Origin of the sequence: Bacillus sp. FJAT-27231 (genome assembly GCF_001183975.1) — a bacterium.
Taxonomy (GTDB): domain Bacteria; phylum Bacillota; class Bacilli; order Bacillales; family Domibacillaceae; genus Pseudobacillus; species Pseudobacillus wudalianchiensis.
The window spans coordinates 3814790-3872460 of the sequence record NZ_LFZU01000001.1; the positions used below are offsets into that span (position 1 = coordinate 3814790).

Consider the following 57671-nt stretch of genomic DNA (forward strand, 5'->3'; position numbering starts at 1 on the left):
GATTTTCATAAAATCCCACAAAAAAATCCCGAAAACTATATTTTCGGGATAGGAATATATTATTATTCTACTATTTCTTATTAATTAATTGTGTATATAGATCTTTTGTCGCTTTCTTCAATTTTTCTAATGAAAAATGTTGAGAAGCAAAGTGATATAGTTTGTCACCCATTTCAGTCAACTCTCCTGCGTCTTTGCACTCGATTGCCTTCCGCAAGGCTTCTGTGTAACCCGCCGTGCTCTTAACTGGCACGATCCAGCCCGTCTTTCCATTCTCCACGAGCTCCTTCACCCCACCAACGTCCGTCGTCACAATCGGCACGTGCTGGTTAGCCGCTTCTAGAAGCGCCAACGGAAAGCTTTCGCTGTAGGAAGCGAGCAACGCCAGATCCGAAGCTGTGTAAATTTGATCGACATCCGAGCGAAAGCCTAGGAAATGGACGTGGCTATTTAGCTGCAGCCGCTCGACTTCTTTTTCCAGCTCGTCTTTGATCGGGCCGTCTCCCACTAACAGTAAGTGCGGGCGTTTCTCCTCTTCGATCTGCTTCATCGCTTCAAAAACGATCGTATGGCCTTTGATCGGATGAAGACGGGCGACCATCGCCATCACGAAGTCTTCATCTGTTACACCCAATTCATTGCGCGGGATTGGCTGTGCTGTTTCTTTAGTAAAATGAATTCCGTTATAAACCGTTTGAATTTTACTGGCGTCAATGCCGAGCTTCACAAGATTTTGTTTAAAGCGCTCCGACACCGCAAAATAAGCATCCATTTTTCGAATGGCATACATGCTAAGAGTAGTAAAAAGCCTACCCTTTAAACCGGATTTCACAAAGTCAAGGGCTGGATCACTGTGAACAGTCGTGACCCACTGGATGCCGGTTTTCTTTTTAATATAAATACCGAACAGATTGGCACGCGGACCATGTGTATGTAAAATGTCAAACTTCTCTTTCTGGATAAACTGGACGATCTTTTTTAAGATTGACAGGTCATAGCGGGAGCTTTGCGAGAACACTTCGGTGCGGATGCCTTTCTGTCTTGCTTCTTCGGCAAACGGACCTTCCTGCATAACCGCCAGCGTCACTTCATCCTGGGCAAACTGCTCCAACAGCGTGATCACGTGCTTGCGTGAGCCGCCTGTTTCCGCTCCGGTGATAAAATGAAGTACTTTCAAATGAAACACCTCTTTAAAAAAAGTGCCAGGCGCCTCTATCCGAGGAGCCGGGCACTTGGTTTATTTTTGTAATAAAATTTTCAGCAAAAATTTCGGCAAGGCCAGCTGCCGTTTAATACGCTTCGGTTCCTTCGCTAAACGGTACAGCCACTCGAGACCAAGCTTCCGGTAAAAAGCCGGGGCTCTTTTCACTCGGCCGGAGTAAACATCAAAGCTCCCGCCTACTCCTTGGAATACCTTAACATTTGGCAGTTCGGCCATATGGTCTTTAATCCACAGCTCCTGACGCGGGCTGCCGAGCGCCACAAACAAGAGAGCGGCACCAGATTCACGAATCTGCTCCAAGAGCGCCTGCTGATCCTCTACGTAGCCGTTCGCATAGCCGACGATACGCAGATTCGGAATGCTCGCTTCCAGCTTTTCCTTGGCTGTGCGGACGACTTCTTCCTTTGCCCCATAGAAAAAGACACCATGCCCATTGTCAGCCGCGAATTTCAACAGCCTTCCCATCATATCGACCCCGGTCACCCGCTCCCGAACGTCACCGTTTCTCATCTTAGAGGCAATCACGATGCCGATGCCGTCCGGGATTTGGTAAGTGGAATTATTGATGAGCTCTTTGACGACAGGATTCCGGTTAGCCGTGATGACTTTTTCAGGATTCACGGCAATCACAGTAGACTGCAGCCCTTCTGCCATTCTTCGCTGCAAATCATCGATAATCTCTTCATACGTGTAAGGCGAGACAGACACGCCTAAGTATTGTTCCTTTTCCATTACAGACACCCTCAGCTATTGATTGGTTTGACCGCAATGGCTTGCAGGCCAGTTACGTCCCCGATACGGTAGACCGTAAGCCCTTCTTCTTGCTCCAGGTTCGTGCAGTTCTTCGTATCGAAGACAACTGGCGTTTCCATTTCGGACAGCAAGACGTTTTTGTCGATCATTTTAAATTCATTGTGATCCGCTAATACAACAAGCAGATTCGCCCCTTTAACAGCTTCCACAAAGGAAACGAGCGGGAACGGCACTTGTTCGTCTCTAACATGCGGATCATGGACGCGAACGTCATAACGCGGATTAGCCAGCACCTTCTCCACGATTTCAATTGCCGGACTTTCGCGTACATCATCAATATTGCCTTTATACGTTAAACCAAACAAGGCAATTTTTGGTTCTTTTAACTCCGACGTCAGCTTAATGATTTGCTCAATGACAAAGTCTGGCATCGAGTTGTTAATGTCACGGGAAAGCTGGATCATGAGCGCTTCTTCCGGTGCTTTCTCCACGATGAAGTAAGGGTCAACCGCGAGACAGTGGCCGCCAACACCTGGACCTGGCTGATGAATGTTCACACGTGGATGCTTATTCGCAAGCTCAATGACTTTATGCGCATCCACGCCAAGACGAGCTGAAATTTTCGCCAATTCATTAGCGAGCGCGATGTTCACATCACGGAATGTATTTTCCATCAGCTTTGACATTTCGGCTGTCACGGCTTCTGTTTCAATGACATCCCCTGTGACGATTTGACGGTACACATTCGCGGCTTTTGTTGTAGCTTCTGGTGTTAAACCGCCAACAATGCGCGTATTTTCCACAAGCTCAATTAAAATCCGGCCAGGCAACACCCGTTCTGGGCAGTGCGCAATCGCTACATCTTCTTTCGGATTAAAGCCAGCAGCTTCGATGATTGGCGCGACAACATCATCCATCGTGCGTGGCGGAATAGTCGATTCCACGATCACGACGTCGCCTTTTTTCAAATACGGAACGACCGCTTCTGTGGCACTGCGCACATAATCCACGTTCGCTGTGCAGTCTTCATGAATCGGTGTCGGAACAGAAATAATGAAAGCATCTGCTTCCTCCGGTTCGAGTGAAGCACGCAGTCTGCCTGAATCGACGACTTCCTTTACGACTTCTGGCAAGCCTACTTCTTCAATAATAATTTCACCTTTATTTAAACGTTCGACTACTTGCTTATTGACGTCTACTCCTACTACAGAAAAGCCGGCACGGGCGAATACGGCCGCTGTCGGCAGACCAATATATCCTAAACCAATGACGCAAATTTTTTGCATGTAAAAAAATCCTTTCTAACAGAAGTTGTTCAAAAATGGTGATCCCATTTTGAACGTCTATCCTATGCTAGTATAATTGAATTTCATTGCTTCCAATAGTATAGCAAATTCACTTCCAGCTTGCACTAATTTCGTTGAATGTATATAGGACAAGTGTTAAAATGTAGTTTAGCTTTTTAAGCATTTGATTTGAAGGAGGACATCCGTTTGAAGGTTGTGATTTCGGGATTTTATGGATTAGGCAATACCGGTGATGAAGCGATCCTGGAAGCGATTGTTGATAATTTGCGAAATGAGATAAAAGACATAGATATAACCGTGTTTTCCCTGTCGCCGGAACAGACGGCAAAAGAACACAACGTCAAGACTGTCTACCGCGGCTGGCGCCATGATAATAAAGGAAAGATTCGGGCGCTGCGAGAAGCGGATTTATTGATTAGCGGTGGCGGCGGCTTGCTGCAGGATACATATCCAACGAAATTTTTGTTCGGTCCGCTTCCTTATTATTTGCTCATCGCTTTTTTAGCAAAGTTATGCGGAGCGAAAGTGATGTTCTTTTCACAAGGCATCGGCCCGGTTACGTCTACGTGGGGCAAGATTTTAATGAAAGTATTTGCGAACCGCGCCGATTTTGTAACGGTGCGCGACCAGTATTCAAAAGACTATTTGCATAACCTTGGCGTTAAGCGGCCAGAAACCGTTGTAACGGCGGATATCGTCTTTGCTTTCCAAAAGAAGCCGGACGATGCCTGCATGAAGAGCCTGCCAGTGAAAGGCACAGAAAAGCTTGTCGCTGTCTCCACCCGTCCGTGGTTTGCGCATGACGACTATTACAGCAAGCTCGCCGATGTGCTCGATGAACTGATTGAGACAGAAGGCATTACCCCGGTGTTTGTACCGATGGAAGGCCATCACGATGTCGATGCTTCCAAGCGTGTAATGCAGCTGATGAAGCGGGCAGATGACTGCTTCCTTCTCGGCGGCGACTTTACGCCAAACCAATACTTGAATTTTATCGGTGAATGCGAGATGACGATCGGCCTGCGTCTTCATTCGTTAATTTTCTCGGCGCTTTCTCATGTGCCTCATATTGGAATCAGCTATGATAAAAAAGTAGAAAGCCTCTTAAAGCGCTCTGGCATGTGGGAGTATTCTTTCCCGCTCGAAGCATTCGATCCAGAGAAGATGAAAAAAAATGCCCGTTATGTACTCGCTCACCGTCAAGAGCTGAGTGAGGTGGTTGCGGCCAATGCGGCGGAGATGCGCAGAGAGGCCTTAGAAAATATTGAACTATTAAAGAAAAAATTTATGTGAAGCGAGGGTTTTTCATGAAGATTTTGCTTGCGACGGTCTACCATTATCCACATACAGGCGGTTTGTCGGTTCATGTGGCAACGCTGAAAGCAGGGTTGGAAGCGCGCGGCCATGAAGTGGATGTTCTTTCTTTTTCTGATATACCCGAGTTTGAACAAAAAGCAAAGGTGCGCGGCCCTGGCTTTTTAATGAATAAACTATCTAAAGGAAAAGGCTTTGTCTACGGCTTAAAAGCACGGAAGAAAATGCTGCAAAAGCTGATGGAACAAGTGAAGCATAAAAACTATGACATTGTGAATGCTCAAGAAGTCTATGCAACATTCGCGGCACTTGATGCCGGCCTTCCGGTTGTGTCCACTGTGCATGGCTACTTAACGTATGAAGCGTTAAGTGCCGGCAATATTTTAAAAGACAGTCCAGAAGAACGCTTTTTAATGGAAGAAGAAGTAAAAGCGTACCGCAGCACGCGTGCGATCATTACCGTTGATACGCGCATTAAAGAATATGTCGAACGTGAAGCGGGTGTGACAGGTACCGCCATCCGCAACTTTATTAATGTGGACGACTTCCGTCCGGATACAGAAAACAAAGCGGCATACCGCCAAAAGCACGGCTTGTCTGCTGACGCTCCAATCTTCTTCGTACCGCGACGGTTGACGAAGAAAAACGGCGTCATCTATCCGATTTTATCCTTGCCAGCCGTATTGGAGAAGTACCCAAACGCCCAGCTGATCTATGCGGGAACGGGTGAAGCGATGAACGAAATGAAGCGCTTGATCGCGGAAAGAAAGCTCGAGAACAATGTGACACTGCTTGGTGCGATTCCGCATGATGTTATTAAGGAATATTACGCACTAGCAGACGTTATCTTAGTGCCAAGCGTCCACTCTGCTGGTGTCGAAGAAGCTACTTCGATCTCTGCACTTGAAGCAATGGGCTCTGGCCAGCCGCTCATCGCCTGCGCTGTCGGCGGCTTAAAGGAAATCGTCGATCATAACGTCGATGGCTTGCTCGTTGAAGAGAAAAACGTAGAAGAATTATCAGCCGCGATGACCGAGCTATTAGATAACCCAGAAAAAGGCCGCCAGCTCGCAGACCGCGCCCGCGCGAAGATCGAAGCGGAGTATTCGCACTTAGCAGCTGCGGAGAAATATGAAGAAATTTACTTGAAAGCAAAATAATGTGAGCAATCCCCTGCTGCCTGGTGGCCGCGGGGGATTTTTTGTGTGTTGCGCTCACATTCGACAAAAGTTCGCTCATAATCGACAACCTTGCGCGCACAACTAAGCCATTTGCGCTCACAATCGGTAAGTTCGGTTTTTCTGACTGCCAAAGTAGGTCAAATTTAATTCTTTTAAAAGGCGGGTCGCGGTGAAACGCGAGTCGAGCTGCATGTATTTGCGAAATTCTTTGTTGGTGATTATGTTGCCGTAAAAAAATGCATAGTCAGCTAAAGCTTGAATATGGGCATCACTTGATTGATGATTACAGCGGAGACAGTGCCATTTCCCTCTTGTTCGTTGCATCGGAATGTGTTGACAGGCGGGACAATGGACTCCTTTTAGCAGTTCGGATTGGGAAATTTGAAATTTTTCGAGGAGATTAGGATCGTGGGGATATGTTGAGCTTTGAGACAGTAAGCCATTTTTTCTAATTCTGTTAGCGTTAGAATGTCAGTCGGGTAACGCCGGTGCAGTTCTTCGATCTTGTTAGGAAGGGCGACGGCGTGGAGGACTTTTTGAAACGCTTCTGTGTGAGTGGGATCAGCGGTAATTTTCGTAGTGGGGAAGCTAATGACAACGAGGGGAATAACAGGGAGTTCAGTTATACGATAGCTAGCGAGCCAGGCTAGAAGCTGACGCTGTTGGCGTTGGATCTGCAGCAGAGGGTCAGAGAATATATCTTCCCCGCTTTCCTGAAGACGTACAAGCTGATGAAAGGATCGGTCGAAAAATAGTGTGCCGGCTATGTTTTTTGTCTCAAGAATGACGGCCATGTTTGGATAAAGAAGTAAGGTGTCTAGTTGAAAAAAGTAGCCATTTTTGCCAAGAATTCGAAGTCCATGCAGCATCAGCGGCTGGCTTCCCTGCAAACTAGCCAGGTGGTAATCAAGCGCCTCCTCACCGCGATGCCCCGCCCAGCTTTTATCGAGCTCAGCCTTTATAATAGATCTTTTTGCATGAAACTCAGGCAGTCGACGAAACAAAGCTTCCAATTTATGAATCTTTAAGGGGAATTCCCGCTTTTTTATATTCATGTCCCCTCTCCTTTCCTATTAAAGAAGCCCCGGAAAGTGTCCCGGAGCATTTTTTTAAAAATCAAGCGCTCTTGATAGCGTGCTGACTGTATGAACGGAATCAAAATTAAGTCCGAGCTGAACAGCCGTCTGGGCAATTTCAGGCCGAATGCCGGATAGAGTGGACTTGACTCCGATTAAGTTTAAGGCTTCAATCAGCTGGAATAACTGATAGGCTACCATTGTGTCAATCATCACGACGCCCGATATATCAATTAATAGATGATTCACCTGCAGCTTAGCACATTGTTTTAATGTATTTTCTAACAGGAATTTTGCTCTTTGCGTGTCAATGTCACCGACTAACGGCAACAGAGCGACGCCGCCTTTTAGCATAATAACCGGTGAGCTTAATTCGTTGATCATCTCCCGCTGGGCCTCAAGCATTTTTGTTTGATATGTATACGTCTCTTCCGTAAACTTCAGCACGACCTTGTCAAAAGCTTTGACAAACTTGTCCTTCCACTCATCTACACGCTCATGGCTGATATCGCTATTCTCTCTGGCGAATTCATTGATAAATTCCATATATTGCAGGCGAACACGCATGAATTCACGGATAATAAAATGAATCGGTGTGTTAAGATGATCTTTGCTTCTGGATACTTCAAAAATCCAGTCATCAAACTTTTTATAGAAATCCTCTTCTTCTTCGATGAGAAGATTACACAAGTATCCATGGAATCTGAAGTTCTGCTCTTTTAGCTCCTCCACCACTTCAGGATCATTCGAAGCATACACACCGGATGGATCGCTTTTATCTAATGAATTGTACCATTCCTCTGTCAGCCGCTTTGCTTTCTCTATTAGAAACGTATACATCTTTTTGTTTAATTCCATTAGCTCTCCCCCTGACTGGCATATGTCTCCATGGTGTATTATATAACAATTTGGAAAGTAGAACCAAATAAAAGTTTAAACGAACCCAAAGAAAGCAATACATAGAATAGATCCTTAAGGAGGTACGACATGGAATTGTTAAAAGTAAACGGAAAAATCAATGCCGGAAAATTAGCCGCGAGTGTCCTATTACCCGTTGTAGGCGGATCACTGGTCGGTTATTTTGCCACACGAAATGCCAAAAAAGAGTACAAGCGCTTAGAAAAGCCAGGCTTCTCCCCTCCATCCTGGGTGTTCCCCACTGTCTGGACCGGGTTGTACACCGCAATGGGCATCGCTCGCTACCGAGCGGCCGCCAAAACGGAAAAGAAGGAACGGCTTCTCCCTTACGACATTCAGCTCGGCTTGAATTTTCTCTGGTCCTTCCTATTTTTTAAATGGAATTTGCGCGGAGCTGCCTTTGTAGAGATCGCCCTGCTCCTCGGCATGATCACCTTAACAGCGTATGAATTTTACCAGCTGGATCAAACCGCTGGAAATTTAATGATCCCTTATGCCGCCTGGGTCACATTTGCTCTTGGATTAAACTACTCTATCTGGAAAATGAACTAAGACGCCGTGCTGTGCGGCGTTTTTTTGCTGCTTTGTGAGCGGAGGGCGCAGCTTTGTGCGCGCAACCTTGTCGAATGTGCGCGATCTTTTGTCGGATATGAGCGCAATCCAGGTTTTTGTGAGTGCAACCCCCATGCTCCTAGTTAACTTCCCACTTAATTTACGGTATTATAAAGTATTGAGTTTTCTATTCCTATTTTATATTGAGGTGGGTTTTGTGTCGTTGAAAAAGACGGCTCTCTGGCTCGGATTGCTGGCGATTGTTGTCAAGTTTTCCGGCTTTTTAAGAGAGAGTATTATTGCAAAGGAGTTTGGGGCAAGTCATTATACAGATGGGTATTTGCTGGCATTTTCATTCATCACCCTCGTGATTGCGATGATTTCCGGCGGGTTTAATAATGTGTTTTTACCGATGTACGTGAAAAATCGAAAGGATGAGCCAGAGCAAACGGAACATAATGCCAATGCGATCATGAACTTGACCGTGCTGCTGTTCCTTGTCATTTCCTTTGTCGGCTGGCTGCTGGCGCCTTATTTCGTACCGTTAATCTATGGAAAAATGACGCCAGAAACAGCTAAAATCGCGATTTCGGTTACACGCTTTTTCTTCCTATTTATGAGTGCGATCGCGCTTAACGGGATTTTAGATTCTTATTTGCAAGGGCGGCGGATTTTTGTGCCTTCACAAATCTCCAAGCTGTCCGCTACGCTAATGGGCGCCATATTCGCTTTACTCTTTTCCGACCAATGGGGCATTAATAGCTTAGCGTACGGTTTTATCTTCGGAACGGTGCTCGGCATTCTCGTTCAACTGTTCTTTTTATGGAAAAAAGACTGGCGCTGGACCCCTGCTTTAAAAGTAGAAAAAGAGTTTCAACGGGTGTTTCTCGTGCTGCTCATTCCTTCTTTGCTTAATTCAGTAGTTGGCCAGATTAATATGTTTGTGAATAAATCGTTCGCGGCCAGCACAATTCCTGGTGCGGTCACTTATTTAAATAACGCATCACTCATTACGAGCATTCCTCACACGATTTATGGAACAACGATTGCGGTTATCATTTTTACCTTATTGTCTGAACAAGTCGATGAGCAGAAAAAGTTCCAAAATACCTTTTTCATGGGAATGCAAGTTTCTTTGTTAACACTGGCTCCGATTGCGGCTGGATTGCTTTTAGTCGGACAAGAAGCGATTTCTTTCATCTTTGAGCGAGGGAAATTTACTGCTCATGATACGTATAATACGTATCTCGCTCTCCTGTATTACTTGCCAACCATTGTGACGCAAGGACTGCAATACATCGTCTCGAAATCAATGTATGCCCGCGGAAAAACAAAGGTTGTGTTCCGGATTAGTGTGACGACCATCGCGTTAAATGCCCTGTTAAACTGGCTCTTCGTCGGGCCGTTCGGCTATCCAGGATTAGCGCTGACCGGTTCGTTCGTGTCTGTTTATTATTTAGTCGTCAGTACTGTTTTCGTCTATAAAGATTTTGAGAAAAAAGAGGCGACGCGGCTGATCGGCCTTATTGGACGCGTGCTGATCGTAACGGCGTTCATGGTCATCCCGCTCTATCTTTTAAAAGAATTTACGCCAATTTCCAGTTTGTATTCATTATGGCAGCTAGCGATTATCGTTCCGCTCGGCGTGTTGTTTTACGTAGCCGGCCTGTTCTTCTTTTATAAGGAAGGGTTTCATCAATTGCTGAACCTTCTTAAAAGAAAAGCGCGTGCGCAAGGCAGGTGAGTAAAATGAAAGGATGGATGCTGGCGGTGGTGGCGGTAGTGTTGCTATTAGCAGGCTGCATGGAAGCTGATCATAGCAGACAAACAGCGGGTGAAACCGTGCCTCTTGGCGAGTTGAAGCTCGTTCTCTCTCAAAATCTGTCCCTGCAAAGCAAAACAGAGTCCAGCCTTTCTTCCTTTTATAAGGATACGCTTTACACCTATAATTGGGAAGATCGAGGCCAGTTAAAGATTAAAGTGCGCACGGTGAACAACGGCGATCAATTTGTGATGGTTCAGCTAAAGAATGTATCGGCCAAACCACTCACTCTTAAAGCAAAAGTGACACAGCCAAAAGCGGACGACTATTACTTTATTGATTGGCATCGGAAGTCAAAGCGGCGGCAGCACAACCCAGTCATCGGAAATGATGTCACCACTCCGCCTTCCGGCTTGCTTCGTTACACAGCAGACAGCCATTTTTTATACGAAGCGGTTGTCAGCAAACAGTATCAATCAAGAGTCAAAACAAAACTATATGAAAATGGCCAGCAAAGCACGATACGTGAACTGACAGCGGAAAAAGAAGCCCTGCAGCACGATGTATCTGGCTTTTCTTTCTTACTTGAAGCACCTCCAGAACAGCTGACAGAGCAATGGTTTTTACTCGCTAAAGAGCCTTTATTTAAAAGTGGTGACCACTTAAGCAGCTGGATTGATTTTCAATATGCTCATTATCAAGGAGTGAATAACTGGTTCACGGTGAATGGAGCGATCAAGAAGCTTCCATGGTCCATTGAGCCTTTCACAAAAAACGGTTACGGCAGACATCTCGGCACTCTCATTGAGAAAGCAGCGATTGACCAATATTTTTCATCAGGTGACCGGTATTTCTATGATTTGATGGCGCAATCCGTTGGAAACCTGCTTGAATACCGCAAGCAGAAACGCAGTTCGATTTGGCAAACTGAATATACCAGCACCTGGCTAAAACAAAAATACGATATTACTTCTCTTTATGTAGATACACGGCACAATGAGCTAATCGCTCTGTATTTATACCGAATCGGCAAGGAATTCAATGACAAAAAGTTAATGAACGTATTGCCAACCTATGCAGATTACTTGTTGAACTTAATCGCGATTGACAATATCGTGCCAACGAAAAAAGGCTATTTACCCGCTGATTACTACTCGCCATATCAGGGCAAGCAATTTATTCACACATCCCTTAACCATGCACTAGGGGAAGCAAACTTGCTTATGGATACTTATAAAGCGACCGGCGACAAAAAGTACTTGCTCGCTGCTAGTGAAATTCGCCTCGGCATCGAGTCACTCGGCACAAAATGGATCCGTCCTAACGGCGATCTTTGGTACCAGGTAAATTATGACCTGACCTTTGACGGAAACGACTATGAACAATTAACACTAGATGACCTTGAGCGTCACGAAAAAAAGTGGCAAGCAATCGGCGGCAAAAAAAGCCCTATTCTACAAAAATTAATGGAAAGCAAACGAAAGGCCATCCGGTAATGACCGGATGGCTTTGTTTATGCTTTTACTCTCTTTTTAAACAATATATTACGTAAAAGCAGTACCTTTTTATTTTACAACTGGCAATGGGGTGACATATGGAGAGTAGACATAAGCCTCTTTGTAGTTCAAATCGTCTGAAATGACTTTTTGCCATCCTGAAACAGAAGCACCGATCATAACAATAGGCATGCCGGCTTCTCTATACGTAAATTGGATAGCGCCGTTCGGAGCAGAGCGGACATTTAAGCCTTCGACATTCGTTAAACCAATTTGGTATTTTCCAAAGTCTTTACTACCAAGGTCTTTGTCAATCCGATACATGTGACCCGCTACTTTTCCTCCCCAAGCAATATCAGAAGCGTATTTTACGTTAATGCCGACCCCTTTATTCCCTGCGGCGGCCCCATTAGAAATACTTTGTTTCCAAGCTCCGACAGGATTAGGTACAACATAACGATCATTGAGATAGCCATCGGCTAGATGATACACACTTTCCACTGGAGAGGCGAACGACTTTCCTTCTTCCGGCTTGCTGTCATAGACAGCAATACCGAACAAGTTATTATTGACTTGAGCATGGCGGCTCATGCCGTAGTCGCTTTCATGGATGGCCATAGCGAGAATTAATAACGCATTGATACGCTTTTCTGCCTCGACTTTCTTAAGCGTAGCGCCAAGCCCTATTAACTTGCTCTTTTTCGAAGCATCCTTATACTTTGCAAGACCAGTAGCTTCTCTTTCGGCTAATGCTTTTTTAATAAAACTATCTAGTTCTGCGGCTGTGTAGTTAGTAGCTGTTCTAGCTGATAGAAATTGAAAATATTGATAAGCCGTTCCTGCAACCCGGCCTTGGTCATTATAGAAAGTGGCATTATCCCAGCTGTAATACTTTTGACCGGCATTCAAGAAGCTCGGCGCTTTCCCGGCTACATAGGATACATAATTTTTAGAAGCAGGCTGGTACATAAAATGCTGTAATTCCCCATTGCTTACCCGGTAATAACTGCGGCCTGGCGCTCCTTCAAATGGAACAAGCGTGCTGTCGCTGTGCTTCATATAATAATCTCTGCCGCCAAGTGATGCTTTTACATAGCTGTCAGTCGATGTAATATATTTTAGCTCCGCTCCTTTTACAGCATAAGATCGAGCTGTAGCGAATCCTGAATCACTATACAAGTTCACCGTGGCTCCGCTGTTACCCGCAAACACAATACCGCCATTCGTACGCATATGGACAATCTTATCACCTTTTAACACTAACTCCTGCCCACGTTGATCCATTGCCTGTTTAGCAGCTTCAAAGGTACTGTATGAACCGGAAGCGTATGTCAGCTTGCCGCTTGCGTCAATAGTCGCCACTTGATAGGCTTCGGATGGCGCCGGTGCTGGCTCTTCCTTCGGCGGCTCAGGCGTTGGCACCGGTGTTGGTGTTGGTGACGGCTCTGGCTCCGTACTGCCTGACGTCTTCTTTGCCTCTAACAGGCGATAAATGAAGGCAGCCGCATGATCGCGTCTCGCATTTTCCAAAGGATTGAAAATGGTACTGGAATATCCGCGGATAATATTCAGAACATAGTTTTTACTAATCGCTACCTTATGAGCCGAGCTTAAATCGCTAATATCAGTAAAAGGGGCTACCCTTTCGTATTTAACATCCATTTTTAGATAGTTAAGCGCATTGCTAATCATCAATGCCATATCTTTTCTCGTAATGAAATCATCGGGATGGAACCGGCCATCTGACCCTCCATTTACAATCTTCGCTGCTGCGGCTGCATTTACACCAGCAGAGAGCCTTAATGAAGATGGCACATCTTTAAAGACAGATGGACCATCAGGCAGTTCTAAAGCCCTTGTTAAAAAAGTGGCAAATTCTGCACGCGTAACACTTTGCTGCGGCCTAAAGTCACCGTCCGCATAACCTTGCATAATTCCTGCATCGATCATAGCTTGGATTTCATCTTTCATCGCTGCTTCTGTGTTTAAAGGGGTAACAACCGGGAATAGTAAACTGAATGACATAACCAGTGCAATAGCTTTATTTTTTTTCACTGTAATACTCCTTTCCGGTAACTCTAGGTTTCTTAGATTCTCTTATTCTATCGGTTTATGTTCAGAATTTAATAGTATAAATGGATAATTTTTATAAAGATTTTATTAAAAAAATAGCCCCGGAATCATTTCCAAGGCTATTAGTCTCCTATTATTTCGCGTTCATTGCATTATAGATTGCTACGGAGAATGCTTCACGAGTCGCACGGTGATCACCATAATACTTTTCAGTTTTAAAGATTCCCGTTTGATCAATTGCACTCATTGTTACAATTGGCTCGTATGCCCAGTAACTGCTTTTAATTTCAGCGTATGGGTTAGAAGCAGCCGCTGCATTGCCTAGTTTCAAATCGAAAGCTCTTTGAACAATAACCGCCATCTCTGTACGGCTCATGTACTCATCAGGACGGAAAGTTTTATCAGGGAAACCATTGATAATGCCTGCTTCACGAATCGCTGCAATGTCTACCGCAAAACGGTTTGTTTTTGGCACATCTTTGAAATGGCTCATGACGACTGGCTTGCCTTTTAATACACGATTAATAATGGCTGCGGCTTGTCCGCGTGTAACCGGCTCATCCGGTCTGAAAGTATAATCATCAAACCCTTGAATGATATTTTGATCAGTCAAAGAAGTAATGGCATCGTAAGTTGGCGCTGTTTTTTCAACATCTTTGAATCCATCGAAAGATTCGACAACACGTTTTGCGCCGGTATATTTTGGGCCCCAGTAGCTATTATTTAATGAAACTAAGGCAATCCCCTGGCTTGATGTTGCATTTAATACCATGTTATTGCCTGCATAAATACCAACATGGGAGATTCCCGCTCTGTAGGTGTTAGAGAAGAACACTAAGTCCCCAGGCATTAACTGGCTCTTAGAAACAGCTGTGCCAATTTTATATTGCAGTTCTGTCGTTCTCGGGATAGAAACCCCTGCTGCATGTTTGTATACATATTGAGTGAAGCCTGAACAGTCAAATCCGTTTGGCGTTGTTCCACCGAATACATACTTAACACCCATGAATTTCTTCCCGTAATCTACTAATGATTCTCCAATAGACGCTGCTTGTACTTCTGTATGTGAAAGTGCTGGTATGGCGACTGGCGCGGTTGTCATTAACATAAACGAAGCTAATCCACTTGCTACGATTTTCTTAAATTTACCCACTGTAAACCCCCTGCATAGTTTTAAAAATATTTGTCTTTTTTCCTGTTTTTTCTCACTGAGGATATTGTAGCAAATATAAACCTACTATTCTTTTACGTTTGCATTACATTCACGTTTCCCTATGTAATGTAGAAAAAGGCTGAATTTACAGTGCTTCCAATAGATACATTTTAAGGAATCAGAAGACTTTGTAGGAAAATGTCTGTTTTTTAGATAAATACACATATTTATGTAACATAGAAATATTTTCGTAACAAGACTGATTATTCAGATATTTTGGGCTAGGTTGATTTCAAAAGTTATTTAACTTTCTGCCGCTAAAAAAATTCCATTTTAAGTATCTTTATATTTTTTAAAGTTATAGATTATTCTTTTAGTAGTTGATTTTACCAGAAGGTGGCGACTCTTCCGTCATACATTTGCATCAACTTATACACTGCCGATATCCTGCAGCAAAAAGCTGCAAACTATAATAGAAAAAAGCTGCCTTTATGAAAAAAGGCAGCTCCTTTGTTTTACCTTAATTGCTCGTTCATTGCTTTTGCTAGAAAAGCAGAAAACCCAGCTCGGTTAATGGCTGTTGAAGGACGGAAAGTCCGATCTTCAAAGCCGTTAATAATATTCTTGGCAGCTAGGCCGTTAATATATTCATAGCCCGTTACTCTTGAACTAATATCCTTGAAAGGACCTGTTGACTGACCAGCAATGTGATAAGCTTTGGCAATTAGAATCGCCATCTCTGCACGGCTAACTGGTTCATTAGGACGGAAGGTTCCATCTGGGTAACCAGAAATAACTTTTGCTTGAGCCAAAGATTCAACGTAACCGGATGAACCAACGGCAGCCGTTACATCTTTAAACCTCGTATTTCTCTTTGTGCCGTCCAAGCCTAAAGAGGTGCCGAGCAAGATAGCAGCCTCGCTCCGCGAAATAGAACGCTCTGGCCGGATTTCCCCATTTGGATAGCCCTTCATAATTCCCTCATGATATAAGTAAACGACAAAGCGGTTATACCATTTATCAAGAGAGACATCTTTCAGCGCGGGTGCTGGATTTCCAACTTTAAGCGATACAAAATTGGGGCTTTCTTTGCCATTCACAACAGGGTGGAAATAATACTGCACGGTCCCGTTGGTTGCGTAATCAACCATTTCTGAAGCCTTTGCCCCTTTTGTTATTAACGTATCGAAACGATAGACGTTGTAAGCAGTAAACTTGGCAGCTGCATCGCTCGTATCGATTGTCACTTTTCCTTTGCCATCAGTACTGTAGGGTAAGGAAAAGGCAGGGTCAGTCGGATTTTGGTCAACCTGTGCCAATCCGTAACCATAGAAATCATCTCTGCCAGACGCACCTAGATCTATAGCGTTTTTCTGCAACAGCATACGTATACGCTTATTCGACATTTCCGGATACTTTTCTTTATAGAGAGCAGCAAGACCTACCACATAAGGAGAAGCCATAGAGGTGCCCGAAAGTGTTCTGTATCCCACCGGCTCGCTTGTTTTTATAGTAGTTGGGTATGTACTATAGATTTTTTCTCCTGGAGCTGTAAGTTCTACTTCTTTTCCAATTGAGGCAAGCGAACCATGACCTTTATTTGCATCAACGGAAGAAACAGCGATGACCTCCGGAAATTTAGCTGGATACTGAACAGATGAAGGCTCTCCCGTTAGCGGCTCCCCTTCATTCCCTGCAGCAGCTACAACAAGAACTCCGCTGTCGTAAGCCCGCTGAATCATGCGGTGCAAATAGTCGTCTTCATACGGCGATGTGATACTAATATTGATAATATCCATTTTATTTTTAATCGCCCACTCGACTCCAGCCATCATCGTCGATGTGGTTCCATCACCTAATTTATCCAGTACTTTAATCGAATAAATTTGCGCGTTAGGTGCAACACCGACCACACCAATTGAATTATTCTTTGCAGCAATGATTCCGGCAACATGAGTACCATGACCATTATCGTCGTTGTAAGAATTCTTACAACCATCTATACGAAGAATCGTCATCATGCAAGCACCGCCGGCCACTTGAAGATCCGGATGCTTCGTATCAATCCCCGAGTCAAGAATTCCTACTTTTACTCCTTTACCCGTCAGCGTACTCGGAACACGTTTATCCGCTCCTACTGCTTTATACCCCCATTCTATCCGCTGCTCACTTTTTTGCATCGGTTTATCATATTTAATCGAATGAATAGTCGGCTGAGCCTCTAACCGCTTCTTTTGAACATCGGTAATTTCAACAGCAGCGGCTGGTAATTCATCAAATATATAATTTACGTCTTCCGTATACTTCTGTAATAACTGACGATCCACTTCTTCGTTAAACAAAACTATGGCTCTTTTTTTCACAAGTGCGTTCGCATCTGCATTTGCCGGAAAAATGTGAAGAAAGAGAAGCGCAGTAAACAAAAGAAGAAAGTATTTCATCATTTTACCCAAAGTAAACACCTCTCTTTTCGCGAAATAAAATAAGGGAGGCAGTAAGCTGCCTCCCCTTCATTGTAACTTTTATTCTAGTAGAATTCTATTTTATTATTTTCCTATTTTGCTACGCCGTATAAGGCGTCAACATCATAGCCCTTCGCTTTATAGTAGTCTAAAGTACCAAAGTAAATCGCTTTGGCAGCTGCGTTTCTCCAATAATCAGAACGAAGCATATCGTTATCCTTCTTCGTGTCAATGAAACCAAGCTCTACTAAAACAGCGGGCATCGTATTTTCACGAATGACGTGGAAATTACCGTTTTTCACGCCGCGGTTAGCTAAGTTCCATGCAGTCAGCATACGCGCTTGAATCTTGGAGGCCAACAGCTTGCTGTCCGCGACATTTGGATTTTGGTAAGCAGAATAATAGTAGGTTTCTGTTCCTGTCCCGCCGCCAGCATTCGCATGAATGCTGATGAAAGTGTTAGCTCCGACAGATTTTGCGTAGCTGACACGATCTCTTAATTCGACAAATTTATCTGTGGAACGTGTCATTTTTACTTGGAAAGGCGTTTGCTTGAATAGGTTATTTACCTTTAATCCTGTATCAAGGACGACATTTTTTTCATAGATTCCGAAACCTGTAGCACCTGAATCATGGCCTCCATGTCCCGGATCGAGCACAATCACTTGCTTAGCAATGCGCGGGTCAACATTACCGGCATTCGTTGCTTCAGCTGTATTGCGCAAGTAAGCACCATGCACAAATCCTTGAAGAGAGCCATATTTAATATAGTTCCATGAACCTACTTTATACGCGCTTAGTACTTGTTCATTTTGCTTAACTGCCCCAACCTTTGGATAGGCGTCACTTGGTCCTGTACGAACATTTAAGCTATCTACATTAATCCAGCGGGCATCTTTAAAAGTAACGGTATTGTCAATCAAACGAAATTGCGGATTAATAGCGCGCGCCAAAAAGACAGAGAAATCTGCACGAATGATAAATTCATCCGCACCAAAAGAGCCGTCTGCTTTCCCCTGAGCAATGCCGCGGGATTTTAAAGCGCTAGCTGCGCCGGACAGCTTGTTGCCATACTCATATCCAAATGCTTTACTGATCATAACCGCCATTTCACCGCGTGTTACTTCCTGATAAGGATGAAATGATTTATCACTGTATCCAGAGAGAATGCCTTTGTCAGCAGCAGACTGGATGTAGCCTGAAGCAAACATGCCAGAACCAACGTCTTTGAAAGAAGTTGGCCGTTTTGTGCCATTCAATTGAAGTGCACGGCCAATAAATGTAGCGGCTTCTGCACGAGTGACCCGTTTATTTGGACTAAATTCAGTAGCGGATGCCCCTTGAGCAATCCCGCCTTGTGCCAAGTAATAAATCTCCTTAGCTGCCCTATGGGAAGCTCCCACATCTGTAAAATTTGTCGCAGCTTGCGCTGTATTTTTAACTCCAAATAGAGGAATGACCAAAAGAAATGACAAAAGAACTAAAAAAGAACTTTTTTTCACACCTCTACCTCCCTTCTTATTTTTTTCCATTCTAACATATTTATAAAAAAACAAACGGCCATCTCAAAAACTACTTTTTAAATTTCATTGAACAATATTACTAACTAATTAAATAAAAGTATTTTTACCCTTAATTTGCCATAAAAAAGAAACAGGTGTAACGCAATTGAAAAAAGACTAAATATTACAAATTATTTTGACTTACCGGTACCACCCCCTCCCCTTTTCCGAATCCAGCTTTTTTCTCCTGCTTTTTTGTTTTATAATGAAAAGATATGAAATTTCTATAGAGATGTCTTGTTTCTATTAGAAATAACCCCGGTTTCCCCTGGGTGAAGGAGGTTCAAAACATGTCTGTTGAATCAGCGGCGCTAGAAAAACAATTAGATGCTTTTTGGGCAGATTTACAAACAACATTAAATCCCGCTCTTTCTCGTGATAAAGCCATTATGGAATTGGGGTTTCGTCTGTACTCAAATGAGCAAGCCGCATTGCGTCACATGTCCACTGGATTAGTCAGCGGTTCAGTCATACAGGCAGACAGCGAATTATTTCAGGTCTATCTCGATCTGTCTTCCCCTCATTTAAGCAGCTGCACTTGTACCCAAGACCAATGGTGCGCTCACCAGCTAGCACTTTTCTTTGCAGCTTGCCAGGATACATCTAAATCTGCTTATGACTTTTTCAATGACTGGCAGAAGACCCCACACAATCCAGCAGCAATTCCTGGTGTGATGCGGGCCAGTGACTTATTAAAAACGACGACTGCAGCCGATGATGGACCGGATGCTTGGATAAAGAGGATCGAGCACGCAGCCCAAGAACGCCTGTCAGCTCGATCTGTTCAAAAAAATCCTTATGTTGTTGAATATGAGGGCAGACATGTACATGAACATTTACTAAAGCAGCGTCCTGCAAAAAGAGAGTGGCAGCCGCTCTATGAATTATATGTAAGCTTTGGGCTGCTGTCTTTTATAACAGAACTATTCAGTGAAACGACGATCTCTAAGGAATTGTTACATCGTGCTTGTTCGTCTTTTTTATTTTATATAGTGGAAGAAGCAGCGGATGCTGCAGAAGATATTGGGATGCACGCCCTGCCCTTTGAATTTGACCCGTATATTCATTATTTGCGACAAGAATCTTCTTCTCTATTAGCACGGAAGAATCACGTGTTTACGGCACAGCGCATTGATCTATACCGCCAGCTGTGGACGGCTCTTTTTAAGCGGGAAGCATGGCGGAAAGAAGAGCGGCTGCGGCTGCAGGCGCTTCTGGAGGAAAAGCAAGAATTAACGGTATCAATCGGCTACTTGCATCACCTTTATTTAGCAGATGAACTGGACAGTTTTACTGCTTTCGCTAAAAGTCTGCCGGACACAGGGGTCGATCTATATCTATTCTGGCTAATAGATGCTTTTAATACGAAGCAATATGAAAAAGCCCGAATGCTGATCAGAATTGTGGATCAAAAGCTAGAAGGCTACCTGGAGCAGCTGGAGCAAGGCGGCAGTATGCAAAGCCGCCGGTTCGTCCATTGGTTTCTAACCTATATTGATACGGATTGGCTAATGGAAAAAGAGCCGCTGCTTTATAAGAGCTTATTGGAACGGATGCTGCCGTATAGCTATTCAGAATTGAGCTTTTACTTTCTTCAGACAGAACAATATCGCGAGTGGGTAGAATTGCAATTGTGGATGGATAGCGAACTGCCTGAGCTTGACCGTAATGGGCTTAAAGAAGCAGCGAAGCAGGCACCACACGAAGTATTACCTCTTTACCATCATGGCATTCTACGTTTAATCGAGGAGCGCAATCGGGCAAGTTATAAAAAAGCTGTCCGTTATTTAAAACGGCTGCGAACACTTTATAAAAAATTAAAACGAACCGACCGTTGGGATATGTATATTCACAGCTTGTTGGAAACGAAAAAACGATTGCGGGCTTTCCAGGAAGAATGCAGAAAGGGTCAGTTAACGGATGCTTAAAACAAGAACAATCACGATTTATATAAAATGGCTAGAAGATAAGCATTTCTTTCTCTGGGCAGAAGCAGAAAACGAACGCCTTCTTCCTCCAGCTGAATGGGTGAAGCAGCTGTTTCTTAGTCATGAGGAGAGCTTTTATGGCTCCTTGCTTGAAACAACTTCCTACAAGGGCAAGGATGGTATTCTTTTATCCGCCTGGCAGTGGGTAACGCTTTTTAAAAGTGAACAATTCAATCGCTTTATCCGCTGGGAATGGGATGAACTCGGAGACTTTAGCCTTGCGGCTGCGCCAGCTATCTATGAGGCCATTACAGATGGCGGTTTCGTCCCACACTTTAAAGAAAATGGCTTATCCTTTCAAGTCCCCGACTCTGTTTGGGAAGAATTTGGACCTGAGTTTTGGGAAGAATCCGTCGTGGAAGTCAGTAATCGCGAGCTAGTCACTTCTCTTTTTCAAAGTTGCGCCGAACAGGCTTTCAACGAAGCAGGAGCAAACTACACAAAAGCGAATCAGCTTACTAGCGGGAAGTTAACACCAGAAGAGTTAAACCGTTATTTTGATGCGGCCCGCTGGCGTGAATGGCTTGGGACAGATGAGACTACTGCTCCTTTTACTGCTGGTCTGCGGCTAATAGAACCAGCGGAAGATCATGAAGATTGGTCACTTGAGACCGTGCTTATTAGCCGTAATAACACCGAAAAAGTATATCCGCTAAAAGGAAGAATTTTAAAAAACTGGCAGCCCTACCTTCCTGAAGCGGAAGCAGAGCAGACGCGCTGGCTGTGTCTCTTTCCTTGGCTAGAAGAAGCTGGGACGCTTCGTTCTCATTTATCGGAAGAATGGGCCTTTCTCTTTTTAACAGAAGCCAGTGAAAAATTAATTCAGCTCGGTGTCCCTATTCTCTTGCCTTCATGGTGGGAATCCATTCGAAATGCATCTTTGTCGCTGTCTGCCAAAGTGTCTTCAACCACTTCGAGCCGGCCTTCATTCGTTGGTCTGCAAGCGATTCTTGATTTTAACTGGCGTTTATCAATGAACGGGGCGGATTTGTCTGAAGAAGAGTTCCTGAACCTAGCGGCTAATAATCGCCGGCTTGTAAAAATAAATGGAGAATGGATTCAATTAGATCCTGAAATGGTGCGTAAAATTCAAGGATTAATGAAGAAAGCAAAAAGAGAAGGACTTCGCTTACAGGACCTACTTGAGCAGGAGCTCGTCCCTCTAGAAGAGCAAACAGATGATTGGACGGATCCACGGCTATTTGCTCATATACAGATTGAGCTGAACCGTTCATTCCGTAAAATGATTGCCCAGCTGAAGGATGTGTCCTCCCTTCCAGTTCTGCCAGCCCCCGCTGATTTACATGCTGAATTACGGCCATATCAGCAGTTTGGCATGAGCTGGCTCCTATTTTTACGCTCTTGCGGATTCGGTGCGGTCCTTGCCGATGACATGGGGCTCGGTAAAACGATCCAGCTGATTTCCTACTTGCTGCATGTAAAAAAGCAAGAACAGCCAACCACCCCTGCCCTGATTATTTGCCCAACTTCTGTTCTTGGAAACTGGCAAAAAGAGTTGGAACGGTTTGCTCCTGGATTACGGGTCGCTCTTCATTATGGCAACAATCGAAGACAAGGAGACAGCTTTGAGCAGCTAGCTAATGAAACAGATGTTATTTTGACGACATACAACCTTTCCCATCTCGACTTTGACACATTGTCATCCATTGAATGGAACACAGTCGCACTAGATGAAGCGCAAAATATAAAGAATGCTCAAACGAAGCAATCACGGGCTGTACGCAAGCTGAAAGGCCGTCATCACATTGCATTAACAGGGACGCCGATGGAAAATCGCCTTGCTGAGCTATGGTCTATTTTTGATTTTACAAATCACGGGTATTTAAATAGCCTTGCGTACTTTCAGAAGCATTATATTGTACCGATTGAGAAAGACGGTTTGAAATCGAAAATCGAGCAGCTGCAAGCGAAAATTCGCCCGTTTTTACTAAGACGGACGAAAAATGACCCTGAAGTGGAATTAAATCTTCCTGAAAAGCTCGAGCAGAAAGAATATTGCCCGCTTACAACAGAACAGGCTGTCTTATACGAGCAGCTCGTTAATGAAACGATGGAGGAAGTGAGGAAATTAGAAGCCTTCGAGCGCCGCGGGTTAATTTTACAAATGCTGAATAAAATTAAACAGCTGTGCAACCACCCTGCGCTTTATTTAAAAGAACAAGAGCCCGCACATATTGTGGAACGCTCTGAAAAAATGAACAAATTAATGGAGCTAATCGACAACATTATGGAACGCCAAGAAGCCTGTTTGATCTTCACCCAATACATTAATATGGGGGAAATGATCCAGCAGGAAATAGAGAAACGATTTGCCATTACGGTTCCCTTCTTAAGCGGCAGCACCTCTAAAGAGCAGCGTGATCGTTTCGTTGCCGACTTTCAAGAAGGACGCTTCCCTGTCTTTTTACTGTCATTAAAAGCAGGAGGCACAGGGTTAAACTTAACTGCCGCCAATCATGTCATCCATTTTGACCGTTGGTGGAACCCTGCGGTTGAAAACCAGGCCACGGACCGGGCCTACCGTATCGGTCAAAACCGCTTCGTTCATGTCCATAAAATGATTACGACAGGCACGATTGAGGAAAAAATTGATGCGATGCTCGAGAAAAAACAAGCACTCAATGACGAGATCATTAGCAGTGACCAGTGGATTACGGAAATGGACGACAACGAGCTGGAAGAGCTTCTTATTTTAAAATAACCTACACGAAAGAGCCGGTTCAGAGGAGGAGCCGGCTCTTTTAGTGAGGAAGTATTTCGGAGATCCATAAATCGCAGAGCCTGTATGGCTAAATAAGATAGGATAGTTGAGGTGTCATTTTATAAGCGAAGATGAATCATCGAGTAGCCGGTTGTGGAGCGGTCTGAAGAGATCGCTGTTCTATAGATTTTAGCTGTTCTTCAACAACGCGGAGTCTGGCGAGAGTTTTGCCGAGGCAGTAAGTTACTTCTTCTAACCTTTTTTCAAGTCGTTCGTTTGACATCATTTTCTTTTCCCTCTTCTTTCTTCTCTTTCCTTTACGGAATTGTTAAGATCGGCAATAGCTCAGAAGCAGTTGAGCGTTTCTTATCCATAAAGCGCACCGTATGAACGCTCACTTCCGTTACGTATACTTTTTTCCCGTCTGTGTTCTCATAGTTTCTCGTTTGAATCGTACCGAGTACACCGATGAGTGATCCTTTTTGACAATACTTCGCTGTATTCTCTGCCGACTTATTCCAAACGGTGCAGAAGATAAAATCGGTTTCTGCCACTCCTTCCTGATTACGATATGGCCGATTAACAGCAACTGTCATATTTAAGAATGGCCGGCCATCTGTGGTGTATTTCACGACGGGGTCTTTCGTTAATCTGCCGACGAGCGTCACTTGGTTAATCAATCATGTCCCTCCTTTCTGCAGGTATGCTCTTATCGTAGTCCAAAAGCAGTCTAAAAGTAAAAGCCGCATTTTCGAGCTATATCGCTACATTATCTAAAAATCTAATGGTTCTCTATGAAAAAAGACAAATCCCTGCAAGGAACGTGAAAAATCGCTGCATTCAAGTTTGTAGGGTTCTTCATAGGAACATGCTATACTTCTCAGTAGAAGGAATTAAAAAGGAAGGGGACATGAACTGCATGAAAACCTTTAAAATTGCTGGCTTTTATCTGGCCGAGCAAGACGAGCCTCAGGAGATCGAGTTACTGGACGGGCTGATTATTAATAGAGAAGATGACAAACGCTCTTGGTTAATTGAACTGTTCGTTCATCCGAAGTATGAAGAGTTGTTTCGAGAACTCGAAAAACGGGAGGATGAACTGAAGGTTCAAGTATTAATTACTCATCCAAACAATGATCCCGCCCTTTTTTCTGCACGAGTGAGAGAGTTAAACACCCTCGAGGACGGCACTAGTGTTCTTCTCGAAGGAAGACTCCGGCAGATGCGCAATGAATACGCTAAGCAAGTCCTTTCCGATCTTGTTGGAAAAGGACTTAGTGGCGAGAATCTTGTAAATACGTTTAATACTCACCTCAAACAAAGAAAAAATGCTCCATCTCCATCTGTTAAAGAAACATAAAAGCCATCTCGCCTAAGCGGCGGGATGGCTTTATCGTTTGGCTTGGTCATTTAAGAAACTATGAAAAAAAGGCAACCTCTATATGGCTGCCTTTAATGAACAACACTGGATTGAAGTTCATCCAACCCGGTATCCATTTTATTATGGAGTTTTTGAATTATATATTGAATGTCCTGTTTTCGATAGTCACGGACCGGTAATTCTTCTTCGTATACATGGTAATAAAGAAGTGCCGCAAGAGATAACTCAAATTCATTTGCAGGCATCATCTGCTCTTCTTTTTTTTTAACTGATCATGCAAAAGATCGATATAATACTTTGCCTCTGCCCTGCAAGAAAAGTCAAAATCGGTGCCCATTTCTTTTTGCAAAGCGTCTAGTTCTTTTAACTGGTCTGCTGTCGGTTCTTCTGAAAAGATTTTTTCAATGACTTCATTAATCTTTGCAGCCAGCTCTTCATGAAATTCAGGGCTTGCCTTCACTTCATTATCCACCTTGCTATACCAGGAGGAACTTGTATGAATGTAAGTTCTCCACTCATCCATAAAGTCTTCAAAGCGATAAGCCTTTTCTTCCCATGAAATTTTAGCCATATATTGTTCAAATGCCGTTTTAATCGAACGAGTGATACTTATTTTAATACCTTGAGATAAGCTGCTTAACATTTACAATAAGTACCTCCTAGAGAATCCTAATAAAACTTTGTAAAAATAGTAACATCTATTACTTTAACATACTTATACAGGAATTGACAAAGTTTTTTCGAAAAAACAAAAGTAGCAGATTCTTGATATTTTTTAGGGAAAAGGATTTATTTTACTAAATTCCTATATGCTAATCGACTTAAAATATTTAATCCCTCTATTTATATTATCACAAAAAAAACAGAGAGAAACCCCTCTGTTTTATCTTCTATTATTTTAAAGCAAATGTAATTTCAGCTTCACAAGCGAGTTCGCCGTTTACAGTGGCAATTGCTTTGCCTTTTCCAACCGGTCCGCGTAAACGTGTCATTTCCACCTCAAGGCGAAGCTGGTCACCAGGTACGACTTGGCGTTTGAAACGGCAGCTGTCAATGCCTCCGAAGAAAGCCAGTTTGCCGCGATTCTCTTCTTTCTTCAGCATCGCAACGGCCCCTACTTGAGCAAGAGCTTCGACAATTAAAACACCCGGCATAACAGGATACTCTGGAAAATGTCCATTAAAAAACTCCTCATTCACCGTTACATTTTTGATGCCGACCGCTCTTTTCCCTTCTTCCACCTCTAAGATTCGATCAACAAGTAGAAAAGGATAACGGTGTGGGATAATTTCTTTAATCTGCTGGATATCTAACATTTTTCTCCTCCATCACTATAATAAACTTTTAGCTAGCACTTCAACTAAGTGTATCCATATTTCAGGCAGGAAAACCTCAAGCGGATTCCCACTCCCAATAATACTGTAGCCAACCATGGCTCCCGCTATGGCAAAGAGTACGAGTAGAAATAAGTTAACAATAAACCGGCCAAGGGGGGTTAGCCTCGTACGTTTCTTCTTTCTCTGCAAATCTTCTGTCACATTGTTTCGTCCCCTCTAGCGTACGCCGTTAATAAGCCCCATCATTTGGTCAGCCAGAGAGATTGAGCGAGACTGGAACTGATAAGCGCGTTGTACATTTGTCAAGTCAGCCATTTCTTTTGCAAAGTCAACATTCGATTTCTCAAGTGCATTTTGCTGTATGGCAATATCCCCACGGTTAGCGTCCTGTAAAATTTCGTTTTCCGGGACAGCCGGATTATTAGGCATTGTCAATAAATTCGATCCTGTTTGAGTTAAAAACTGTGGCCGGTTGATTTCGACTACTCCAATATTCAACGTCTGTCCGCCAGCACGCAGCCTTCCACCACTTTCAAGCACAATATCACCGCTGTTTGGATTGAAGGTAATCGGTTGATTATTCTCTCCAAGCACTGGGTGGCCCTCTTCTGTTACGAGCATCACCTCATTGGCATTAACCGGAGTGACAGCAAAGGCTCCATCACGTGTATAGTGAACTTTGCCTTGTCCATTTTCCTGGACAAGCACTTTGAAAAATTGATTTTCTTTCGTGAAAGCGAAGTCTAGTTTGCGGCCAGTCTGTGTTACATTTCCCTGCACGCCCACTAATTGTGATTGGCTAATCTTCGCACCGTTTCCAATACGAATACCGTTCGGCGTTAAGCGGCCAGTCTCTTTATCTGTGCGCACCATGTTTTTTACATTCTGGTTGATTAGGTCAGTGAAAGAGGCTTCTCGGCGCTTGTATCCATTTGTATCGAGATTCGCAATGTTATGGCTTAGTATGTCCAGCTTCTGCTGCAGCTGGCCTAACGTATTAGCAGATGTGATCAATAGTTGATTCATTCAGTTTCCTCTCCCGGGAAGATTAATTCACGCGGCCGATTTCATTAGCGGCTTTTTCCATACTGCGGTCATACGCAGTTAACACTTTTTGGTTCGCTTCGAATGAACGATAGGCCGACATCATATCTGTCATCGTTCGAGAGGCGTCTATATTAGAGCCCTCTAAAAACCCCTGCTTCATCTGAAATTGCACGTCATTGCGGCCGGCAGCATCAGGAAGCGTTCCATTTTCCAAACGAAGCAGACCATTCCCTTCTTTTATCAGCAGATTAGGGTTTTCAGCAAACGCTAAACCAATCTGGCCAGCAGGTCTTCCATCTTCTGTAATCTGACCATTTTCAGTAATGGCGATGTTATCTGAATTTAATTGAATTCGGTTTCCAGCCGAGTCGAGAACGTAATGACCGCTTGCTGTTGTTAGAAAGCCGGCGTTATCCAAGGTGAAATTCCCATTGCGTGTATAACGCTGAACGCCGTCTTGACCTTGTATTTTAAATAAAACGGTTCCTACTTGTCCAGTATCTTCATTCACAGGCATATTGACATCTAAAAGCGCTACATCCGTCTTAAGTCCTGTTTCCCTCATATCTCCTTGCGAGAAATCAGGCTTCGTTTCCTGCATATAGACCCCTGTGTTTAGCGCGCCTACGCGCCGGCTAAGCGGAATGTGCACCTTATTTTGAACAGGCACAGAGGCTTTATCGATCCGTTGCAAAAGCATTTCCGGAAAGGCACGCAAGGAAGAACGGTCCTCTTTATAGCCCGGCGTATTAGCATTAGACATATTATTAGAAAGCATTTCAGTACGCCGCTGCTGGGCAATCATTCCTGAAGCGGCTGTGTAAAATCCACGAAACATATATCCACCTCATTAAAATTAAGATCTTCTCTTGCTCTTAAGCTTCCAGAAACTGTGGATCGCTTTATACATGTTCATTTCTGTTTTTTATTATATCACTCTTTTTCATCGGCCAAAAACTAGAAAAAGTTAATAAAAGAAAGCTAATTTCAACAAAAGTTTAAAAAAACGAGATGAGCCCTCCATCTCGTTTATGCTAACTTTGCTTTTGATAATTTATCAATGTTATCAAGCATAATACCTGTTCCTATTGCTACGCTGTCCATCGGATTTTCAGCAATGAATACAGGTACCTTTAATTCTTCAGCCAACAGCTGATCAATGCCGTGAAGCAAAGCGCCGCCTCCAGTTAAGATCACACCGCGATCAATGATATCAGCTGATAACTCAGGCGGTGTTTTCTCAAGTACGTCTTTCGCCGCTTTCACGATAACTGCAATCGATTCTCTCAGTGCTCTTTCAATCTCTTCAGAGTTTACCGTTAATAGACGTGGAAGACCGGAAACCATGTCACGTCCGCGAATTTCCATTTCTTCATTTCTGCTTCCTGGGTACACGCTGCCGATTGTAATCTTAATATCTTCCGCTGTGCGCTCCCCGATTAGCAATTTATATTCTTTCTTAATGGAATTCAAAATCTCATTGTTAAAATTATCGCCGGCCATTTTAATAGAAGCAGCCGTAACGATTGAACCCATGGAAAGAACAGCAACATCTGTTGTTCCCCCGCCAATATCGACGACCATATTGCCGCTCGGCTCGAAAATATCCATGCCTGCGCCGATCGCTGCCACTTTTGGTTCTTCTTCTAAATACACTGTTTTTCCACCGCTTTTTTCTGCCGCTTCACGGATAGCTTTTTGCTCAACACTTGTAATGTTAGTCGGACAGCAAATCAAGATACGCGGCTTCGACAGCAAGCCTTTCAAATTCAGCTTGTTTATAAAATGCTTTAACATCGACTCTGTTACATCAAAGTCAGCGATCACTCCATCTTTTAGCGGGCGGATGGCCACGATGTTCCCCGGCGTTCTCCCAACCATACGATGAGCCTCTTCACCAACAGCCAGAACTTTATTTGTATTTTTATCAATGGCTACAACAGATGGTTCATTTAATACAATTCCTTGACCTTTCACATGAATCAATACATTTGCTGTCCCCAAATCAATTCCAATGTCTTTTGAAATCATTAGAGCAGCCCCCCTTTTTTATTATGTATTTTTATTTATTTCCATCTTTTTATATCTATTTACGTATGAAACAGGAAGAGTTCCCAATTTTTTATTTTAGCATATTTGACACAAAAAAGCCGGATTATTTGTAAACTTTCTTCCTGCTTTACACACAAAAAAATCCGCCCCCATGAGGCAGATTTCCTTTTTTATTTTTGAAATTAATCAGACTTCAGCCCCTGAACCGCTTGCCTTCTTTAAAGCATCTGAATATTTTTTCTTCGTCGCTTCCCCTCCACGCAGATGTCGAATAGACTTATGATAATCGAGGATTTCTTTTACCTGCTGGGCAAGATCCGGATTCACTTCCGGCAGCCGCTCCGTCAGATCTTTATGGACCGTGCTTTTTGATACGCCAAATTCTTTTGCAATCACCCGCACGGTTTTTCTTGTCTCCACGATATACTTGCCAATCCTGATCGTCCTCTCTTTGATGTAATCGTGCACACCGCTCGCCTCCTTCATTGGATGTGAGACGTGTGAAATGAGACTCGCTTTCGCTTGAATGAAATAATATAAATCCGCATGCAGCAGCGCCTGCACACGGAAAGAAAGCTCTCACTTTCTTTTCTTCCGCAACTAGACTGCTCTTGTTATCATCAGGTATTTGTTCGTCTAACGACTCCTCACCTCAAACCATCCCTTTTTCTTTATACAGGTTTTATTATTACTATATTGGCGAGGCGAGGAAAATATGTACAGGATTGGGAAATAAATAAACGGGAAATGTTTCTCAAATTCTGGCCGATTAGAAGTTGCTTTCAATTCAAAAGAAGCACACAAAAAAGCAGCCCATGATGAGCTGCCAATACCTAGTTTATATACGATCAGGCTATTATGAGTTACTGTTATCCTCTTTATTTTCAATCGTGCTGCTATCTTGCTCTTCACCAGGTGAACTTTCTTCTGTTTGTTCAGTCGTCTCTTCTTTCGTTTTGTCAGTGGACTCTTCTGTCACCTGATCTGTTGATTCCTCTGCTTGTACCGGCTTAATCGATTCTTCAATCGCTGCTACCGTTTTATCAAAGCATTCAAGCGGATTAATCGCTACGTTGTCTTTACGTACTTCAAAGTGAAGATGAGTGCCTGCTTTTTCGTTGAAAAGACTTTTGCCGGCTTTAGCAATAACGTCTCCTTGAGAAACTTGATCGCCTTCTGCTACTTTAATATCTTTAACTGATTGGTAGTTTGTTACAAAGCCATCCGTATGCTCAATGACAATGACATTGCCAAGTAAAGCATCGTTCTCTTGGACCTTGACTACCTTGCCACTTAAAGCGGCCGTCACATCAAACGTTTTGCCGTCTTTTGCTGCATAATCAATTCCTGTGTTTGGATGGTACGTATTATTATAGACTACGAGAGCTGCTTCTTGTTGTTTTTCAGAGGCCTTTTCATCGTAAAAGTTCGTTTTGATCACTGCTTTGTCTTCATCCTTCAAAGGCAACGCCATTTGTTCTACGGATGAGTTAACTTCTTCTGCTGGCTGATCAAACAATCCTTTGTCTACTGCACTTTCTTTTGGACCTTTCACTTGCTCTTTCTCCGGGCCTGCTAGTTGGTACCAGATAATGCCTGAAATTAAAATAGCGGCACTCATTAAGTAAATAGCAGGGAACACCCAGCGATTTTTAAACATTTTCTTCATTTTTTGAGAAGTATTTTTCTTTTCTCCCTCTCTCATGTTCATCACCTCAGCAATCAGTGTGAACACTTTCCAATGAATCTATACCTCCATTTGGAAAATTTTTCGTTTCTGGAAAAATCGTTATAAATATGCCACAAAACAAAAAATGAGTAGGTCGAAAATCATGTTAGAATGGGTTAAATCTTATTTTATTTAAGGTGGTGTATAGGATTGAAAAAATTGGCAAAGGGCTTGTCCACCATTGCACCGTTCCTCTATATGATAGCAGTATGGATTATGTCCAGTATGCCGGATAATGTCATTATTGAACTTCCCCAAAGCGAAGCAGACCGCTTTTTTAAAGAATCTTTACATTTAATTGAATTTGCCATTTTATATAGTTTGATTGTAAATGCTTTTCTAGCCCATGGCCGCTTTACAAATGCTGTCCATGTGGCTGCCGCCCTAATTGCCTGTTTTTACGGATTAATTGATGAGATCCACCAGGCATTTGTTCCATTTCGTTCAGCTACCGTCATTGATGCGGTTAAAGATATAACAGGGGTGCTCGTTTGCTTTCTTATTGTTCAATTTACCTATTTTCAGCGGCCGAACAGTTTGATCAGCCGCCTTATGAATAAATTCACCCACTGGACAAGCTCTTAACTCCTTGCAGCAAACGGCAAGGAGTTATTTTTTGGCTGTTACCTTGCCTTTCAAAAAGTGTTCAGCTTCCTCTATTTTCGTCTGCTGATAATAATGGGCGATGATTTGTTGATGCGTCTTTCCTTCCTTAGCCATGCCGTTAGCTCCGTATTGGCTCATTCCAACCCCGTGGCCGTAGCCTTTTGTCGTAATAATGACGTTGCCGGATTTGAGTACCCAGTTGAAATCAGACGAGGCGAGACCCAGTTTTTCCCGTACTTCCCTTCCTGAAAACTCTTTACCGCCAATTTTTACGGAAGCAATGCGCTTGCCTGCTGTTCGTGCTGTAATTGTGCCCGCTTCTGTCTTCCCTTTCACAGATATCCCAAGCTTTCTCTCAAACTCAGTGAGGGGCATAATTTTTTTAGAGCTATATTTAGGAGAAGACTCATCCCAAGGGCTTGTCACACTCTTTAAATAAGGAAGCGCCTCGTTCCAATACTCCTCTGAATTCTCTGTATATCCATTGCTCGTTGAGAAAAAGGAAGCAGTGATCGGAGTGCCGTCATATGTGATGATTTGGCCAGCTGTTTCCTGTACGGCTTCATCAATTTTTTGCGATTTCCATTTAAAATCGCTGCCCCAGATTTTCTTCAATTCTTCCTTTGTTTTAAAAACTTGGTGGTTGACCGTGTCAGTAACGTTAGCTTGGCCATTTACTTTACTGCCGCTGATCAATTGCTTCACAATGAATGTTCTAGCTGTTAAAGCTTGAGCTTTTAATGCTTCTTTTTCAAATTCAGCCGGCATTTCCGCCGCTACGACCCCAGCCACATACTCTTCAAGTGGAAACGTTTCTATCTGCTTTGTTGCAGAACGAAAAACAGCTACTTCTACAGCAGGCTCCTGCAAAGCAGAATCATGTACGTTTTTTTGGGTCTTTAATGACCCTTCCTCTTCTTCTGATGAAAATAAGCTAACGAGTAACGAAGGAATAATAATAGCAACTGCGATGAGTCCAGCAAATAGAACGGAAATGGTATGTCGTTTTTTCATCCAAAAGAGGCCTCCATTTAATAGATTGAGCACAAAATTACTGCCCACATTTAACAATATGGCCCACTTTATAGGGATATGACATTTTTTAGAATAGCAGTACTTTTAAGCTAGCTGGCTTGCTCACAATGTTAGCTGGTTATTTACGTTTATAGTCGGTTGTTCATCATTCTAACGCTTTTCTTTACGTTAACAACAAAAAAACTGCTCCGCTTCGTAGCAGAACAGCTTTTTGATATTAAGCGTTAATGTCTGTAATCATTTTTTCGGAAGAAGCTTCTGATACTTCGGCTTCTTCTTTCACACGGATAATATCTGCGCCAAGGGACGCTAGTTTTCCATGGAAGTTCACGTAGCCGCGATCAAGATGTTTTAATTCTGTTACACGTGTATAGCCATCTCCGACTAAACCAGCAAGGATTAAAGCAGCCGCTGCACGTAAGTCGGTTGCTGCTACTTCAGCGCCTTGAATATCGGCTGGTCCGTTCATGATCACAGAGCGGCCTTCAATTTTAATATTGACGTTCATACGGCGGAACTCTTCAACATGCATGAAACGATTTTCAAATACAGTTTCCGTAATCATGCTTGTGCCTTCTGCTTTTAACAAAAGAGCCATCATTTGTGACTGCATATCTGTTGGGAATCCAGGGTGAGGCATTGTTTTAATATCAACAGCCTTTAACTTCTCTGGTCCAACAACACGTACGCCATTATCTTCTTCTGTGATTTGTACGCCCATTTCCTTCAGCTTAGCAATCAGAGAAGACATATGCTCAGGAACTGCTCCTTGAACGAATACGTCACCGCCCGTAATAGCCGCAGCTACCATAAAGGTACCCGCTTCGATGCGATCAGGGATAATCGTATGATCCGCTCCGTAAAGCTCTTCTACTCCTTCGATCCGAATAGTTTCCGTACCAGCTCCAACTACTTTACCACCCATTGCATTAATTAAATTAGCAAGATCAACGATTTCCGGTTCTTTTGCCGAATTTTCGAGCACCGTCGTGCCCTCAGCTAAAGCAGCAGCCATCATAATATTTTCAGTCGCGCCCACACTTGGGAAATCAAGGTAAATTTTAGCTCCCTTTAATCGCTTTGTTACTTCTGCTTCAATAAAACCATTTTCTACCCGTACAACAGCACCCATTGCTTCGAATCCTTTTAAATGCTGGTCGATTGGACGTGAACCAATCGCACAGCCTCCTGGAAGCGCTACTCTTGCTTTTCCTGTACGTGCAAGCAATGAACCCATAACAAGAACAGACGCCCGCATTTTACGTACATACTCAAATGGCGCCTCAACGAATAACTCTTCAGATGCGTCGACGGTTACTGTATTATTTTCAAATTTCACTTGGCAGTTTAAATGGCGAAGCACTTCATTTATTGTATATACATCAGAGAGCGTCGGTACATCCCGAATTACACTCTTTCCTTTACTAGCTAATAATGTAGCGGCGATGACTGGCAGAACTGAATTTTTCGCGCCTTCTACTTTTACAGTTCCGCTTAGTTTATGACCGCCGCGGACGATAATTTTTTCCAAACTTTTCCCCTCCGCGTCCAATTTATATATTAATATTCAATCGTAATGAGAGGCGTGCCTATAACAAAATTTGTCTCTGTGCCTCTCTGTTTTTTTCTTAGTCCAACTTGTACATTCATTTCATCATCCGAAAGCGGAAGATGGCTCCTAAAACGCTCCGAATAAATAGATAAGGAATAGAAATTTTTTTCAGAAATCGCTTCTCTTTTTTCAGCTTTCCAGCTTGATAGTAATTTATGAAGTTGATTTGACAAAACTTCTTCAAGTTTATCATCAAACTTCCCTTTAATACAAGTAAAAACCTGTGGCTTTCTATGGAAAATCTGTGAATATGTAGATTGAAACTCTTTCGCTAGGAAGCTCCGAATTTCCTTTTCATCCGTTGCCGCCACAGAGTAAAGCACATAGGCAACACCGCCGGCTGTGTCAGAAGAAACAATTTGTACCCTCTGGTGAACCGTTCCTTGTACGTATTCAAGAGTATATCCCTTGTTATTCATCGTACTAGGAGATGTAACCTGCCATTCAGTTAAAACCGACTGGAGTCTATGCACTGCCTCATCCGGCTCTTCTTCTAAGCGTTCGCGAGTATGTAAGGTCCATTCCTCGATTGATCCCCCCACACTTTTCACACTGTCCGTTAAAAGCAGCAAAGAACCACTTTCACCACCTGCACTTGTGTTATTCCCCATCAATAATACAATGAAACAGCCTAACAGCATATAATATCTATTTTTTAATAGATTCATTGATATCATCCTCTCCCTTATCACCAGTGTGACCCGGCTGGGGAAAGATAAACAGGGAAAAATACGACAAATTGCATGCTTTGTCGACAGTGTAAACTTGTTCAAATATTCACTTGTGTTTATACAAAAAGCCTTAGTAGGAAAATATAAATCTCCCTAAAGAAATAATATACAAAATAGAAAAAAATACAAGCATGTAAGAAGAACTATTTTAAAATTTTATTGGAATAAAAGCGGCAATTGGCGGGACCACATGAAGTAATCAAGGAAGAAATTGCTGACCGCTGAACCGATCGCAATCGATAACAGTATGAATAACAGGCGTGCTTGGACTACACGGTTAGCTTTTAACAACTGATCTAAGCGAATAGCCTGGAGCGCCCAAAAAGATAAACCGATAAAGACAAGATGTGACAAAATACTGAACAATGCATCTTGCCCAAAATTCGCCATCATGAATATCCCTCCTCCGTTTACGAAAATGATAGAATCTATGCATGAATCACTGAGTGAAAAAACCTCCCGTTTCCGGAAGGTTTTCTCTTTTATACTCTGCCTTCATAAACGTTAATACGGTTAACTGCCCGTTTCAATGCTAATTCAGCACGTTTAAAATCTACATTATCTTGTTTATTGCTCAGACGGCTTTCCGCTCTTGATTTCGCTTCTTTCGCCCGGGCAATATCAATGTTTTCCGCTGTTTCAGCCGCTTGTGCTAATATCGTCACCTGATCTGGACGGACCTCTAAAAATCCGCCGCTGACCGCGACCAAATCAGGTTTTCCAGCGCCTTTGTTTAAGCGAACAGCGCCAACTTGTAAAGGAGCGACCATCGGAATGTGTCCTGGTAAAATGCCAAGCTCCCCGCTTTGGGCTTTGGCACTCACCATTTCAACATCCGATTCGTACGCTGGGCCATCAGGAGTGACGATACTGACTTTAAATGTCTTCATTGTTTAACCCCCTGGTCCCTTATTATACCTCTACGCCCATTTCTTTCGCTTTAGCAACAACTTCTTCGATACTGCCAACAAGACGGAAAGCATCTTCAGGAAGGTTATCGTATTTACCTTCAAGAATTTCTTTGAATCCACGAACTGTTTCTTGAACTGGTACGTAAGAACCTGGCTGACCAGTAAATTGCTCGGCTACGTGGAAGTTTTGAGATAAGAAGAATTGGACACGACGCGCACGTGCTACAACCAATTTATCTTCTTCTGAAAGCTCATCCATACCAAGGATCGCAATGATATCTTGAAGCTCTCTATAACGTTGCAGTGTTTGCTGCACTTGACGTGCTACCTCATAGTGTTCTTCTCCAACGATTTCAGGAGAAAGGGCACGAGATGTAGAAGCTAGTGGATCCACCGCTGGATAAATACCCATTTCTGAAAGTTTACGCTCAAGGTTTGTCGTTGCATCTAAGTGAGCAAATGTTGTAGCAGGAGCCGGGTCAGTATAGTCATCGGCTGGTACGTAAATCGCTTGGATAGATGTAACAGAACCTACGCTTGTAGATGTAATACGCTCTTGTAATTGACCCATTTCTGTTGCAAGTGTCGGCTGGTAACCAACCGCAGAAGGCATACGGCCTAATAGGGCAGAAACCTCAGAACCTGCTTGTGTGAAACGGAAAATGTTATCGATGAAGAAAAGAACGTCCTGTCCTTGTTCATCACGGAAATATTCAGCCATTGTCAAACCTGTCAAAGCAACACGCATACGTGCGCCAGGCGGTTCATTCATTTGTCCGAAAACCATGGCTGTTTTGCTGATAACGCCAGAATCGCTCATCTCATGGTAAAGGTCGTTTCCTTCACGAGTACGCTCTCCAACACCAGCGAATACAGAGATACCGCCATGCTCTTGAGCGATGTTGTTAATCAATTCCTGAATAAGAACGGTTTTACCTACACCGGCACCACCGAAGAGACCGATCTTACCACCTTTAATGTATGGAGCAAGTAAGTCTACTACCTTAATACCTGTTTCAAGAATTTGAACCTCTGTAGAAAGTTGCTCAAAGCTAGGCGCCGCACGGTGAATCGCATTGCGCTGTGCTTCAGCAGGAATTTCTTCATTTAAGTCAATTGTTTCACCAAGTACGTTGAATACACGACCAAGCGTAATGTCTCCTACTGGTACGGAGATCGGCTGACCCATATCTATTACTTCTGTGTTACGCTGTAAACCGTCTGTTGAATCCATGGCAATTGTACGTACTGTATCATCGCCTAAATGGATAGCTACCTCTAAAGTCAACTCAAAGGCGTCTTTATCAGCTTGTGCACCAATTTGCACTTTTAACGCGTTATAGATCTCAGGAAGATGGCCGCTTTCAAACTTAACGTCAACGACCGGACCCATAACTTGAAGAACGCGTCCTTTGTTCATCTCTTTCCCTCCTGTCGTAATCGTTCAATCTATCATGTTGTTCTATCATTATATTTAAGGCTGTCTAGCTATAGGCGCTTAGCGGCTAGCCCGTACGGTGGTTTCAATATTTCTGCAGGAGTCAAAGAACGACTCCAACAGAAATCTCTCCAACCCCTATCGCACTGAACGAGCGCCTTCCGCTTTTCTAGACTACTCTAACGCTGCTACTCCGCCGACGATCTCTGTGATTTCTTGTGTGATCGCAGCCTGACGTGCGCGGTTGTATTGTAGTGTTAATGTATCAATTAATTCTTTTGCGTTGTCGGTTGCAGTTTTCATCGCTGACATACGTGCAGCGTGTTCGCTAGCCTTACCGTCAAGAAGTGCTCCGTAGATTAAGCTTTCCGCATATTGTGGAAGAAGAACTTCCATAATATCTTCTGCTGCCGGTTCAAACTCATAAGCTGTAAGCTTTTGAGAAGAAGTGGCAATATCAGTTAAAGGTAACACTTTCTTTTCTGTAACATCTTGCTGAATCGCACTGACAAAGTGGTTATAGTACATATAAAGCTCATCGTACATTCCTTCTGAGAAGAAGCTAACCGCTTTGTTCGCGATATCTTTGATGTCAGAGAAAGAAGGCTGATCCGGTAAACCAACGATATCTAGGGCAACATTCATTCCTCTATGAAGGAAATAATCGCGTCCCATACGTCCAACTGCAATAATAACGTATTCATCTTTAGATGAATGGCGTTCTTTAATTTTGTTGCTGACAAGGCGAAGAATACTGCTGTTATAAGCTCCCGCCAAACCGCGGTCTGAGGTAATAACCAAATACCCGGTTTTTTTAACGGGGCGGGAGACTAGCATCGGATGTGTTACATCTTTGCTGCCAAGAGCAATGGATGCGACCACTTCCTGAATTTTTTCCATGTAAGGAACAAATGCTTTGGCATTTGTTTCGGCACGGTTCAATTTAGAAGCGGAAACCATTTCCATCGCTTTTGTGATCTGGCTCGTCTTTTTAGTAGAAGTAATCCGAGTCTTTATGTCGCGTAACGATGCCACTGGTTCTCACCACCCTTTTTATGTTAGAAATTTACCTAGAAAGAGGGAAGGATCAGTCTGACCCACTCCCGCTCTTTACTATCTGGATAATTATTCAGATTTCGCAAACGTCTTTTTGAACTCGTTGATAGCTGCTTTCATTTCATCATCAGAAGCAAGTTCTTTCGTTGTGCGAATATGTTCTAACACGTTTGTATGGTTGTGATCTAACCAGCTTAACAGTTCATCTTCAAAACGACGGATATCTCCTACTGGAATATCGTCTAAAAGACCGCGTGTTAATGCATAAAGAATAACAACTTGCTTTTCAACTTTAAGCGGTTTGTTTAAGTCCTGCTTTAACACTTCAACTGTACGTGCTCCACGATTTAATTTCGCTTGAGTTGCTTTATCAAGATCAGAACCAAATTGCGCAAACGCTTCAAGTTCACGATAAGCCGCTAAGTCTAGACGAAGTGTACCCGCTACTTTTTTCATCGCTTTAATTTGAGCAGATCCCCCAACACGGGATACAGAAAGACCAGCGTTAATCGCAGGACGTACACCTGAGAAGAACAAGTCAGACTGCAAGAAGATCTGTCCATCAGTGATAGAGATAACGTTCGTTGGAATATAAGCAGAGATATCGCCTGCCTGTGTTTCAACGAATGGAAGAGCCGTAATAGAACCTGCTCCTAATTCATCGTTCAATTTAGCTGCACGCTCGAGTAAACGGGAATGCAAGTAGAAAACGTCACCAGGGTATGCTTCACGGCCTGGAGGACGACGTAATAATAAGGAAAGTTCACGGTAAGCTGCCGCTTGTTTAGAAAGATCATCATATACGATTAACACATGTTTACCGCTGAACATAAACTCTTCTGCCATTGTTACCCCAGCATATGGAGCAAGGAAAAGCATTGGCGCTGGTGAAGCTGCAGAAGCCGTTACGACGATTGTATAATCAAGCGCCCCATGCTTACGAAGCGTTTCTACTGTTCCACGAACTGTTGATTCTTTCTGACCGATCGCAACATAAATACAAATCATGTCTTGATCTCTTTGGTTAAGAATTGTATCGATCGCTACAGTTGTTTTACCAGTTTGGCGGTCACCGATAATCAATTCCCGTTGACCACGGCCGATTGGTACAAGCGCGTCAATCGCTTTAATACCTGTTTGTAGTGGTTCATGAACAGATTTACGATCCATAACGCCAGTTGCTTTGCTTTCAATCGGACGAGTTTTTGTTGTATTGATTGGGCCCAGACCATCCACAGGCTGTCCAAGAGAGTTAACAACACGGCCGATTAGTTCTTCTCCAACAGGTACTTCCATGATGCGGCCTGTACGGCGTACTTCATCACCTTCACGAATCTCTGTATAAGGACCAAGAATAATGATACCTACGTTGTTTTCTTCTAAGTTTTGTGCCATACCCATGACACCGTTTGAGAACTCAAGTAGTTCTCCAGCCATGACATTGTCGAGGCCATGAGCACGAGCGATACCGTCACCAACTTGGATAACTGTACCAACATCGTTAACTGTAATATCTGACTGGAAGTTCTCAATCTGCTTTTTAATCAGCGCACTGATTTCTTCAGCTTTGATGCTCATGAATTTCACCCCTCATATAATTGTAGTAGTTGTATTCGAGCGGAACGCATAAGGAAGATGTTCCCGCTTTTCTTTCATTATTATTTTGCTATTAATTGCTTTTCTAATCGATCTAGTTTGCCGCGTAGGCTGCCATCGAAAATACGATTACCGATGCGTACTTTTAAGCCGCCGAGCAATGCTGGATTTACAATGTTTGTAATCTTCAATGCTTGCTTGCCGACTTTCTTGGCAAATGTAGTCGAGATCTGCTTCATTTCTGCATCTGTTAAAGAACGAGTAGATTCAACTGTTGCTTCAGCAAGGCCCTGTTCTTCATTGGCCAAGCTTACGTAAGCATCAACTACCGCAACAATCTCTTCCTCGCGGTGACGTTCTATCAAAAGCATTAAAATGTTAATTACATAACTTGAAGCATTTGAGAAAGCATTCTTAACTAGCCCTTGCTTTTCTTCAATTGTTAACTTTGGAGACTTAAGTAAAGGAAGTAATCCTTTCGTTTCCTGAAAAACGGCCTTTACTACTTGCAGCTCTTCCTCAATTTGTTGAAGCTGTTGATGTTCTTTGGCAATGTCGAAGAGAGCCAGCGCATAGCGTTTTGCCACTACGGAATCACTCATCACTCTTCCCCTGCCTCTTGGATATACTCATTAATTAGTTTTTCTTGATCTGCCGCGCTTAAATCTTTCTCAATCACTTTAGAAGCAATTAATACAGATAAAGAGGCCACTTGCTCACGTAGAGCGGACATTGCCTGTTCTGTCTGCTGTTCGATTTCCATCTTAGCAGATTCTTTCAAGCGCTCAGCTTCTGCACGAGCGGCGGCAATGATTTCTTCTTTTTGACTGATGCCTACTTTCTTAGCATTCTCAATAATTTCTTGAGCTTGCTGGCGAGAGGCTTTTAACTCTGCACGAGTTTCTTCTAATAATTTACTCGCTTCGACACGGCTTTTTTCTGCTGCATCGATTTCTGATGAGATATGCTCTTCACGTTGCTGCATGATGCCCATTAAAGGACCCCAAGCAAACTTCTTAATCAACGCTAGTAGAATAATAAACATTATTAATTGGAACAAAATATCTCCGCCGTTAAAACCGGCTGATGATCCAAGTACGAATGCGTTTGCTAACACGCCCACTTCACTCCTTTCAAGAGTTTCCCCCTCCCCTTCTTCGGGAAGAGCCTGTATAAAAAGAATGGAACTGCTTGTTATACTTCGAACATAAAGCAATGGCGAAGGTTCGCTTGGAATGATCTTCGCCATTGGAACAAAAATCCCTTAATATTTTACTCTTGTCCAGCTGCTGCGCCTAGCCGCTCGAGGTCTTATGCCTGTCGCTCCAGAGCAGTCGGCTTCGCTTTTCTACAATTATTGACCTTGAACCATGAACGCGATAACTACAGCGATGATAGGAATCGCCTCTACTAACGCTACCCCGATAAACATTGTTGTTTGAAGCATACCACGAGCTTCTGGTTGACGAGCGATACCTTCAACTGTTCTAGATACGATAAGACCGTTACCGATACCTGCACCAAGTGCGGCTAAACCGATTGCGATTGCTGCTGCTAAAAGACCCATTTTAAAATTTCCTCCTTTAAATGTATAAATAATGTATTTGTTTAAAAATAGGTTTGTTCATTAAATGAACTGGGTATATTTTAATGGTCGCTGCTCACTTTGTGAGCAATATAAACCATTGTTAACATAGTGAAGATAAATGCCTGAATTCCACCGACAAAGACGGAGAATCCTTGCCATGCTAATGTCGGGATGATTGCGGCTAAATGTCCGCCAACCCCTGTAGCTAAGCTTCCGGCTAGCAATCCTAGAAGGATCTCACCGGCAAAGATGTTACCATAAAGCCGCAGACCAAGAGTTAACGTATTAGCAAACTCCTCTACAATCTTCAACGGGAACAAGAAACCCATTGGACGGAAATAATCTCTTCCGTACTCTGCAAAGCCCTTCATTTTAATTCCATAGTAGTGTGACAGACCAACAACCATAACTGCTAACGTTAGAGTAATCACCGGGTCTGCTGTTGGAGATTTCCACCAGAGCACACCATCTTTTACCACTGAAAATGGAAGACCAAGAAAGTTGGAAACTGCAATGTACATAAGCAGTGTAATTCCAAGAACATGGAATCTTCCTCCTGTTTTCCAGTCCATGTTACTCTTGACGATCCCCTTCACAAAGTCCATGATCCACTCAAAAAAGTTTTGCAGCCCGGTAGGTCTCATTGCTAGTTTTCTTGTTGAAATGACTGCAATTAAGAAAACGATTGCACTAGCAACAGTGATCATTAATACGTTGGCTAAGTTGAAAGTTAATGTGAAACCGTCAAATACTTCCCAATGATATAATGGATTTTCGTGATGCAACTGTTTTCACCTCTCTTCCCCGGTTTTTCTGTTTATTAAAAAGTGAATAAAAAAATCTATCATAATGACAATATAAGATGCCATTAATCCCAAAACTGTACTGATAATGTTGAAATGGTCCGGATAACGAAGGGCAATGATAGCCGCAACCCCAGCAGACGCCATTCTCGACATCGTGCCTAACGATTGAACTTTATTGCCGCGCTCTAGTGCGGTGTTGAAACGGTGCATCCGCTTCAACATTAACCAGTGGTTGAACAGGCTAAATGCTGTCCCAAGAATGAGGCCGCCGAAAATTGCCTTATAAGGCGTAATTCCCCAGCAGAAAACAAAGATGGCGAGCAAATATAATATGTACTTTCGATGTCTAGAAAGTGAGTGCTGGAGTTCCCCCATAATTGATTAATCCTCCGAATTGAAATGGTTAACCGTCTTAAGCATAGAAAAAATGCCCGCAGTCAATCCTAAGAGCAGTCCGATGATTAAAAAAAGTGGTTCAGTTTTCCATTTTTCGTCAAGCCAACGCCCGGCGAAAATTCCGATAAGGATCGACCCTGTCAGCTGTGCTAAGACCGCACTGTACAGACTCATTGCCTTAAATGCATTTTTACGGCCTTTCATGTAAAAACACTCCTGCCACCGTGGGTTCTACCTAAAAAAAAAGCGTTCACGCTCAGTTCATAGTATTTGCTCTTTTCCCTTTGTAAGCATACAATAGGGGTATTTTAATGTCAACGCATACTAAGAAAAACCTCAAAAATTGTAACTTACATTTCACAAATTGATCAAAATTTAAATCTTTCCATAAGTTTTACTTATTGTTAGTGATAAGTAAAAAATAATTGAAAAATCATTATCTTTCAGAAACCGAAAATTAGTTCGCTAAAAACAGGAAATATTCTTTTTTTCATCCCCTAACAGGCGTTATCAGTCTTTTTTAAGCTAACTTTCCATCTATTCAGCTTATTCTCTATAAATAACTAGATTGTATCTTATTGTATCTTTATGAAAAACGGTTTGCCCACATTTCGAAAGTGTTATTCATTATTCCGAACATTTTGTTCACAGTTATATCCATTCGTTCACTCATCTTGTCGGCTTCTTTTTCTTCCTCCCCTCCCCCTCCCCTCTCTTCCATGCTTCCTGATAAAAAAGAGCCATCCATAGGGAGGCTCTTTTACAAGTTAAAATCGGTCCGGCTTTTGATTAGTTGCTTGGAAATAATAGCGGATTGCTTCACAAATACGGCGGGAGGCTTCTCCGTCACCGTATGGGTTGGATGCTTTCGCCATTTTTTCATATTCTTCTTTGTCATTTAGCAATTCTGTTGCCAGCTGATAAATCGTCTCTTCATCGACACCAGCAAGTTTTAACGTGCCAGCTTTGATTCCTTCCGGGCGTTCTGTTGTATCACGAAGAACGAGAACAGGTACACCCAGAGAAGGCGCTTCTTCCTGCACACCGCCAGAATCAGTCAAAATTAAGTGCGCTCTCGCTGCAAAGTTATGAAAATCGATCACATCAAGCGGTTCAATTAGATGAATACGCGGATCATTGCCGAGTATTTCGCCGGCAATCTCACGGACAACTGGATTCATATGCATCGGATAGACAACCTGAATATCGCTATTCTCTTCAACAAGGCGTTTTATAGCCCGGAACATATTGCGCATCGGTTCGCCCAAATTCTCACGACGATGGGCCGTCATTAGAACAAGCCGGTCGTTGCCAAGCTGATCAAGCACTTCATGACTGTAGCTGTCTTTCACGGTTGTCTTTAGAGCATCAATCGCCGTGTTACCTGTTACGAAAATCGTTTCAGCTTTTTTCCCTTCATTAAGTAAGTTCTCTTCCGCTTGATCTGTAGGTGAGAAATGAAGATCAGCGATTACTCCTGTTAATTGACGGTTCATCTCTTCAGGGAACGGAGAATATTTATTCCACGTACGCAGTCCTGCTTCTACATGACCTACCGCAATTTGATTATAAAAAGCAGCCAAGCTTGCAACAAACGTAGTAGTCGTGTCGCCGTGGACAAGCACGATATCCGGTTTGACTTCCTTCATAACCCGGTCGAGCCCTTCTAAGCCCCGTGTCGTTACGTCAATGAGCGTCTGACGATCTTTCATGATATTTAAATCAAAATCAGGAGTAACCTTGAAGATTTCGAGCACCTGATCGAGCATTTGCCGATGCTGTGCCGTAACGGTTACAATCGACTCAAATTGATCAGGATGTTTCTGCAATTCCAGAACGAGCGGAGCCATTTTAATCGCTTCAGGGCGCGTTCCAAAAATGGTCATTACTTTAATCGGGCGGTTCATCTTATTTGCACCTACTTCTAATTATTTTGTTCCAAACAGGCGGTCGCCTGCATCTCCCAATCCTGGTACAATGTAGCCTTTTTCATTTAGCTTTTCATCTAAAGCAGCAATATAAATATCAACGTCTGGGTGGATTTCTTGCATAGCCTCTACCCCTTCAGGCGCAGCTACTAGACACATAAACTTGATATTCTTTGCTCCGCGCTTTTTCAAGGAACGAATCGCTTCTACCGCTGATCCCCCTGTAGCAAGCATTGGATCTACCACGATGAAGTCACGCTCTTCCACATCTGATGGGAGTTTTACATAATATTCAACCGGCTTTAACGTTGCCGGATCGCGGTATAACCCTACATGGCCTACTTTAGCAGCCGGAATTAATTTCAAAATACCGTCTACCATGCCGATGCCTGCACGCAAAATCGGAACAATTCCAAGCTTTTTACCAGCAAGAATTTTCGCATTCGCTTCACATACTGGTGTTTGGATTTGCACTTCTTTAAGCGGCATATCACGAGTAATTTCAAAAGCCATCAATGTAGCTACTTCATCTACTAATTCACGGAATTCTTTTGTTCCTGTTTCTTCGTCGCGAATAATGGTCAACTTATGCTGGATTAATGGGTGATCAAATACGTACACTTTTCCCAAAATTATCGCTCCCTTGTGTTAATTATATCAATTATGCCATACAAGCCCCCGACGGCAAAAAAATAAGCCGCATGTGCAGCCATTCTTCAACTTCTTTCAGCAAGCTTCTTTCTAATTTTACATAAAAAACAACAGAAGAACAAATGGGAAAAATAGAAAAAGCCCGGGAATGAAGGATTTCTTTCCCGAGCGGGCTATTTAGCTATATAAAGGATATTTTGCGGTTAAGTCAGCTACACGCTGGCTTAATTCCTGCAATTTTGCTTCGTCTTCGTGGTTTTTCAATGCAGCTCCAATGATCGCTGCTACTTCATCCATCGCTTCCAAATCAAAGCCGCGAGAAGTAACGGCCGCTGTACCGATACGGATACCGCTCGTTACAAATGGGCTTTCTGGATCAAATGGAATCGTATTTTTATTTACTGTAATACCGATATCATCTAATACTTTTTCTGCTACTTTTCCTGTTAAACCAAGAGTTTGCAAGTCAATAAGCAACAGATGGTTGTCAGTGCCGCCAGATACAAGGTTAATGCCCTCTTTTGCTAAACCTTCGCCAAGACGTTTCGCATTGTCAATTACTTGCTGTGCATACGTCTTGAAGCTCTCATCTAATGCTTCACCAAAAGCAACTGCTTTCGCTGCAATAACGTGCATTAATGGACCACCTTGGATACCAGGGAAAATAGACTTGTCGATTTTCTTCGCGAATTCTTCCTTACAGATAATCATGCCGCCGCGTGGGCCACGCAATGTTTTGTGTGTTGTTGTTGTAACAAAATCAGCGTAAGGAACTGGACTTTGGTGAAGGCCTGCTGCTACAAGACCAGCAATGTGAGCCATATCAACCATTAAATAAGCGCCGACTTCATCCGCAATTTCACGGAATTTAGCAAAGTCAATTGCACGTGGATAAGCGCTCGCTCCTGCCACGATTAATTTCGGCTTATGCTCGACCGCTTTTTGACGAACATCGGCATAATCGATTTGTTGATTTTCTTTGCTCACGCCATATTCAACGAAGTTATATTGCACGCCACTGAAGTTAACTGGGCTGCCATGTGTTAAGTGACCGCCATGAGATAAGTTCATTCCAAGAACGGTATCGCCATGTTCCAAGATCGTGAAATAAACAGCCATGTTTGCTTGAGCGCCGGAATGTGGCTGTACGTTGACATGATCTCCTCCGAAAATTTCTTTCGCACGATCACGAGCTAAGTCTTCTACTACATCAACGTGCTCACAGCCGCCGTAATAACGCTTGCCTGGATAGCCTTCTGCATATTTATTTGTTAATACAGAACCTTGTGCTTCCATTACCGCTTTACTAACAAAGTTTTCAGAAGCGATTAATTCAATTTTAGTTTGCTGGCGTTTTAATTCATCTTGGATTGCTTCAAACACAGCTGTGTCTTGCTCTTTGAGAATACTCATTTTCAAACCCCTTCCATTTCTAGAATAATATATGTGTTTATGTATTACCAATTTTAAAAATTCAATTATATTCTATCACGTTTTCCTCTTGTTTCAAACGAAATAAATATAAAATACGATCTTTTTTAAGGACAAAAGCCAGCTTTTCGAATTGAAAGCTGGCCAAAACTGAACATTAACCGGAACATTTCTCGTTCACATTCGTTTTTTCATAAACAGCTCGAGCACCGCCAATGAGCTTTGGCCGTGTTGTCGCCATTGTAACATGAGCATATCCCACTTCTTTCACGCTCGTCCGTAGCGGCACTGCAACATGTTTTAAATGCATGCCAATAAACGTATCACCAATATCTATCCCGGCATCCGCTTTGATAAATTCAACCACCGCGCTATCTTTTTTCTGATTAAACGCATAAGCAGCCATCGAGCCGCCCGCCTGCCGAACAGGTACAACGGCGACTTCTTCTAGTTGCATTTGTTGAATTTGTTCCCGGTCTACTACAAGCGCTCGATTCAAATGCTCGCAGCATTGAAAAGCAAGATGCAATCCATGTTCGTCTGCAAACGTCTGCAACTGCCGATAGACCATTTCAGCAATTTCCAACGTGCCGGCTGTTCCAATCTTTTCCCCGGCAATTTCTGAAGTAGAACAGCCAATCACAACCGTCTGGCCTTTTCGGAGACGGGCCTGTTGCTGAAATTCCTGCAATAGGCGACCGAGCTGTTGTTCCCACTCTTTAAGCTGTAACAAAGCTCATCCCTCCAATTTAGTTTTCTTCGTATGCTTTAATTTTGTTGAGGCGGTTTTCATGACGGCCGCCCTCATAATCTGTTGTAAGCCATACCCTGGCAATTTCCCGAGCAAGACCTGGACCAATAACCCGCTCACCCATTGCTAGCATATTGCTGTTATTATGTTCTCTCGTTGCCTTTGCGCTAAAGACGTCATGAACGAGAGCACAGCGAATGCCTTTCACTTTGTTAGCCGCAATGCTCATGCCAATACCGGTACCGCATACCAAGATGCCGCGATCAAACTCACCGCTCGCTACCTTCTCTGCTACTGGCAGCGCATAATCTGGATAATCAACAGATGTCCCGCATTCACATCCAAAATCCTCATATTCCAAGCCGAGCTCGTCCATCAGGCTTTTTATTTCCTTCCTAATATTTACTCCGCCATGATCAGATGCAATAGCAATTTTCATGTTTGTAATCTCCTTTTGGCTTAACTGATGTTTCTTCTATTTTGTCACAGCCGAAGAAAAATGAAAAGGGGAAGGCATTAACAGAGCGCAGACAAAAACTCTTTTATACACTGTCAGGCAAGCACAAAGAAAGCAAACATTTGCCAACAGCCCAACTTAAAGCTGAAATTGTGTGATCGTTGACTTTAATTCTTCTGCTTGTTTCTTGAGCTGTATAGCCGCTTGTTCAATGTCATTCATCACTTTGGTCTGGTCTTTTGTAGCTTGTGTCACTTCAATCGCTCCAGCCGATGTTTCTTCTGCGATGGCCGCTACTTCTTCAGATTGATTAGACGTTTGTTGAATGCTGCCGAGCTGCTTGTCCACGAGTTTAGAGATGATTTGGACAGCTTCTGCTACCTCATGGATTTTTCCAGTCATTTGTTCAATGGCTGCGTTTGCTTCAGATCCTTTTTGAACTTCCTTGCCTACCGTCTGCACTTGAGAAGAAATTTTCTGAACTACTTGATCGACTTCCTGTTGAATATGCTGAATCAGCTCAGAAATACCGCTGACTGCCTTGGCACTCTCATCAGCTAATTTACGAACCTCTTCGGCAACGACAGCAAATCCTTTGCCATGTTCACCAGCGCGGGCTGCTTCAATAGAGGCATTTAGCGCCAACAAATTCGTTTGAGCGGCCATATCACCAACAAGCTGAATAATTTGTTCTACTTTACGCGCATTTGTTTCAAGTCGCTTGACTGCTTCAAGGGATTGTTCATTTTCTACTGATAATTTTTCCATTCCGGAGATCAATGATTGGAAAATCTCTTTATTCACTTGTAGGTCTGCCACCATTTCCTCCGCCTGGACAGCTGAAGCTTTCGCCTTTGTCTGTACTTCAGCAGCAAGGTGTGTAACATCTTCAATAGATTCAGCTGTTGATTGAATTGCAGCAGCCGAGTTTTCAGCTCCAGCAGAAATTTCATCCACCGTCCGGAATATTTCTTCAGCCCTTTGGGAAGCTTTTGTCGCTTCTGTAGAGATTTGCATCACGCTCTCATTCGTTAAAGAAAAGTTGTTATCAATGCTGTGTACCATTTCTCTTAAATTGCCAAGCATGTGGTTGAAAGCGATACCTAGTGAACGAATTTCATCTTCACTTTCAGGCAACTCTACATCCTCTTTAATATTCCCCTGTGCCGCTGCCAGTGTAGCTGTTTCCAATCGTTTTAGCGGTCTAACAAAATAACCGCCGGCAATATACGCAAGAATACCCGACCACATAATCCCTAATAGCAGTGTTATAATCGTAAATACGGTTTCATTCATCCAAGAAAAATAATTCGGATAAATATAATAGATAAAAAAACCACTCGTAGAATACGTAATAAGTGCTAACAGTGTAACGAGAACAACAAGTTTTTTCCTTAGCCCGAATTGTGTTTCGCTTCTATGCCTCATCATGGCCCCTTTCCGGAATGCCCTCTGTTCCATTTTGCATTTTTTTCAACACATGAGTGATTAATTCATCAAGCTCCTTATAAGTTTGACGATAATCCTCCAATGATCCCCCATACGGATCTATAATATCTTCCTGCTTTTCATGAACAAACTCTTTTAAAGTCCATAGCTTGTCCTGCGAATCTGGAAACGCAGAAGAAACGGCTTGCTTATGGCTATGCGTCATAGTAAAAATAACATCCGCCCATTTAACTATCTCAGGGGATATTCCTTGAGAAACGTGCTCTACCGAAATACCATTTTCTTGCAAAACCTGTATGGCATGCGCAGCAGCTGGACTTCCTGCCGCTGCATAAATCCCAGCAGAACGCACGTTCCATTCCTGCTTTTTATACTTCATAATTGCTTCCGCCATCGGACTCCTGCACGTGTTTCCTGTACATACAAATAATATGTTCAACTGTTCTCACCCTCCAGCTGTCTTCTTACTTTTTATTATATAAGATTTTTTCCAAAAGGGGGTAAAAAGCTCTATATATTTTTCCAATTAAAGAAAAAGAAGTTTTAGACCAAATGCCAGCAAAACACACCCGCCAAACGCTTCACTATAAGCTCCCAGCCAGTCTCCAACCTTTCTGCCTGCTAATAATCCGCCCCATGTTAAGCAAGCTGCGGTACCGCCGAACAACAAAAGGACAAGCAAAATCTCCGCTCCGTAGATTCCCAGCGTCAGGCCAACCGAAAAGCTGTCCAAACTAACAATTAAAGAGAACAGCATAAGCTTCCAGCCAACAGGAACCGATCTTTCCTCTTCTTTGTTCTGAAAAAAGGCAACGATCATTTGACTGCCTGCAATAATGAGCAGCAAACCCCCGATCAGAGAAGCAATAGCGCCGAATGTATCGGTCACAAATCGACCGGCGATGATACCAAGGAGCGGCAAGATAATATGAAAACTTCCGATAATGAGTCCAATATAAAAAATCCGCCTTAACCTAATTGGCACCACGCCAATTCCTAAGCTTGCTGAAAAAGCATCCATCCCTAACGCTAGAGCCAGCGTACTTAATGTAACCACTTCACCCATTTTTTGCTTCATTCCTTTCCTTGTTGGACGTGCCTCTTTCCAACATATGCAGGAAGGCTCCAATACTTTCTCGAATAGCCGTCAAATCAAAAAGCGAAAGCAGAAGCTCTCTTAGATTGCAGGAATACAAAAGGGGAATAAATAAATAAATAAATAATAGAAAGAAAGAACATTTCTCACACTTTAATCTAGTTGAAACTTGCCCCCTATTACCTTTGAAAGGATGAGTCCAAGTGATTGTAAGAGAACGCGAAAATGAATTTGTTTTGATTGAACAGGATCACCATGCCCGGGCATCCGGTGATATGATGGCTTATTGGAGAGATTCATTGTTCTTAGGAAAGGAATGGCGTCATTCGGTTAACTATGCCATTTCACAGCATGATTGTGGCTGGAAGCCATTCGATAAGGCACCCTTTTGGAATGATAAAAAACGAGCCCCTCACACATTTATGGACTTTCCCCTCTCTTCGAAGCTGGTGCTCTATAAACAGGGAATTGACCAAGTAGAAGAACGCGATCGTTACGCAGCTCTCTTATGCAGCGTGCACTTTTCCAGCTTTCTCACCCATGAGGCTGCAGAGGAAGCAAAGAAATTTGTCGCACAGGAAAAACAGCGGCAGGAACGGCTGATGGACTCTCTTGAAATATTGAATCAGTCCTTTCTTCCATTTCATTACGGACTGCTTCAGCTGGGGGATAACCTTTCTCTCTATATTTGCTTAAACGAACCAGGAACAACAAAGGAGAAAGAACATCCATTTTTCCGCAACGGCATTCCCCTCTCTCCAGCGCTCAATGAGATCAAAAAGGAGAAAATCCAACTTTATTGGAGGGACAACCAGACGATTGTCTTAGACACTTTTCCATTTAAAGAAGAGCTAACGGTCTCGATTAAGCAAAAGACTGTTTCAAAAGAAAGCATTGCTGCGAAAGGATTTCTTGAAAGCTATCAAAAAGCTGGCTTTCAGCATATGACTGTTCGTTTAACTACACAAAATAATTAAAAAAAGATTCCGGATTAGGCAGCCGCCGCTGCTAACCGGAATCTTTTTTAGCTCTATTTTTCATACAACCAACGATGGGCGGCTGCTTTTTCAAGGCGGTTCATAATCGCCAGCCCCACACCAGCAGCTGGAAAGGTCTCAGAATAAATGATATCCACATCTGTTTCGTTGAAAGCGCGCAGGACATCGTACAGAGAGTGAGCAACTGTTCTTAAATCCTGCCGGCTTCCGCATGGCAGAATGACATCCGCATCATAAAAAGAGAGATTTTCTTCTGTTGTTAACACGCCAACCTTCTTTCCTTGTTGACGCTGTTCATTTACATGTGACTGAATCCACTCCCGGCTTCCTTCTAATAAATAGACAGGAGCTTCTGGAGCATAATGCTTATATTTCATCCCGGGAGACTTCGGCTGCTGCTTTGCATCTTTCAATGCTGCATCAATGGCTGCTTCACCGACAACCGCTTCAATTTCTTCTTTTGTAATACCGCCCGGCCGCAAAATAATAGGGATATCACCTGTACAATCTACAACGGTTGATTCTACCCCGATCCCCGTCTCACCGCCGTCGATAATGCCTGCTATGATCCCATCTAAGTCATCTTGCACATGCTTAGCAGAAGTAGGGCTTGGTTTTCCCGAACGATTTGCACTTGGAGCAGCAATCGGTAAACCGGTCCTTTCAATGACAGCTAATGCTACAGGGTGATCCGGCATGCGAACGGCTACCGTCTCAAGCCCGGCAGTCACCACTTCTGATAGCCGATTGGGCTGCTTTTCTAGAATGACCGTTAGCGGGCCCGGCCAAAAAGCTTCCATGAGCTGCTCAGCTGTTTTCGATATATTGATTGCTACGTCTGCTACCTGTTGCTTCGAAGCAATATGGACAATTAACGGATTATCAGCCGGCCGGCCCTTTGCAGCGAATATTTTAGTAGCTGCCTCGTTCGATAGAGCATTCCCGCCTAGTCCATATACCGTCTCGGTTGGAAAAGCTACTACCTCATCTCGCCGTAAAAAATCAGCCGCTTCTTCAATTTGTGGATATGTGGCTAAAGAATCCACAACTTTATCCACATGCCAATATTTTGTCTGCATTTTTCTCACCTATCATTCACTTCTTCTTTTTTTATATAAGTTCTATGTTTTTTGTTAATAAATAAGATTATATTGGAAAGATATGCACAAATTCATACCCATTATCCACATTATGTGGATAACTTTAGAGAGTTTGTTTATAAGTCTGTGGGTAAATGTGGATAAATTTCTGAAAAATCAATCGTTATTGATTTTATCCACAAGGCGGAAAAGTTCTTTTTTCTCTTTCTTCTTTCCCTTAAAAAGTTCAACAATGGCCAGCTTCACTTCTGGAGCTTGTGGTTCACCCTCTGCATAAATAGGCTCTTTCTTTTGATTAGATTGATGATTCTCCTCTATTCCCGGACTGATAGCTGTTCCATTTGAAAAATCAAGAAAGCAAAGCGGCGGGTACAGGACACACCACCAGTTAGCACCATTTCCTTCCCCGATTGTAATCACAATTGCCTCATATTCACCAGCAGGATATAAAAACTGCCCGTACAGCTTCGTTGGAAACTTAGCTTGGCCAAACTTCACTTTAATACCTGTTTTAATCCCTTCCTGCTCCGCGCGCTTCATCGCAATCTTTTGAATTTCCGGCAGCTTGCTTTTCAAAAGCTGGCGGGCTTCCGGCATAGAATCCAGATCAGATACCCACTTTGTAATTTCTTTATTAACATCATCTCTAATCTTTCTTTTCAGTTCCTGATCAGCTTCCTTATCACTATTGGCAAGAATACGCAATCTAATAGCTTCTTTTGGAATGACGATTGTTTCTTCCGCCTCCGCTGCATGATCTGGAATATATAAACTTAAAATGGTAGCTGTTGATAGTATAAGTAAATAAATGCCTGCAATTAATCTATTCATTGTTTTCCCCTCCTGACAAACAGTTTGTCCAGAAAAGAAAAACTTAAACAATGAAACTATTAAATTTTTGCAAAAACCATTCGGTCTTTTCCATTAATATCATTTTTCACTTCAACGACTGCTTGTGGAAAAGCGCCTTGTAAAAGAGCAGATACAGCCTTTCCTTGGCCGGCTCCGATTTCAAAACCAATCAATGCTCGCGGATTTAACACATGAGGAAGCTGTTCACACAAGCGACGGTAAATATCCAGGCCATCTTCTCCGCCAAATAAAGCGAGCTCAGGCTCATGATCAACTACAACAGAGGATAATTCTTTCCTATCCGTTAATGGAATGTATGGGGGATTAGACAGAACAATATCTAGTTTTATCCCTCTTTCTATAAAAGGTCCAAGCAAATCCCCGTGCAAAAATTCGATGTCCGCGTGCAGTGCCTCACTATTCTGTTTCGCCGTGTTTAACGCTTTTTCTGACAAATCAGAGGCATACACCGTAAGATGCGGACGCTCTAGCTTCATTGTAATCGCAATCGCTCCGCTGCCTGTACCAATGTCCGCCATTTGCATTTCCTTTTTCTGATGAAAATGCTGAGAGAGACTTTCAAGCGTATGCCAAATAAGTTCCTCCGTTTCTGGACGAGGAATCAGCACGTCTCCATTTACCGCAAAATTCCTTCCATAAAACTCTTCTTGACCGATCATATGCTGGATGGGAACACCTTCTCCATGCCGGTTGACCATGTCCGTGAAGGCCTGTTGCTGCTGTTCTGTTAACTGCCCATGCATATTCGCCAACAGTTCTGAGCGAGTCATCTGGACAACATGCCGCAGCAACAATTCTCCTGCATTCTCATCCCGCTTTTGCTCTCTTAAAAAAGAAGAAGCCCATCGAAGGGCCTCATATATTTTTTGTGACATATTAGTCCTGCAGATTCTCAAGCTTAGAAGATTGCTCTTCCATGATGAGTGCATCAAGCACTTCATCAAGCTTGCCTTCTAAAATTTGATCAAGCTTTTGCAGCGTTAAACCGATGCGGTGGTCAGTCACACGGTTTTGCGGAAAGTTGTATGTTCGAATACGCTCGGAACGATCGCCCGAACCAACAGCTGACTTCCGCTGTGCATCATATTCCGCTTGAGCTTCCTGCTGGAATTTATCGTATATGCGAGCACGGAGAACTTTCATCGCTTTCTCTTTGTTCTTAATTTGTGATTTCTCATCCTGACACGAAACGACGATTCCTGTTGGCAAGTGAGTTAAACGCACAGCAGACATCGTTGTATTCACACTTTGCCCGCCCGGTCCACTCGAAGCGAAGGTATCCACTCGAATATCTTTTTCATGAATATCCACTTCTACATCTTCTGCTTCAGGGAGGCAGGCTACGGTAGCAGTAGATGTATGAATCCGGCCGCCTGATTCTGTTTCAGGAACACGCTGTACCCGATGAGCACCGTTTTCATATTTCATTTTGGAAAAAGCACCTTTTCCGTTAATCATAAAAATAATTTCTTTATAACCGCCTAATCCAGTGGAATTGGCTTCAATTACTTCTGTTTTCCACCCTTGCATTTCTGCATAGCGACTGTACATGCGATATAAATCACCAGCAAACAACGCCGCCTCATCCCCGCCTGCGGCTCCGCGAATTTCCATAATAACGTTCTTATCATCATTTGGATCTTTTGGGATCAAGAGAATTTTCAAGCGATCTTCTAGCTGCTCTAGCTGCTCTTCAAGATCACCGATTTCTTCTTTTACCATCTCACGCATATCGGCATCGAGCTTTTCATCAAGCATCGCCTTAGCCTCTTCGTACTGCTGCTTCGCTTCTTTATATTCACGATACACCATGACAGTTTCTTGAATGTCGGACTGTTCTTTTGAATAATCTCTCAGCTTGCTCGGGTTATTGACAATTTCCGGATCACTTAACAACTCATTTAACTTCTCGTAGCGATCTTCTACTGCTTGTAAACGGTCAAACATAGTGTCACCTCAAATTTCGTCCATAATGTTACTATTATAATATATCGAAAAAACCTGCACAACGTTAAAAGAAAAGCAGAAGGTGCTTGTTCAGCGGCGTATGGACTGGACCACTCCGTATGAGATAAAGGAAACACGAAGAGCGGAAGCGATTCGATGTTGACTTATCGCAAGAAGGAACAGGAAGTCCACTAGCCGCTAAGCACCTGCAGCTAGACAAAAAGAAAAGCGGAGGGCGCTCATCCAGCACGATAGCGGATTGGAGCTCTCGACGAGAAGTCGCTTTTCAGACTTCGACAGAGGGAGCGAAATCAGCGTACGTGCTAGCGTCCGCAGCTGGACAAAAGAAAATCGGAAGCGTCCTGATTGGCCCGATTGGAGGTTGGAGGGCTCGACAAGGAGGCGCTCTTTGACTCCGACAGAAAGACCGAAACTGTCGTACGGGCTTGGCCGCTGCAGCTAGACAAAGAAAATCGGAAGGCGTTTGCCTAGCATGACAAGAACCGCTATTATCTGGAATAAAGAGCGGCTTATCTGGAAAAAGCCTTGTTTTTTCCCATCAAAAAAGAGGGCATCCAGGAGATGCCCTCTTTAAATGTAACTTATTGGGTCTTTTCTGCAGCTGCTTCCTGTTTATGTACAGAGGTGAGCGGCACTTCGTGGTGATGGCGGCAACGTGCTTCATAGCTCTCGGCCGCTCCGACTAATATAATCGGATCATCATACCCGGCTGGCTGTCCATCAATTAGCCGCTGCGTCCGGCTAGCTGGTGATCCGCAAACGGTACAAACCGCTTGAAGCTTCGTGACGAGTTCAGCAATTGCCATAAGGGTCGGCATCGGGCCGAACGGCTCCCCGCGAAAATCTTGATCAAGACCGGCTACAATCACACGATGACCACGGTTAGCAAGCACCTGTGCCACAGAGACGATATCCTCATCAAAAAACTGAGCTTCATCAATGGCAACGATATCGATATCTGATGATACAGCAGCTAAAATAGCAGCTGATTCCGTAACGGGCACAGCAATCACAGCAGAGCCGTTATGAGAAACGACGGAGTCCTCGCTGTAACGGTTATCAATTTTCGGCTTAAACACCATAACACTTTGCTTAGCAAACTGTGCGCGCCTAACACGGCGGATCAATTCTTCAGATTTTCCGGAGAACATGCTGCCGCAAATCACTTCCACCCATCCGGTTTGTTTCATTACATACATAGGTAAGCCTCACTTTCAACATTCCTTCTTGCATACAGTCCCAAAAGGCAAAAAACAGGCAAGCAGTTATAGATAACTCCTTGCCTGTTTTTTATTTTCAACTTACTTATTCTTCATGCCGTATTTTTTGTTGAAGCGATCAACACGTCCGCCAGCATCAGCGAATTTTTGACGGCCAGTATAGAATGGATGGCATTCAGAGCAAACCTCTACGCGAATTTCTCCGTTCACGGAACCAGTTTCAAACTCGTTACCGCATGCACATTTCACCATTGCTTTTTTATAATCTGGATGAATAGCTGCTTTCATTCTTGTCATCTCCTTCCGCCCTGAATCATTCTGAAACAGAGTTGTCTATACGAAGTACGGTGTTATTACTCCGTACTTATAGGCTGAACACACTGGTATTATTATAACAAGTGTTTGTCCAAAAATCAAATACCAATTATAAAATTCGTTTAGATGAACCGCCCGCTTTAATTTCCTCTACTAATTGCTCAATAAAGTCCTCATTTGATTTTGTCTGGCGCAGGCGACGCAGGAATTTTTCAGCAAGATCCGGCGAATCAGACATCGTTTTGCGGATAGACCAAATCATATCAAGCTGTCCTTTTTCAATAAGAAGTTCTTCCTTACGCGTACCAGAACGTTTAATATCAATAGCTGGGAAAATACGACGTTCAGCAAGTGAACGGTCAAGGTGCAGCTCCATATTTCCTGTCCCTTTAAATTCTTCATAGATTACATCATCCATGCGCGAGCCAGTGTCAACCAGAGCGGTCGCCAAAATCGTTAAGCTGCCGCCTTCTTCAATATTACGCGCTGCTCCGAAAAAGCGCTTCGGACGGTGAAAAGCTGCTGGATCAATCCCTCCAGAAAGTGTCCGTCCACTCGGCGGGATCACGAGA

The 57671-nt window shown here is 43.2% G+C and carries 59 protein-coding genes (1 of these 59 cut by a window edge); 10 read left to right on the plus strand and 49 right to left on the minus strand.

Features of this window, described 5'->3' with window-relative positions:
- Nucleotides 1-70: 70 nt before the first annotated feature.
- Genes AC623_RS18285 through AC623_RS18295 form a run of 3 tightly spaced genes read right to left on the minus strand, consistent with a single transcriptional unit; the run spans nucleotide 71 to nucleotide 3261 of the window.
- A complete protein-coding gene (locus AC623_RS18285) occupies nucleotides 71-1177 on the minus strand; it encodes a glycosyltransferase family 4 protein (RefSeq protein ID WP_049665203.1) in 1107 nt (368 codons plus the stop codon).
- 60 nt (nucleotides 1178-1237) lie between these two features.
- Nucleotides 1238-1954: a WecB/TagA/CpsF family glycosyltransferase gene (locus AC623_RS18290; RefSeq protein WP_049665206.1), complete on the minus strand. Its 717-nt coding sequence runs from the start codon at nucleotides 1952-1954 to the stop codon at nucleotides 1238-1240.
- A gap of 11 nt (nucleotides 1955-1965) precedes the next feature.
- Nucleotides 1966-3261: a nucleotide sugar dehydrogenase gene (locus tag AC623_RS18295; RefSeq protein WP_049665208.1), complete on the minus strand. Its 1296-nt coding sequence runs from the start codon at nucleotides 3259-3261 to the stop codon at nucleotides 1966-1968.
- Nucleotides 3262-3468: 207 nt separating this feature from the next.
- Here AC623_RS18295 and csaB point away from each other — a divergent pair, with 207 nt between their 5' ends.
- Nucleotides 3469-4575, plus strand: a complete 1107-nt coding sequence (csaB, locus tag AC623_RS18300) for a polysaccharide pyruvyl transferase CsaB (protein WP_049665210.1) — start codon at nucleotides 3469-3471, stop codon at nucleotides 4573-4575.
- Nucleotides 4576-4589: 14 nt separating this feature from the next.
- Nucleotides 4590-5756: a glycosyltransferase family 4 protein gene (locus AC623_RS18305; protein ID WP_049665213.1), complete on the plus strand. Its 1167-nt coding sequence runs from the start codon at nucleotides 4590-4592 to the stop codon at nucleotides 5754-5756.
- 380 nt (nucleotides 5757-6136) lie between these two features.
- Here the strand turns inward: AC623_RS18305 and AC623_RS18310 are convergent, their stop codons facing one another.
- Together AC623_RS18310 and AC623_RS18315 are read right to left on the minus strand one after the other, a co-directional pair.
- On the minus strand, nucleotides 6137-6832 hold the full coding sequence (locus tag AC623_RS18310; RefSeq protein WP_049665215.1) for a nuclease-related domain-containing protein: 696 nt from the start codon (nucleotides 6830-6832) through the stop codon (nucleotides 6137-6139).
- Nucleotides 6833-6886: 54 nt separating this feature from the next.
- Complete coding sequence (locus AC623_RS18315) at nucleotides 6887-7711, minus strand: STAS domain-containing protein (RefSeq protein WP_049665218.1); 825 nt, start codon at nucleotides 7709-7711, stop codon at nucleotides 6887-6889.
- 129 nt (nucleotides 7712-7840) lie between these two features.
- Here AC623_RS18315 and AC623_RS18320 point away from each other — a divergent pair, with 129 nt between their 5' ends.
- The 3 genes from AC623_RS18320 to AC623_RS18330 all read left to right on the plus strand — a co-directional run bounded on the left by AC623_RS18320 (nucleotide 7841) and on the right by AC623_RS18330 (nucleotide 11581).
- Complete coding sequence (locus AC623_RS18320) at nucleotides 7841-8323, plus strand: TspO/MBR family protein (protein ID WP_049665220.1); 483 nt, start codon at nucleotides 7841-7843, stop codon at nucleotides 8321-8323.
- A 217-nt stretch (nucleotides 8324-8540) separates the two neighbouring features.
- Nucleotides 8541-10067 (plus strand): murein biosynthesis integral membrane protein MurJ, encoded by a 1527-nt coding sequence (gene murJ, locus AC623_RS18325; RefSeq protein WP_049665225.1) that lies wholly within the window; start codon nucleotides 8541-8543, stop codon nucleotides 10065-10067.
- 5 nt (nucleotides 10068-10072) lie between these two features.
- Nucleotides 10073-11581 carry a hypothetical protein gene (locus tag AC623_RS18330; protein WP_049665228.1) on the plus strand — a complete coding sequence of 503 codons (1509 nt, stop codon included), beginning with the start codon at nucleotides 10073-10075 and terminating at the stop codon, nucleotides 11579-11581.
- 69 nt (nucleotides 11582-11650) lie between these two features.
- Here AC623_RS18330 and AC623_RS18335 read toward each other — a convergent pair whose 3' ends face one another.
- The 4 genes from AC623_RS18335 to AC623_RS18350 all read right to left on the minus strand — a co-directional run bounded on the left by AC623_RS18335 (nucleotide 11651) and on the right by AC623_RS18350 (nucleotide 18771).
- Nucleotides 11651-13636: an S-layer homology domain-containing protein gene (locus AC623_RS18335; RefSeq protein WP_049665230.1), complete on the minus strand. Its 1986-nt coding sequence runs from the start codon at nucleotides 13634-13636 to the stop codon at nucleotides 11651-11653.
- A 151-nt stretch (nucleotides 13637-13787) separates the two neighbouring features.
- A complete protein-coding gene (locus AC623_RS18340) occupies nucleotides 13788-14807 on the minus strand; it encodes a C40 family peptidase (RefSeq protein WP_156187083.1) in 1020 nt (339 codons plus the stop codon).
- Nucleotides 14808-15322: 515 nt separating this feature from the next.
- Nucleotides 15323-17251 carry a S8 family serine peptidase gene (locus AC623_RS18345; RefSeq protein ID WP_231603667.1) on the minus strand — a complete coding sequence of 643 codons (1929 nt, stop codon included), beginning with the start codon at nucleotides 17249-17251 and terminating at the stop codon, nucleotides 15323-15325.
- Nucleotides 17252-17361: 110 nt separating this feature from the next.
- Nucleotides 17362-18771 carry an N-acetylmuramoyl-L-alanine amidase gene (locus AC623_RS18350; protein WP_049665235.1) on the minus strand — a complete coding sequence of 470 codons (1410 nt, stop codon included), beginning with the start codon at nucleotides 18769-18771 and terminating at the stop codon, nucleotides 17362-17364.
- A gap of 350 nt (nucleotides 18772-19121) precedes the next feature.
- Between AC623_RS18350 and AC623_RS18355 the strand changes: the two genes are divergently transcribed.
- Nucleotides 19122-20759 carry a hypothetical protein gene (locus tag AC623_RS18355; protein WP_049665237.1) on the plus strand — a complete coding sequence of 546 codons (1638 nt, stop codon included), beginning with the start codon at nucleotides 19122-19124 and terminating at the stop codon, nucleotides 20757-20759.
- The gene (locus AC623_RS18360) at nucleotides 20752-23541 is read left to right on the plus strand and encodes a DEAD/DEAH box helicase (protein WP_049665239.1); all 2790 of its coding nucleotides are present in this window, start codon (nucleotides 20752-20754) and stop codon (nucleotides 23539-23541) included. The genes AC623_RS18355 and AC623_RS18360 overlap by 8 nt, the downstream gene beginning before the upstream one ends.
- Nucleotides 23542-23858: 317 nt before the next feature.
- Here the strand turns inward: AC623_RS18360 and AC623_RS18365 are convergent, their stop codons facing one another.
- Complete coding sequence (locus AC623_RS18365; RefSeq protein WP_049665241.1) at nucleotides 23859-24221, minus strand: single-stranded DNA-binding protein; 363 nt, start codon at nucleotides 24219-24221, stop codon at nucleotides 23859-23861.
- 239 nt (nucleotides 24222-24460) lie between these two features.
- On the opposite strand from AC623_RS18365, the gene AC623_RS18370 reads away from it, so the two are divergent.
- Nucleotides 24461-24901, plus strand: a complete 441-nt coding sequence (locus AC623_RS18370; protein ID WP_049665244.1) for a YwpF family protein — start codon at nucleotides 24461-24463, stop codon at nucleotides 24899-24901.
- A 92-nt stretch (nucleotides 24902-24993) separates the two neighbouring features.
- Here the strand turns inward: AC623_RS18370 and AC623_RS21620 are convergent, their stop codons facing one another.
- The 9 genes from AC623_RS21620 to AC623_RS18410 all read right to left on the minus strand — a co-directional run bounded on the left by AC623_RS21620 (nucleotide 24994) and on the right by AC623_RS18410 (nucleotide 31063).
- Nucleotides 24994-25170, minus strand: a complete 177-nt coding sequence (locus tag AC623_RS21620) for a hypothetical protein (protein WP_156187084.1) — start codon at nucleotides 25168-25170, stop codon at nucleotides 24994-24996.
- Nucleotides 25167-25565 carry a hypothetical protein gene (locus tag AC623_RS18375; RefSeq protein ID WP_049665247.1) on the minus strand — a complete coding sequence of 133 codons (399 nt, stop codon included), beginning with the start codon at nucleotides 25563-25565 and terminating at the stop codon, nucleotides 25167-25169. Before AC623_RS18375 ends, AC623_RS21620 begins: the two co-directional genes overlap by 4 nt.
- Before the next feature lie 250 nt (nucleotides 25566-25815).
- Complete coding sequence (gene fabZ, locus AC623_RS18380; RefSeq protein ID WP_049665249.1) at nucleotides 25816-26238, minus strand: 3-hydroxyacyl-ACP dehydratase FabZ; 423 nt, start codon at nucleotides 26236-26238, stop codon at nucleotides 25816-25818.
- A 15-nt stretch (nucleotides 26239-26253) separates the two neighbouring features.
- Nucleotides 26254-26460 carry a DNA-directed RNA polymerase subunit beta gene (locus tag AC623_RS18385; RefSeq protein ID WP_049665251.1) on the minus strand — a complete coding sequence of 69 codons (207 nt, stop codon included), beginning with the start codon at nucleotides 26458-26460 and terminating at the stop codon, nucleotides 26254-26256.
- Between the two features lie 15 nt (nucleotides 26461-26475).
- On the minus strand, nucleotides 26476-27285 hold the full coding sequence (locus tag AC623_RS18390) for a flagellar hook-basal body protein (RefSeq protein WP_049665254.1): 810 nt from the start codon (nucleotides 27283-27285) through the stop codon (nucleotides 26476-26478).
- 22 nt (nucleotides 27286-27307) lie between these two features.
- A complete protein-coding gene (locus AC623_RS18395; RefSeq protein WP_049665257.1) occupies nucleotides 27308-28144 on the minus strand; it encodes a flagellar hook-basal body protein in 837 nt (278 codons plus the stop codon).
- A gap of 191 nt (nucleotides 28145-28335) precedes the next feature.
- The gene (locus tag AC623_RS18400; RefSeq protein WP_049665259.1) at nucleotides 28336-29337 is read right to left on the minus strand and encodes a rod shape-determining protein; all 1002 of its coding nucleotides are present in this window, start codon (nucleotides 29335-29337) and stop codon (nucleotides 28336-28338) included.
- A gap of 207 nt (nucleotides 29338-29544) precedes the next feature.
- Entirely contained in the window at nucleotides 29545-29826 is a 282-nt protein-coding gene (gene spoIIID / locus AC623_RS18405) for a sporulation transcriptional regulator SpoIIID (protein WP_049665263.1), read from the minus strand.
- A gap of 388 nt (nucleotides 29827-30214) precedes the next feature.
- Complete coding sequence (locus AC623_RS18410; protein WP_049665266.1) at nucleotides 30215-31063, minus strand: M23 family metallopeptidase; 849 nt, start codon at nucleotides 31061-31063, stop codon at nucleotides 30215-30217.
- A 174-nt stretch (nucleotides 31064-31237) separates the two neighbouring features.
- On the opposite strand from AC623_RS18410, the gene AC623_RS18415 reads away from it, so the two are divergent.
- Nucleotides 31238-31672: a VanZ family protein gene (locus AC623_RS18415; RefSeq protein ID WP_231603550.1), complete on the plus strand. Its 435-nt coding sequence runs from the start codon at nucleotides 31238-31240 to the stop codon at nucleotides 31670-31672.
- 24 nt (nucleotides 31673-31696) lie between these two features.
- Here AC623_RS18415 and spoIID read toward each other — a convergent pair whose 3' ends face one another.
- The 23 genes from spoIID to AC623_RS18525 all read right to left on the minus strand — a co-directional run bounded on the left by spoIID (nucleotide 31697) and on the right by AC623_RS18525 (nucleotide 50607).
- The gene (spoIID, locus tag AC623_RS18420; RefSeq protein WP_049665268.1) at nucleotides 31697-32707 is read right to left on the minus strand and encodes a stage II sporulation protein D; all 1011 of its coding nucleotides are present in this window, start codon (nucleotides 32705-32707) and stop codon (nucleotides 31697-31699) included.
- A gap of 238 nt (nucleotides 32708-32945) precedes the next feature.
- On the minus strand, nucleotides 32946-34259 hold the full coding sequence (gene murA, locus AC623_RS18425) for a UDP-N-acetylglucosamine 1-carboxyvinyltransferase (protein WP_049665270.1): 1314 nt from the start codon (nucleotides 34257-34259) through the stop codon (nucleotides 32946-32948).
- Between the two features lie 29 nt (nucleotides 34260-34288).
- Nucleotides 34289-35008, minus strand: a complete 720-nt coding sequence (locus AC623_RS18430) for a YwmB family TATA-box binding protein (protein WP_049665272.1) — start codon at nucleotides 35006-35008, stop codon at nucleotides 34289-34291.
- 219 nt (nucleotides 35009-35227) lie between these two features.
- Nucleotides 35228-35464 carry a DUF1146 family protein gene (locus tag AC623_RS18435; protein ID WP_049665274.1) on the minus strand — a complete coding sequence of 79 codons (237 nt, stop codon included), beginning with the start codon at nucleotides 35462-35464 and terminating at the stop codon, nucleotides 35228-35230.
- A gap of 89 nt (nucleotides 35465-35553) precedes the next feature.
- A complete protein-coding gene (locus AC623_RS18440; protein WP_049665276.1) occupies nucleotides 35554-35961 on the minus strand; it encodes a F0F1 ATP synthase subunit epsilon in 408 nt (135 codons plus the stop codon).
- 22 nt (nucleotides 35962-35983) lie between these two features.
- Complete coding sequence (gene atpD / locus AC623_RS18445; RefSeq protein WP_049665278.1) at nucleotides 35984-37402, minus strand: F0F1 ATP synthase subunit beta; 1419 nt, start codon at nucleotides 37400-37402, stop codon at nucleotides 35984-35986.
- 192 nt (nucleotides 37403-37594) lie between these two features.
- The gene (atpG, locus tag AC623_RS18450; RefSeq protein ID WP_049665281.1) at nucleotides 37595-38455 is read right to left on the minus strand and encodes an ATP synthase F1 subunit gamma; all 861 of its coding nucleotides are present in this window, start codon (nucleotides 38453-38455) and stop codon (nucleotides 37595-37597) included.
- Nucleotides 38456-38545: 90 nt separating this feature from the next.
- A complete protein-coding gene (gene atpA, locus AC623_RS18455) occupies nucleotides 38546-40054 on the minus strand; it encodes a F0F1 ATP synthase subunit alpha (RefSeq protein ID WP_049665283.1) in 1509 nt (502 codons plus the stop codon).
- An 80-nt stretch (nucleotides 40055-40134) separates the two neighbouring features.
- Nucleotides 40135-40674, minus strand: coding sequence for a F0F1 ATP synthase subunit delta (locus AC623_RS18460; RefSeq protein ID WP_049665285.1), 540 nt, complete (start codon nucleotides 40672-40674; stop codon nucleotides 40135-40137).
- The gene (locus tag AC623_RS18465; RefSeq protein ID WP_049666800.1) at nucleotides 40674-41189 is read right to left on the minus strand and encodes a F0F1 ATP synthase subunit B; all 516 of its coding nucleotides are present in this window, start codon (nucleotides 41187-41189) and stop codon (nucleotides 40674-40676) included. Before AC623_RS18465 ends, AC623_RS18460 begins: the two co-directional genes overlap by 1 nt.
- 237 nt (nucleotides 41190-41426) lie before the next feature.
- Nucleotides 41427-41639, minus strand: coding sequence for a F0F1 ATP synthase subunit C (gene atpE / locus AC623_RS18470; protein ID WP_006838507.1), 213 nt, complete (start codon nucleotides 41637-41639; stop codon nucleotides 41427-41429).
- A gap of 80 nt (nucleotides 41640-41719) precedes the next feature.
- Nucleotides 41720-42445, minus strand: a complete 726-nt coding sequence (atpB, locus tag AC623_RS18475) for a F0F1 ATP synthase subunit A (RefSeq protein WP_049665288.1) — start codon at nucleotides 42443-42445, stop codon at nucleotides 41720-41722.
- Between the two features lie 6 nt (nucleotides 42446-42451).
- Nucleotides 42452-42841 (minus strand): ATP synthase subunit I, encoded by a 390-nt coding sequence (locus tag AC623_RS18480; RefSeq protein ID WP_049665290.1) that lies wholly within the window; start codon nucleotides 42839-42841, stop codon nucleotides 42452-42454.
- Between the two features lie 6 nt (nucleotides 42842-42847).
- Nucleotides 42848-43066: an AtpZ/AtpI family protein gene (locus AC623_RS18485; RefSeq protein ID WP_049665292.1), complete on the minus strand. Its 219-nt coding sequence runs from the start codon at nucleotides 43064-43066 to the stop codon at nucleotides 42848-42850.
- Between the two features lie 382 nt (nucleotides 43067-43448).
- Nucleotides 43449-43610 carry a hypothetical protein gene (locus AC623_RS21625; RefSeq protein WP_156187085.1) on the minus strand — a complete coding sequence of 54 codons (162 nt, stop codon included), beginning with the start codon at nucleotides 43608-43610 and terminating at the stop codon, nucleotides 43449-43451.
- Nucleotides 43611-43629: 19 nt separating this feature from the next.
- Entirely contained in the window at nucleotides 43630-44769 is a 1140-nt protein-coding gene (gene wecB, locus AC623_RS18490) for a non-hydrolyzing UDP-N-acetylglucosamine 2-epimerase (protein ID WP_049665293.1), read from the minus strand.
- Nucleotides 44770-44790: 21 nt separating this feature from the next.
- Nucleotides 44791-45420: a uracil phosphoribosyltransferase gene (gene upp, locus AC623_RS18495; RefSeq protein ID WP_049665296.1), complete on the minus strand. Its 630-nt coding sequence runs from the start codon at nucleotides 45418-45420 to the stop codon at nucleotides 44791-44793.
- Between the two features lie 198 nt (nucleotides 45421-45618).
- Nucleotides 45619-46854, minus strand: coding sequence for a serine hydroxymethyltransferase (gene glyA, locus AC623_RS18500; protein ID WP_049665298.1), 1236 nt, complete (start codon nucleotides 46852-46854; stop codon nucleotides 45619-45621).
- Nucleotides 46855-47029: 175 nt separating this feature from the next.
- Complete coding sequence (locus AC623_RS18505; protein WP_049665299.1) at nucleotides 47030-47605, minus strand: TIGR01440 family protein; 576 nt, start codon at nucleotides 47603-47605, stop codon at nucleotides 47030-47032.
- A 16-nt stretch (nucleotides 47606-47621) separates the two neighbouring features.
- Nucleotides 47622-48062: a ribose 5-phosphate isomerase B gene (gene rpiB, locus AC623_RS18510; RefSeq protein WP_049665301.1), complete on the minus strand. Its 441-nt coding sequence runs from the start codon at nucleotides 48060-48062 to the stop codon at nucleotides 47622-47624.
- A gap of 156 nt (nucleotides 48063-48218) precedes the next feature.
- Nucleotides 48219-49508 carry a methyl-accepting chemotaxis protein gene (locus tag AC623_RS18515; protein WP_049665302.1) on the minus strand — a complete coding sequence of 430 codons (1290 nt, stop codon included), beginning with the start codon at nucleotides 49506-49508 and terminating at the stop codon, nucleotides 48219-48221.
- Nucleotides 49498-49968, minus strand: coding sequence for a low molecular weight protein arginine phosphatase (locus AC623_RS18520; protein ID WP_082174482.1), 471 nt, complete (start codon nucleotides 49966-49968; stop codon nucleotides 49498-49500). Before AC623_RS18520 ends, AC623_RS18515 begins: the two co-directional genes overlap by 11 nt.
- A gap of 87 nt (nucleotides 49969-50055) precedes the next feature.
- Nucleotides 50056-50607, minus strand: a complete 552-nt coding sequence (locus AC623_RS18525) for a manganese efflux pump MntP (RefSeq protein WP_049665308.1) — start codon at nucleotides 50605-50607, stop codon at nucleotides 50056-50058.
- Between the two features lie 221 nt (nucleotides 50608-50828).
- On the opposite strand from AC623_RS18525, the gene AC623_RS18530 reads away from it, so the two are divergent.
- Nucleotides 50829-51602 (plus strand): DUF3891 family protein, encoded by a 774-nt coding sequence (locus AC623_RS18530; protein ID WP_049665310.1) that lies wholly within the window; start codon nucleotides 50829-50831, stop codon nucleotides 51600-51602.
- Between the two features lie 53 nt (nucleotides 51603-51655).
- On the opposite strand, the gene AC623_RS18535 is transcribed toward AC623_RS18530, so the two are convergent.
- The 7 genes from AC623_RS18535 to rho form a co-directional block, all read right to left on the minus strand.
- On the minus strand, nucleotides 51656-52702 hold the full coding sequence (locus tag AC623_RS18535) for an L-threonylcarbamoyladenylate synthase (RefSeq protein WP_197090994.1): 1047 nt from the start codon (nucleotides 52700-52702) through the stop codon (nucleotides 51656-51658).
- A gap of 177 nt (nucleotides 52703-52879) precedes the next feature.
- A complete protein-coding gene (gene spoIIR / locus AC623_RS18540; RefSeq protein WP_049665317.1) occupies nucleotides 52880-53554 on the minus strand; it encodes a stage II sporulation protein R in 675 nt (224 codons plus the stop codon).
- 59 nt (nucleotides 53555-53613) lie between these two features.
- Nucleotides 53614-54471 (minus strand): peptide chain release factor N(5)-glutamine methyltransferase, encoded by an 858-nt coding sequence (gene prmC, locus AC623_RS18545; protein ID WP_049665319.1) that lies wholly within the window; start codon nucleotides 54469-54471, stop codon nucleotides 53614-53616.
- Nucleotide 54472: 1 nt separating this feature from the next.
- Nucleotides 54473-55543 (minus strand): peptide chain release factor 1, encoded by a 1071-nt coding sequence (prfA, locus tag AC623_RS18550; protein ID WP_049665321.1) that lies wholly within the window; start codon nucleotides 55541-55543, stop codon nucleotides 54473-54475.
- A gap of 602 nt (nucleotides 55544-56145) precedes the next feature.
- Nucleotides 56146-56763 (minus strand): thymidine kinase, encoded by a 618-nt coding sequence (locus AC623_RS18555; protein WP_049665325.1) that lies wholly within the window; start codon nucleotides 56761-56763, stop codon nucleotides 56146-56148.
- 102 nt (nucleotides 56764-56865) lie between these two features.
- Nucleotides 56866-57072, minus strand: a complete 207-nt coding sequence (rpmE, locus tag AC623_RS18560; protein ID WP_049665327.1) for a 50S ribosomal protein L31 — start codon at nucleotides 57070-57072, stop codon at nucleotides 56866-56868.
- Nucleotides 57073-57208: 136 nt separating this feature from the next.
- Nucleotides 57209-57671, minus strand: the 3' end of a protein-coding gene (gene rho, locus AC623_RS18565; RefSeq protein WP_049665330.1) for a transcription termination factor Rho. 821 nt of this gene lie beyond the right edge of the window; the window shows 463 of its 1284 coding nt (coding positions 822-1284); its start codon lies beyond the right edge, outside the window — the gene reads right to left on this strand; it ends in the stop codon at nucleotides 57209-57211.

Coding starts and splice junctions, on each gene's coding strand:
- AC623_RS18430 (WP_049665272.1), bottom strand. CDS start 35,008: ATGAATCTATTAAAAAATAGATATTATATGCTGTTAGGCTGTTTCATT.
- AC623_RS18535 (WP_197090994.1), bottom strand. CDS start 52,702: ATGCAGACAAAATATTGGCATGTGGATAAAGTTGTGGATTCTTTAGCC.
- AC623_RS18525 (WP_049665308.1), bottom strand. CDS start 50,607: ATGAAGCAAAAAATGGGTGAAGTGGTTACATTAAGTACGCTGGCTCTA.
- AC623_RS18330 (WP_049665228.1), top strand. CDS start 10,073: ATGAAAGGATGGATGCTGGCGGTGGTGGCGGTAGTGTTGCTATTAGCA.
- atpE (WP_006838507.1), bottom strand. CDS start 41,639: ATGGGTCTTTTAGCAGCAGCAATCGCAATCGGTTTAGCCGCACTTGGT.
- atpA (WP_049665283.1), bottom strand. CDS start 40,054: ATGAGCATCAAAGCTGAAGAAATCAGTGCGCTGATTAAAAAGCAGATT.
- AC623_RS18320 (WP_049665220.1), top strand. CDS start 7,841: ATGGAATTGTTAAAAGTAAACGGAAAAATCAATGCCGGAAAATTAGCC.
- spoIID (WP_049665268.1), bottom strand. CDS start 32,707: ATGAAAAAACGACATACCATTTCCGTTCTATTTGCTGGACTCATCGCA.
- AC623_RS21625 (WP_156187085.1), bottom strand. CDS start 43,610: ATGGATGGCTCTTTTTTATCAGGAAGCATGGAAGAGAGGGGAGGGGGA.
- AC623_RS18360 (WP_049665239.1), top strand. CDS start 20,752: ATGCTTAAAACAAGAACAATCACGATTTATATAAAATGGCTAGAAGAT.
- AC623_RS18480 (WP_049665290.1), bottom strand. CDS start 42,841: ATGGGGGAACTCCAGCACTCACTTTCTAGACATCGAAAGTACATATTA.
- rpiB (WP_049665301.1), bottom strand. CDS start 48,062: ATGAAAATTGCTATTGCATCTGATCATGGCGGAGTAAATATTAGGAAG.
- AC623_RS18440 (WP_049665276.1), bottom strand. CDS start 35,961: ATGAAGACATTTAAAGTCAGTATCGTCACTCCTGATGGCCCAGCGTAC.
- AC623_RS18355 (WP_049665237.1), top strand. CDS start 19,122: ATGTCTGTTGAATCAGCGGCGCTAGAAAAACAATTAGATGCTTTTTGG.
- spoIIR (WP_049665317.1), bottom strand. CDS start 53,554: ATGAATAGATTAATTGCAGGCATTTATTTACTTATACTATCAACAGCT.
- AC623_RS18305 (WP_049665213.1), top strand. CDS start 4,590: ATGAAGATTTTGCTTGCGACGGTCTACCATTATCCACATACAGGCGGT.
- atpD (WP_049665278.1), bottom strand. CDS start 37,402: ATGAACAAAGGACGCGTTCTTCAAGTTATGGGTCCGGTCGTTGACGTT.
- AC623_RS18555 (WP_049665325.1), bottom strand. CDS start 56,763: ATGTATGTAATGAAACAAACCGGATGGGTGGAAGTGATTTGCGGCAGC.
- AC623_RS18515 (WP_049665302.1), bottom strand. CDS start 49,508: ATGAGGCATAGAAGCGAAACACAATTCGGGCTAAGGAAAAAACTTGTT.
- AC623_RS18375 (WP_049665247.1), bottom strand. CDS start 25,565: ATGTTAAGCAGCTTATCTCAAGGTATTAAAATAAGTATCACTCGTTCG.
- AC623_RS18370 (WP_049665244.1), top strand. CDS start 24,461: ATGAAAACCTTTAAAATTGCTGGCTTTTATCTGGCCGAGCAAGACGAG.
- rpmE (WP_049665327.1), bottom strand. CDS start 57,072: ATGAAAGCAGCTATTCATCCAGATTATAAAAAAGCAATGGTGAAATGT.
- AC623_RS18400 (WP_049665259.1), bottom strand. CDS start 29,337: ATGATTTCAAAAGACATTGGAATTGATTTGGGGACAGCAAATGTATTG.
- glyA (WP_049665298.1), bottom strand. CDS start 46,854: ATGAGTATTCTCAAAGAGCAAGACACAGCTGTGTTTGAAGCAATCCAA.
- prmC (WP_049665319.1), bottom strand. CDS start 54,471: ATGTCACAAAAAATATATGAGGCCCTTCGATGGGCTTCTTCTTTTTTA.
- AC623_RS18295 (WP_049665208.1), bottom strand. CDS start 3,261: ATGCAAAAAATTTGCGTCATTGGTTTAGGATATATTGGTCTGCCGACA.
- AC623_RS18410 (WP_049665266.1), bottom strand. CDS start 31,063: ATGAGAGAGGGAGAAAAGAAAAATACTTCTCAAAAAATGAAGAAAATG.
- AC623_RS18395 (WP_049665257.1), bottom strand. CDS start 28,144: ATGTTTCGTGGATTTTACACAGCCGCTTCAGGAATGATTGCCCAGCAG.
- fabZ (WP_049665249.1), bottom strand. CDS start 26,238: ATGTTAGATATCCAGCAGATTAAAGAAATTATCCCACACCGTTATCCT.
- AC623_RS18460 (WP_049665285.1), bottom strand. CDS start 40,674: ATGAGTGATTCCGTAGTGGCAAAACGCTATGCGCTGGCTCTCTTCGAC.
- prfA (WP_049665321.1), bottom strand. CDS start 55,543: ATGTTTGACCGTTTACAAGCAGTAGAAGATCGCTACGAGAAGTTAAAT.
- AC623_RS18315 (WP_049665218.1), bottom strand. CDS start 7,711: ATGGAATTAAACAAAAAGATGTATACGTTTCTAATAGAGAAAGCAAAG.
- AC623_RS18390 (WP_049665254.1), bottom strand. CDS start 27,285: ATGAATCAACTATTGATCACATCTGCTAATACGTTAGGCCAGCTGCAG.
- AC623_RS18290 (WP_049665206.1), bottom strand. CDS start 1,954: ATGGAAAAGGAACAATACTTAGGCGTGTCTGTCTCGCCTTACACGTAT.
- wecB (WP_049665293.1), bottom strand. CDS start 44,769: ATGAACCGCCCGATTAAAGTAATGACCATTTTTGGAACGCGCCCTGAA.
- AC623_RS18435 (WP_049665274.1), bottom strand. CDS start 35,464: ATGATGGCGAATTTTGGGCAAGATGCATTGTTCAGTATTTTGTCACAT.
- AC623_RS18485 (WP_049665292.1), bottom strand. CDS start 43,066: ATGAAAGGCCGTAAAAATGCATTTAAGGCAATGAGTCTGTACAGTGCG.
- AC623_RS18310 (WP_049665215.1), bottom strand. CDS start 6,832: ATGAATATAAAAAAGCGGGAATTCCCCTTAAAGATTCATAAATTGGAA.
- AC623_RS21620 (WP_156187084.1), bottom strand. CDS start 25,170: ATGATGCCTGCAAATGAATTTGAGTTATCTCTTGCGGCACTTCTTTAT.
- AC623_RS18345 (WP_231603667.1), bottom strand. CDS start 17,251: ATGATGAAATACTTTCTTCTTTTGTTTACTGCGCTTCTCTTTCTTCAC.